The sequence below is a fragment of the Cetobacterium sp. 2A genome (genome assembly GCF_014250685.1).
Classification (GTDB): Bacteria; Fusobacteriota; Fusobacteriia; order Fusobacteriales; family Fusobacteriaceae; genus Cetobacterium.
The window spans coordinates 1-57,671 of the sequence record NZ_JACFAJ010000011.1; the positions used below are offsets into that span (position 1 = coordinate 1).

At 27.5% G+C, this 57,671-nt stretch carries 48 protein-coding genes (1 of these 48 running past the window's edge); 25 read left to right on the forward strand and 23 right to left on the reverse strand.

Annotation, left to right across the window (positions count from 1 at the left end; all coding sequences use genetic code 11):
* Nucleotides 1-32 precede the first annotated feature (32 nt).
* The 4 genes from kduI to H3N56_RS11640 all read left to right on the forward strand — a co-directional run bounded on the left by kduI (nt 33) and on the right by H3N56_RS11640 (nt 11,050).
* A complete protein-coding gene (gene kduI / locus H3N56_RS11620) occupies nt 33-863 on the forward strand; it encodes a 5-dehydro-4-deoxy-D-glucuronate isomerase (protein WP_185881363.1) in 831 nt (276 codons plus the stop codon).
* A 33-nt stretch (nt 864-896) separates the two neighbouring features.
* On the forward strand, nt 897-1,670 hold the full coding sequence (gene kduD, locus H3N56_RS11625; protein WP_221893487.1) for a 2-dehydro-3-deoxy-D-gluconate 5-dehydrogenase KduD: 774 nt from the start codon (nt 897-899) through the stop codon (nt 1,668-1,670).
* Nucleotides 1,671-3,586: 1,916 nt separating this feature from the next.
* Complete coding sequence (locus tag H3N56_RS11635) at nt 3,587-6,349, forward strand: hypothetical protein (protein WP_185881364.1); 2,763 nt, start codon at nt 3,587-3,589, stop codon at nt 6,347-6,349.
* A 6-nt stretch (nt 6,350-6,355) separates the two neighbouring features.
* Nucleotides 6,356-11,050: a DEAD/DEAH box helicase gene (locus tag H3N56_RS11640; protein WP_185881365.1), complete on the forward strand. Its 4,695-nt coding sequence runs from the start codon at nt 6,356-6,358 to the stop codon at nt 11,048-11,050.
* A gap of 309 nt (nt 11,051-11,359) precedes the next feature.
* Here H3N56_RS11640 and H3N56_RS11645 read toward each other — a convergent pair whose 3' ends face one another.
* Together H3N56_RS11645 and H3N56_RS11650 are read right to left on the reverse strand one after the other, a co-directional pair.
* On the reverse strand, nt 11,360-12,064 hold the full coding sequence (locus H3N56_RS11645) for a 2-phosphosulfolactate phosphatase (protein WP_185881366.1): 705 nt from the start codon (nt 12,062-12,064) through the stop codon (nt 11,360-11,362).
* 18 nt (nt 12,065-12,082) lie between these two features.
* On the reverse strand, nt 12,083-13,024 hold the full coding sequence (locus H3N56_RS11650; RefSeq protein ID WP_185881367.1) for a TRM11 family methyltransferase: 942 nt from the start codon (nt 13,022-13,024) through the stop codon (nt 12,083-12,085).
* A gap of 114 nt (nt 13,025-13,138) precedes the next feature.
* Here H3N56_RS11650 and H3N56_RS11655 point away from each other — a divergent pair, with 114 nt between their 5' ends.
* A complete protein-coding gene (locus H3N56_RS11655) occupies nt 13,139-13,729 on the forward strand; it encodes a tyrosine-type recombinase/integrase (RefSeq protein ID WP_185881368.1) in 591 nt (196 codons plus the stop codon).
* 50 nt (nt 13,730-13,779) lie between these two features.
* Here H3N56_RS11655 and H3N56_RS11660 read toward each other — a convergent pair whose 3' ends face one another.
* Both H3N56_RS11660 and H3N56_RS11665 read right to left on the reverse strand, forming a co-directional pair.
* Nucleotides 13,780-14,964, reverse strand: coding sequence for a M20 family metallopeptidase (locus H3N56_RS11660; protein WP_185881369.1), 1,185 nt, complete (start codon nt 14,962-14,964; stop codon nt 13,780-13,782).
* Between the two features lie 9 nt (nt 14,965-14,973).
* On the reverse strand, nt 14,974-16,506 hold the full coding sequence (locus H3N56_RS11665) for an AbgT family transporter (RefSeq protein ID WP_255492197.1): 1,533 nt from the start codon (nt 16,504-16,506) through the stop codon (nt 14,974-14,976).
* Between the two features lie 173 nt (nt 16,507-16,679).
* On the opposite strand from H3N56_RS11665, the gene H3N56_RS11670 reads away from it, so the two are divergent.
* From H3N56_RS11670 to H3N56_RS11700, 7 genes are all read left to right on the forward strand, one after another.
* Entirely contained in the window at nt 16,680-18,758 is a 2,079-nt protein-coding gene (locus H3N56_RS11670; protein ID WP_185881370.1) for a molybdopterin oxidoreductase family protein, read from the forward strand.
* Nucleotides 18,759-18,769: 11 nt separating this feature from the next.
* Nucleotides 18,770-19,699 (forward strand): hypothetical protein, encoded by a 930-nt coding sequence (locus H3N56_RS11675; RefSeq protein WP_185881371.1) that lies wholly within the window; start codon nt 18,770-18,772, stop codon nt 19,697-19,699.
* Nucleotides 19,700-19,731: 32 nt separating this feature from the next.
* Nucleotides 19,732-20,853, forward strand: coding sequence for an HlyD family secretion protein (locus tag H3N56_RS11680; protein ID WP_185881372.1), 1,122 nt, complete (start codon nt 19,732-19,734; stop codon nt 20,851-20,853).
* Nucleotides 20,850-21,653 carry an ABC transporter ATP-binding protein gene (locus H3N56_RS11685; protein WP_185881373.1) on the forward strand — a complete coding sequence of 268 codons (804 nt, stop codon included), beginning with the start codon at nt 20,850-20,852 and terminating at the stop codon, nt 21,651-21,653. The genes H3N56_RS11680 and H3N56_RS11685 overlap by 4 nt, the downstream gene beginning before the upstream one ends.
* A complete protein-coding gene (locus H3N56_RS11690) occupies nt 21,650-22,744 on the forward strand; it encodes an ABC transporter permease (RefSeq protein ID WP_221893489.1) in 1,095 nt (364 codons plus the stop codon). The genes H3N56_RS11685 and H3N56_RS11690 overlap by 4 nt, the downstream gene beginning before the upstream one ends.
* Before the next feature lie 16 nt (nt 22,745-22,760).
* Entirely contained in the window at nt 22,761-24,008 is a 1,248-nt protein-coding gene (locus tag H3N56_RS11695; protein WP_185881374.1) for a TolC family protein, read from the forward strand.
* Nucleotides 24,009-24,080: 72 nt separating this feature from the next.
* Nucleotides 24,081-26,849, forward strand: coding sequence for an EAL domain-containing protein (locus H3N56_RS11700; protein ID WP_185881375.1), 2,769 nt, complete (start codon nt 24,081-24,083; stop codon nt 26,847-26,849).
* A gap of 43 nt (nt 26,850-26,892) precedes the next feature.
* On the opposite strand, the gene H3N56_RS11705 is transcribed toward H3N56_RS11700, so the two are convergent.
* The 3 genes from H3N56_RS11705 to H3N56_RS11715 all read right to left on the reverse strand — a co-directional run bounded on the left by H3N56_RS11705 (nt 26,893) and on the right by H3N56_RS11715 (nt 28,915).
* Complete coding sequence (locus H3N56_RS11705; RefSeq protein WP_185881376.1) at nt 26,893-27,327, reverse strand: N-acetyltransferase; 435 nt, start codon at nt 27,325-27,327, stop codon at nt 26,893-26,895.
* Nucleotides 27,320-27,784: a C-GCAxxG-C-C family (seleno)protein gene (locus H3N56_RS11710; RefSeq protein ID WP_185881377.1), complete on the reverse strand. Its 465-nt coding sequence runs from the start codon at nt 27,782-27,784 to the stop codon at nt 27,320-27,322. The genes H3N56_RS11705 and H3N56_RS11710 overlap by 8 nt, the downstream gene beginning before the upstream one ends.
* Before the next feature lie 69 nt (nt 27,785-27,853).
* Nucleotides 27,854-28,915, reverse strand: a complete 1,062-nt coding sequence (locus H3N56_RS11715) for a YdcF family protein (protein WP_185881378.1) — start codon at nt 28,913-28,915, stop codon at nt 27,854-27,856.
* A gap of 141 nt (nt 28,916-29,056) precedes the next feature.
* Between H3N56_RS11715 and H3N56_RS11720 the strand changes: the two genes are divergently transcribed.
* The 4 genes from H3N56_RS11720 to H3N56_RS11735 all read left to right on the forward strand — a co-directional run bounded on the left by H3N56_RS11720 (nt 29,057) and on the right by H3N56_RS11735 (nt 33,045).
* Nucleotides 29,057-29,320, forward strand: coding sequence for a metal-sensing transcriptional repressor (locus tag H3N56_RS11720; protein ID WP_185881379.1), 264 nt, complete (start codon nt 29,057-29,059; stop codon nt 29,318-29,320).
* Nucleotides 29,321-29,890: 570 nt separating this feature from the next.
* Nucleotides 29,891-31,618, forward strand: coding sequence for a hypothetical protein (locus H3N56_RS11725; RefSeq protein ID WP_185881380.1), 1,728 nt, complete (start codon nt 29,891-29,893; stop codon nt 31,616-31,618).
* A gap of 34 nt (nt 31,619-31,652) precedes the next feature.
* A complete protein-coding gene (locus tag H3N56_RS11730; RefSeq protein WP_185881381.1) occupies nt 31,653-32,393 on the forward strand; it encodes a ParA family protein in 741 nt (246 codons plus the stop codon).
* Complete coding sequence (locus H3N56_RS11735) at nt 32,386-33,045, forward strand: hypothetical protein (protein ID WP_185881382.1); 660 nt, start codon at nt 32,386-32,388, stop codon at nt 33,043-33,045. Before H3N56_RS11730 ends, H3N56_RS11735 begins: the two co-directional genes overlap by 8 nt.
* 56 nt (nt 33,046-33,101) lie before the next feature.
* Here the strand turns inward: H3N56_RS11735 and H3N56_RS11740 are convergent, their stop codons facing one another.
* The 3 genes from H3N56_RS11740 to H3N56_RS11750 all read right to left on the reverse strand — a co-directional run bounded on the left by H3N56_RS11740 (nt 33,102) and on the right by H3N56_RS11750 (nt 35,871).
* Nucleotides 33,102-34,655, reverse strand: a complete 1,554-nt coding sequence (locus tag H3N56_RS11740; RefSeq protein ID WP_185881383.1) for an ABC-F family ATP-binding cassette domain-containing protein — start codon at nt 34,653-34,655, stop codon at nt 33,102-33,104.
* Nucleotides 34,656-34,687: 32 nt separating this feature from the next.
* Nucleotides 34,688-35,188, reverse strand: a complete 501-nt coding sequence (locus H3N56_RS11745; protein WP_185881384.1) for a hypothetical protein — start codon at nt 35,186-35,188, stop codon at nt 34,688-34,690.
* A gap of 101 nt (nt 35,189-35,289) precedes the next feature.
* Nucleotides 35,290-35,871 (reverse strand): helix-turn-helix domain-containing protein, encoded by a 582-nt coding sequence (locus H3N56_RS11750; protein WP_185881385.1) that lies wholly within the window; start codon nt 35,869-35,871, stop codon nt 35,290-35,292.
* Nucleotides 35,872-36,117: 246 nt separating this feature from the next.
* Between H3N56_RS11750 and H3N56_RS11755 the strand changes: the two genes are divergently transcribed.
* The 5 genes from H3N56_RS11755 to H3N56_RS11775 are packed head-to-tail and all read left to right on the forward strand — an operon-like array spanning nt 36,118 to nt 41,745.
* Nucleotides 36,118-37,281, forward strand: coding sequence for a hypothetical protein (locus H3N56_RS11755; protein ID WP_185881386.1), 1,164 nt, complete (start codon nt 36,118-36,120; stop codon nt 37,279-37,281).
* 18 nt (nt 37,282-37,299) lie between these two features.
* Entirely contained in the window at nt 37,300-38,211 is a 912-nt protein-coding gene (locus H3N56_RS11760) for a trans-4-hydroxy-L-proline dehydratase activase (protein ID WP_185881387.1), read from the forward strand.
* A 6-nt stretch (nt 38,212-38,217) separates the two neighbouring features.
* Nucleotides 38,218-40,593: a trans-4-hydroxy-L-proline dehydratase gene (hypD, locus tag H3N56_RS11765; protein ID WP_185881388.1), complete on the forward strand. Its 2,376-nt coding sequence runs from the start codon at nt 38,218-38,220 to the stop codon at nt 40,591-40,593.
* 19 nt (nt 40,594-40,612) lie between these two features.
* Entirely contained in the window at nt 40,613-41,410 is a 798-nt protein-coding gene (gene proC, locus H3N56_RS11770) for a pyrroline-5-carboxylate reductase (RefSeq protein ID WP_185881389.1), read from the forward strand.
* A 17-nt stretch (nt 41,411-41,427) separates the two neighbouring features.
* Nucleotides 41,428-41,745: a pyrimidine/purine nucleoside phosphorylase gene (locus H3N56_RS11775; RefSeq protein ID WP_185881390.1), complete on the forward strand. Its 318-nt coding sequence runs from the start codon at nt 41,428-41,430 to the stop codon at nt 41,743-41,745.
* A gap of 52 nt (nt 41,746-41,797) precedes the next feature.
* On the opposite strand, the gene H3N56_RS11780 is transcribed toward H3N56_RS11775, so the two are convergent.
* Nucleotides 41,798-42,655 carry a hypothetical protein gene (locus H3N56_RS11780; protein WP_185881391.1) on the reverse strand — a complete coding sequence of 286 codons (858 nt, stop codon included), beginning with the start codon at nt 42,653-42,655 and terminating at the stop codon, nt 41,798-41,800.
* Between the two features lie 192 nt (nt 42,656-42,847).
* Here H3N56_RS11780 and H3N56_RS11785 point away from each other — a divergent pair, with 192 nt between their 5' ends.
* Complete coding sequence (locus H3N56_RS11785; protein WP_185881392.1) at nt 42,848-43,054, forward strand: hypothetical protein; 207 nt, start codon at nt 42,848-42,850, stop codon at nt 43,052-43,054.
* Between the two features lie 121 nt (nt 43,055-43,175).
* On the opposite strand, the gene H3N56_RS11790 is transcribed toward H3N56_RS11785, so the two are convergent.
* Nucleotides 43,176-43,535 (reverse strand): helix-turn-helix domain-containing protein, encoded by a 360-nt coding sequence (locus H3N56_RS11790; RefSeq protein ID WP_185881393.1) that lies wholly within the window; start codon nt 43,533-43,535, stop codon nt 43,176-43,178.
* A gap of 137 nt (nt 43,536-43,672) precedes the next feature.
* On the opposite strand from H3N56_RS11790, the gene H3N56_RS11795 reads away from it, so the two are divergent.
* The 3 genes from H3N56_RS11795 to H3N56_RS11805 all read left to right on the forward strand — a co-directional run bounded on the left by H3N56_RS11795 (nt 43,673) and on the right by H3N56_RS11805 (nt 47,661).
* The gene (locus tag H3N56_RS11795; protein WP_185881394.1) at nt 43,673-46,099 is read left to right on the forward strand and encodes a CoA-disulfide reductase; all 2,427 of its coding nucleotides are present in this window, start codon (nt 43,673-43,675) and stop codon (nt 46,097-46,099) included.
* A 276-nt stretch (nt 46,100-46,375) separates the two neighbouring features.
* Nucleotides 46,376-46,852: a MarR family winged helix-turn-helix transcriptional regulator gene (locus tag H3N56_RS11800; protein ID WP_185881395.1), complete on the forward strand. Its 477-nt coding sequence runs from the start codon at nt 46,376-46,378 to the stop codon at nt 46,850-46,852.
* The gene (locus H3N56_RS11805) at nt 46,852-47,661 is read left to right on the forward strand and encodes a hypothetical protein (RefSeq protein WP_185881396.1); all 810 of its coding nucleotides are present in this window, start codon (nt 46,852-46,854) and stop codon (nt 47,659-47,661) included. Before H3N56_RS11800 ends, H3N56_RS11805 begins: the two co-directional genes overlap by 1 nt.
* 64 nt (nt 47,662-47,725) lie before the next feature.
* Here the strand turns inward: H3N56_RS11805 and H3N56_RS11810 are convergent, their stop codons facing one another.
* The 11 genes from H3N56_RS11810 to H3N56_RS11860 all read right to left on the reverse strand — a co-directional run.
* Nucleotides 47,726-48,727: an HNH endonuclease gene (locus tag H3N56_RS11810; RefSeq protein ID WP_185881397.1), complete on the reverse strand. Its 1,002-nt coding sequence runs from the start codon at nt 48,725-48,727 to the stop codon at nt 47,726-47,728.
* A gap of 1,461 nt (nt 48,728-50,188) precedes the next feature.
* Entirely contained in the window at nt 50,189-50,968 is a 780-nt protein-coding gene (gene blaOXA / locus H3N56_RS11815; protein ID WP_370521085.1) for a class D beta-lactamase, read from the reverse strand.
* Nucleotides 50,969-51,024: 56 nt separating this feature from the next.
* Nucleotides 51,025-51,327 carry a rhodanese-like domain-containing protein gene (locus H3N56_RS11820; protein ID WP_185881399.1) on the reverse strand — a complete coding sequence of 101 codons (303 nt, stop codon included), beginning with the start codon at nt 51,325-51,327 and terminating at the stop codon, nt 51,025-51,027.
* 10 nt (nt 51,328-51,337) lie between these two features.
* Nucleotides 51,338-52,066 (reverse strand): serine hydrolase, encoded by a 729-nt coding sequence (locus H3N56_RS11825; RefSeq protein ID WP_185881400.1) that lies wholly within the window; start codon nt 52,064-52,066, stop codon nt 51,338-51,340.
* 12 nt (nt 52,067-52,078) lie between these two features.
* Nucleotides 52,079-52,804, reverse strand: a complete 726-nt coding sequence (locus H3N56_RS11830; RefSeq protein ID WP_185881401.1) for a basic amino acid ABC transporter substrate-binding protein — start codon at nt 52,802-52,804, stop codon at nt 52,079-52,081.
* A gap of 25 nt (nt 52,805-52,829) precedes the next feature.
* Nucleotides 52,830-53,558 carry an amino acid ABC transporter ATP-binding protein gene (locus H3N56_RS11835; RefSeq protein WP_185881402.1) on the reverse strand — a complete coding sequence of 243 codons (729 nt, stop codon included), beginning with the start codon at nt 53,556-53,558 and terminating at the stop codon, nt 52,830-52,832.
* Complete coding sequence (locus tag H3N56_RS11840) at nt 53,551-54,261, reverse strand: amino acid ABC transporter permease (protein ID WP_185881403.1); 711 nt, start codon at nt 54,259-54,261, stop codon at nt 53,551-53,553. The genes H3N56_RS11835 and H3N56_RS11840 overlap by 8 nt, the downstream gene beginning before the upstream one ends.
* A 255-nt stretch (nt 54,262-54,516) precedes the next feature.
* Nucleotides 54,517-56,022, reverse strand: coding sequence for a tripartite tricarboxylate transporter permease (locus tag H3N56_RS11845; RefSeq protein WP_185881404.1), 1,506 nt, complete (start codon nt 56,020-56,022; stop codon nt 54,517-54,519).
* A gap of 37 nt (nt 56,023-56,059) precedes the next feature.
* Nucleotides 56,060-56,500, reverse strand: coding sequence for a tripartite tricarboxylate transporter TctB family protein (locus tag H3N56_RS11850; protein ID WP_185881405.1), 441 nt, complete (start codon nt 56,498-56,500; stop codon nt 56,060-56,062).
* Nucleotides 56,501-56,517: 17 nt separating this feature from the next.
* Nucleotides 56,518-57,441 carry a tripartite tricarboxylate transporter substrate binding protein gene (locus tag H3N56_RS11855; protein WP_185881406.1) on the reverse strand — a complete coding sequence of 308 codons (924 nt, stop codon included), beginning with the start codon at nt 57,439-57,441 and terminating at the stop codon, nt 56,518-56,520.
* 33 nt (nt 57,442-57,474) lie between these two features.
* Nucleotides 57,475-57,671: the end of a sugar kinase gene (locus H3N56_RS11860; protein WP_185881407.1), read on the reverse strand. The gene runs 844 nt beyond the window's last position; the window shows 197 of its 1,041 coding nt (coding positions 845-1,041); its start codon lies off the right edge, out of view; it ends in the stop codon at nt 57,475-57,477.

Genomic DNA, 57,671 nt, shown 5'->3' on the forward strand with positions numbered 1-57,671 from the left:
TTAATTAAATAATTTTAAAGGAGATATTTATAATGGAAATAAGATATGCTTCAAGCAATAAAGATGCTAAATTTTACGATACGCAGGAACTAAGAGATGAGTATCTTATAGAAAATCTTTTTACTGATAATGAGGCCATCCTAGTTTATTCACATTTTGATAGAATCATTATTGGAGGAGTTAAACCTATTGATAAAGAAATTTTTCTTAGTGCCAGTAAAACCTTAGGCGTTAATTATTTTTTAGAAAGAAGAGAGCTTGGAATTATTAATATAGGTGATTCTGGTATTGTTACAATTGATGGAGAAGAGTATGTTCTTAACAATAAAGATGGACTTTATGTAGGAATGGGAAAAGAAAAAATTTCTTTTAAATCTATCGATAGTAATTCACCTGCTAAATTTTATTTAAATTCAGCTCCAGCTCACCATGAATATCCAACAATAAAAATTGGATTAGATATGGCTAATAAAGTTCAATGTGGAGATTTAGCAAACTCAAATAAAAGAACCATTAACCAATATATTCATCCTGCTGTTTGCAAGTCTTGTCAATTGGTTATGGGAATGACTATTTTAGACGTAGGATCTGTTTGGAATACAATGCCAACTCATACTCATGATAGAAGAATGGAGGTTTATTTATATTTTGATATGACAGATGATTCTAGAGTCTTCCACATGATGGGAGAGCCTTCTGAAACTAGACATATTGTTGTAGCCAATGATGAGGCTGTTATTTCTCCATCTTGGTCTATACACTCTGGAGTTGGAACAAAAGCATATACTTTTATCTGGGGGATGGTCGGAGAAAACCAGACTTTTGATGATATGGATCATATACCTATGAATGAACTTAGATAACTTTACACAAATTAGAAAATAGGAGGAATTAAATTGTTAAAATTTTTAGAACAAAATTTTGGATTAAATGGAAAAGTAGCTATGGTAACAGGAGGTAATACTGGAATAGGTTTAGCTCTAGCTAAAGGACTTGCTCAAGCTGGAGCAGATATATTTATTTATAGTTATACCGATGAGAATATCGATATTATTAAAGAAGAATTTGCTAAATTTGGAAGAAGAGTTGAATTTTATCAAGGCGATTTAACAAAAGAAATAGACGCATGTAGTGCTCCTCAAAAATGTATCGATGCCTTTGGTAAAATAGATATCTTAATTAATAATGCAGGAACAATATATAGAGCGCCTCTTTTAGAAGGAGAAAATTCTGGTTGGAAAAATGTTTTAGATTTAAATTTAAATGCTGTTTATTATATCTCAAAAGAAGCAGCTAAATTTATGGCAGATAATGGTGGTGGTAAAATTATTAATATTGCATCTATGTTATCTTTCCAAGGTGGTAAGTTTGTTCCATCATATACTGCAACCAAACACGGAGTAGCTGGATTAACAAAAGCATTTGCCAATGAATTAGCAGATAGAAATATTCAAGTCAATGCTATTGCTCCAGGTTATATCGCCACAGCCAATACCGCTCCAATTAGAGCCGATGAAAAAAGAAACGCTGAGATATTAAGTAGAATCCCAGCTGGCCGTTGGGGTCAACCTGAAGACCTTGCAGCAACTGCTGTATTTTTATCATCAAATGCTTCCAACTATATAAACGGACACATTCTATGTGTGGATGGTGGTTGGTTAGTTAGATAATTTAAATAGATGAACGACTACTGAATTTTTTTCAGTAGTCGTTTTTTATTATTCTACTCAATTAAAAGAATAAGTTGAAAAAAATTTTAAGGGTGTAGACAACATAAAAACTAAAAATTATGATAAAAAAATAGTTCCTACAACAAATAGATTCCAAAATTTTATAAATCTTAGTGTAATCCTAATTATTAATTCATTGATATCAATATATCTAGAATATAGATAATACAGGAAAGTTTATATAAAATATGTTTTATTTTCACCGTTTTTCTTGCTTTTTCCATGTATCTATTGTGTTCTAAACTTAAAATATATTTAATAATGCAAAGTTAAGAATTATAATCTTTCAATATGAAATGAATAAAGGTATAATTATATTAAAAATATCAGAATAAAAAATCCAGAAAAATCTTTAGAAATATTATCAAGAAATTATGCGGAATTAGTGGTTGATATTGTCTTAAAATTATTAGATTTAGAAAAATTTAATTTACCATAAGAAATAAAATTAGAAACTGTTATTAAAAAAATTTCTAGAATGAAGCAAAAAAGAAACAAAATTTAGTAATTTAACTTGATATATACTAAATTATTCTAAAAAAGAACTACAAAAGAAATTATTAAAATATCTAAAAAATTATTAGGTGAAACTATTCAAAAAATCCATTCAAATATAATTTCAATAATTATAACTTTATTGGTTCAACCAGAGGAAACAATTGTAGCAATTGAAGAATTTTACAACGAAATAGTGTCATGTAAAACAAAAATTCTTTTGGATATTATTGATGAATTATCCTTTAGAAAATAATTTTGACGTTATTATTACAACACGCAATACAGACTTGATGAATTATATAAACAAAAAGCTATTTGAATTTTTATTTTTTATCTACAAAGATAATATTTTTGTTTAAATTTTATTGATTTTTATATTGTTGTAAGAAGTTTTTATATGATAAAGTATCTGGTAAAAATTAAAAAGTCCTCACTTAAAAGCCATGCTAGAAGAATTACAAAAAGATTATGTAGATTGTCGTTAAATCTTTAAATAGATTAAGTCATAGTATAATGGATCTATTGGACCAACTTTAAAGTTTTAAGATAAAAATATTGATACTGATATAACAATTAGAAAAAATTTTTAACCATAATTGGAGCAGTTACAGAGTTAGATTAATGAAAGCGTTAGAAAAGGTGTTACTAGTCCAAAAGATAAGGGTAAATGCAAAGGAAGAAAAAAGCAGCATTGAATTAAAAGGTAAAAGTTTAAATAGATTCAAGATATTTTTACAATAGCTGTCAAAGGAGTTTTGAGTTCCTAAAGCCACCATATATAAATGGTAAAAGATTCTTAAAGAAAGAGAAGAAATTTAAACAGGTAAATATTAATAATCAATATGCTGGAAATTGTAAAAATCAACAAGTTATGATTTCAGGTCCGTAATCTAATCCCACTATTCCATTTTTATTGAAAAAACGAATACCTTTATCGAGTGCTATAACACAAAATGTTACTACGGTTCATATTATATTTTTAGGAATACATCCGTGTGTAGATAGAAATGGTAGAACTTCAAGATTACTTTTAAACTTATAACTAATGAAAGATGGATATCTATCAATAATTATAAAAGAAATTAACAATAAAATAATAGAAAAATAACAGAAGTGACATTATTATGTATCGCTAGGCTTAGAATCGAAGGACATGCTTTACCTTGATACTTCTGATTTCCAAATTTGAATTTTTCTAGAATAATAAAAAAATTTATAGGAACAACTAAAGACAAGAGGTATTGATAACACAACTACTCTTTCCTTAGGAGAAGACCTTGTTTGATTGAATAACTATTATACCTCAATAAACTTTAAGTTAACAGAAACAAAAAAACACTTAGGAGATAGAAGAAATAATGGATTATAAATGGCAGATAGAATTTGAAAAAAAATTAAAAAATAGTATACAAAATAATTTAATTTTAAGAGATATTGAAATATCAGAACAAGAGTTTTTAAAAATGGCTGAAGTGATATCGTTTGGATTGAAAAGGGGATATTTCGAAGATGATAAAGAAAATTTATTTCTTACAAGATTCTTAATTGAGTTGGGGTATAAAGAATACAGTGAAAAGATGTTTTGGGATTTTGTATTTAAAAAATTAAGATTAGAAAAAAATTCTAAATATCAAACTATTATGTCTGAACTTATGTATAAAACTTTAAAAAAAAATAAGTTATCATATATAAATACGGGTAAAAAATATGTTGGAAGTATACTTATAAATACTTATGTTCCTAAAAATTATCTAGAAAAATTTTATAAATTTTTAGAAAGTTTTTATACTAAAGAGTTATCACAAAATTTTGATGAAGAAACAGTTCTAAATAATATAAAAGAGTTACAAAATTATATAGAAAGTGAAGAAAATAAAAAGAATAACGTCTCAACAAATCAATTCCATGAATTCAGCGACAAGCCTACAACTTTTTATCTATTAACAATAGTAAAAAAATCAATATATTTAAATAAACAAAGCTTTTCAAATTATTTATATAATTATTTAGAAGTATTTGATTCTTATTGGTGGAATCAGAAAAATAAAAAAAATTTAAAATTTAAAGAAGAACAGATTTTTTTTGAAAATTGGTTTTTTAAAGAGCCAAATATTAGAGAAAGAAATAAAATTAAAAAATTTGAAAAACAATATAAAAAACCGACAATAAAATTAAATAACCACAATCAATTAGTTATATTTATTCCAAGGCAAAAAGTTATGGTTATAGATGATTATAAATATCCAATTTTTTTTAAATTAAAACATAATGAAAAAGAATTACAAAAGGGAAGATTAAATGCATTTAGCTCTTTTAATAAAGTTATAATTGAACAAGAAAAAATTATATTAAATGAATTTTATCAGCCTTTAGAGTTAATAATTGAAAGTGGAGGAAATGAACTAAAAAAATTTAAATTATTACAAGAACCATTTATTATTTTTGATAAAAATTTAGAAATGGAAGAGATAATTTCTTTAAAAGATAAAGAAGTTTATACGATATATAATAATAAAAATTTAATTTTAAAAATAAATGATGAAGAAACAATTTTAACAAAAGGAATTAATAATTTTATTTATTCAAAGGATTATAAGTATGAAGTTATATCTTTAGAAGAGAGTTATTTTTTAGGAAAACCTCCCCTATTTAAGATTTTAGGAAATAAAGAAAAAATATTCAAATTAGACAATAATGAAAAAATATCTATTTATAAAACTTTTCCTAAAATTTTTATAAATACACTAGTTGAAGAATTTAATATAAGAATTGATATAAATAATCAAAAATTTAAATTATCAGATTTAAGGGATAGTATTGAGAAAGTCTTTAATGGCTTTAATATTGATTTTAAAAAAAATTATCATTTTACTTCAGGTAAAGTTGCAATAAAAATTATTGAGTTAAAAGATAATAAAACAATTTTTAAAGAAGAGTTGTATATTTTAAATTTTGATGTTTTATTCAATAAAGATAGATATATTTTTGATGAAAGAGCATATTTAAAAATAAATAAATACGAAGACATATTAATTCATCATAATTACAAAGAATATAATAATCAATTAGAAATTCCATTAAATACTTCAAGAATAAAATTAAAAATAGGAAATGATATTATATATTGTGAATTACCTATTCTTAAATGGAGATTTAAAAATGAAAACTCTTGGAAATATAATAAATTATTATCTTGGCATGAAGATTTTAAAGGTGAAATTGAAATAAATATGCCAAATATAAAAGAAATGAAATTAGAATTTGCTAATATCAAGATAATAAATTCTATAAAAAATAAAGATACATTTATATTCAATTTAGATAGATTTTTAGATGATTTTAAATTAATAAATTCTAATCTTGTTGATTTAAATCTAAAGCTAGATAATGAAAAAATAAATATTGGACAAGTTATTGCAAAGTTATTTTTGAAAAATATGGGTATAGGATATATTCAAAATGCACAAAATTTATTGGGACAATATGAAATATATGGAAAAGGAGAATATTTCATTGATATTGTTAATGAAATCGGAAAAAAGCAAAGAGTTTTAAATAAATTAATTAAAGAAAATATAAATAAAGAATTCTTTACTAAAAAATATGTACTAGATTATGAAAATTATAAAATAATATTAGGATATTATGAAGGAAAAACTAATCAATTTTTTGGTTCTAAAAATAGAGTTGAGAAAATTTTATATGAGGGCAAAATACAAGAAATTAAGTCCGAAAAAAAAATAGCAGATAGATTATATAATAACCATATGATTCAAATTTATAGTTGTTCTATAGATAAAAAGCTATATAATATTAAAAGCTTTTTTATAAAAAAAATTGAGTTAATCGAAAAAAATAAATATCAAGGACAAGCTTTTTACTACTTAAAAGATGGAACCACTAGATATTTCTCATTTAATAATCCATTTGTATTTGAAACAGATAATTTAGAAAATGCTGAAGGGATTATAATTACATTAGTTGATAAAAATGAAGATTTCCCTATTTATGATTCTTACTATAAAAAATTATTAACAAATGAACCTACAGAAGATAAACATAACTACCAAAGGTGGTTAATACCAGATAAATACAAATTCAAAATAGTAGAGGGAGTATAAATTAAAATGTCAGAATTAAATCCGATTCAAGCAGCAAAAAATATAAAAGAAAAATATATAGAATATTTATTAACAACATTCAAAATAGCAGATAAAGAGATTGAAGAACAATTTAAAAATGAGCTATTTAAAAAAAATAAGTTATCAAAAGGACCTTTTCTAGAAGTTTCTAATTCTTTTGAAAAAGGAAAATCAATTAATCAGTTAATTAAAGAATCAGTATTAACTAAAGAGTTTAAAAATTTTAACTCACAAGAATTTCCATTTAAAAATAAAGACCTAAATATTTATTTCCACCAAGAACAGGCTATAAAAAAAGTTGCTAATGGTGAAAATATTATTGTATCTACAGGTACAGGTTCTGGAAAAACAGAAAGTTTTTTAATCCCAATATTAAATCATTTATTGGCAGAAAAAGAAAAAGGAATACTATCTTCTGGTGTAAGAGCTTTAATTTTATATCCTATGAATGCTCTAGTGAATGATCAGATGGAAAGATTTAGAAAACTTTTAAAAGATTATCCTGAAATAACTTTTGGAAAGTTCACAGGAGAAACAGAACACAAACAGCAAAATGCTGAAGTACTTCACAAAGAGGTTGTAAAAGAAGCTGATATTATTCCAAATGAAATTATTTCAAGAGATGAAATGAGAAAAAATCCACCTCATATCTTAATAACAAACTACGCTATGTTAGAATATTTAATGTTAAGACCTGAAGATAATACTTTTTTTGATGGTCCTAATGCTAAATTTTGGAATTTTATAGTTCTTGATGAAGCTCACACATACAAAGGTGCACTAGGAATAGAATTAAGTATGCTTTTAAGAAGATTAAAAGAAACAATAAAGAAAACTAATAATATTCGTTTTATATTAACCAGCGCTTCATTAGGGAGAGGTGTTAAAGACAATCCAGATATAGTTAAATTTGCTGAAAATTTAACTGGCGAAAACTTTAAAGAAGAAAATATTATTGGAGCAACGAGAGTTAAGTATACTACAACGGGAGATAAGAAATTTGATTTAAATATTTATACTAAAATATCAGAAGTTTTAGAAGATAAAAATAAAATAATTGATATTTTAAAAGAATATAAATTAAATAATTATTTTGAAAATATAGATAAATATTCAATAGAAGAAATATTATTTGAATTGATTTTAAAAGATGAAAATTTTTATAAGTTAAGATGTTTATTAAATGAACCAAAGGAAGTTTATGAAATCTTAAAAGAAATGAATATACTAGATGAAAATTATTTATTAAACTTTATAAAAGTAGCAAGCAAAGCTAAAAAAGATAATGTTGAATTATTTAAATCAAAATATCATTATTTTTTTAAAGCCTTAGAAGGTGGATTTTTATCTTTGTACCCTAAGAAAAATTTCTATTTAAATAGAATGGAAAAAGTAAATATTGATGATGAAACTTTAAAAGTCTTCGAAATTTCAACATGTAAATTCTGTAATGAAATATATTTAGTTGGAGAGGTAGTAAATTCGAGATTTCATTATAAAGTTTTAAATCAAAAGATAAATTATATGACAGAAGATGCAAGTGCAGATTTAGAATATTTTTTATTAAAATCTGATATAATAGAAAAAAATGAAGATGAAAATTTCAGTGAGAATGAAAAATTAACAAATGAACCATATGAATTATGTGCAAAATGTGGAGGAGTATTTAATAAAAATTATTTAGGAGATAAATGTAATTGTGGTAACAAATACTTAATAGACGTAATTAGAATTAATAAAAATACGAAAATGCAAACATTGCATACATGTAGATCTTGTGGCTCAACAAATCCTAAAAGTAGTGTATTAAAAAGATTTGTTATTGGTGCAGAGGGAGCTACTGCAGCTTTAGGAACAGCTCTTCACGAAAGTTTACCTGATACAATAATTAAAACAGCCACCAATGAAGTAAAAGAAATTTCTACAAATCGTTTTTTTGGGAACAAAAAAACTACTACTAAAAAAAGAGAAGAAACTATAAGGCAGTTTTTAGTTTTCTCTGACTCCAGACAAGCAGCGGCATATTACGCAACATTTATGGAGGAAAGTTACAATAAATTTTTAAGAAAAAGAGTTGTTTATGAAGTAATCTCAAAATCAAATATTGATTTAAGCATAGACCAACTTATTAATCAAGTCCAAGCGATTTTCGAAACTAATAAAATTTTTGAAACTAAAGACTGTCAAGCTGAAGCTTGTAAAAGTGTATTTTTTGAATTATTTAGTATCGATAGAAGATATAGTTTAGAAGGGGTAGGTTTGGCACAATTTTATATTGATTTTGATAAAGAACAAATTGATACTGGACTATTTTCGTTAGAAGAAACAAATGCATTATTACAAGAGTTATGTAATATTTTTAAATATAAAAGTATCATTGATTATGATCATTATAATATTACTAAAAGTCAAAAAGAATATTTTATGTACTCTACAAAAGAAAACTATATTAATTTAAGTGATCAAAATATAGAAGAAGGTATTTTTTCTTGGTTAACTACAAAAAATAATAACTCAAGATTTAAATTGATTGAAAAAGTATTAAATGCTCCTACTGAAATGATTAAGGAGTTTCTAATCGAAATGTGGAAAAGCGTATTAAATTCTGAAGAAAAACCATTATTAAAAGTAGTGAGAAATAATTATAAGTTAAATATAGAAAATATAAAAGTTAGATCTGGAAATAAAATAGATTGGTACTATTGCAAAAAGTGTAAAAAAATAACTCCTAATAATATCAAAAATATTTGCCCAACTTATTCATGTAACGGACTATTAGAAAAGATTAATCCAAATGATTTATACAAAGAAAATCACTATAGAAATTTAACAAAAGAATTATTAATTAAACCATTTAAAATTAATGAACATACAGCACAATTAGATGCAAAATTAGCTTATAAAATTCAAAAACAGTTTTCTGAAAAGCAAATTAATGTTCTTAGTTGCTCTACAACTTTTGAGGTTGGAGTTGATGTAGGAGAATTAGAAACAGTTTTTATGAGAAATATGCCACCTTCTCCTGCTAATTATTCTCAAAGAGCGGGAAGAGCAGGAAGAAGAGGTAGTTCATCTGCATTTATTTTAACATTCTGTAGTCAAAAATCTCATGATTTTAATTTCTATAAAAATCCAATACAAATGATAAAAGGAATGATACCACCTCCTAAATTTGATTTAAATAATAAAAAAATAATATTGAGACATATTTATGCTATATGTTTTAGTCATTTTTGGAAGAGCAATATAAATTATTACGGAGAAGGAAAAGTTTTAAATTCTTTAGCTGATAATATAGTTCAATCATTTAAAGAGTATTTATTATCAAAACCAAATGAAATTAAAATATTCCTAAAAAATATTTTAAATGAAGAAATTAAAAATGACTTAGGAATTGATAAGTGGGAGTGGGTGGATTCTTTAATTTCCGATTCACCTGCAGGGGCAATTTATAGAGCAAAAAAAGAATTCTTCTCAGAAATTAATGAAATTGATGAAGCAATAAAAAAACTTAAAAGTGATATTTTAAATTCTAATAAGATAGGAAATAAAGCTTATAATTTAAAAAGTATTGAAATGATGAAAGCTAACATAGAAAGTAAAATAACTATAAATTATTTTGCACAAAAAAATCTATTACCTAGATATGGATTCCCTGTTGATACAGTGGAATTATATTCAAATACTAAAGATGAATTAAGACTTTCAAGAGATTTAGGAATAGCTATATCAGAATATGCACCTGGTGGCCAAGTAATCGCAAATGGAAATCTTTTAACAAGTAGATATCTAAAAAAAGTCCCAACTTTAAACTGGAAAATATATAATTATGGTATTTGTAAAGAGTGTAAAACTTTAAATCAACACTTAGATACTAAAATAACAGAAGAAAGAGAAAAGTGTTCAAACTGTGGAGAAGAAGTAAATTTAAGTGAAAAATATATTGTCCCTGAATTTGGATTTAAAATAGAGAATACTCCTATTGAAAAAGCTGGAACAAAAAAACCTAAAAAGTTATATTCATCAGATATATATGCTATTGAAAATAAGAATGCGCAAAAAATAGCAGAAAAAGAAGTTCTTTGGGGTGAAGGAAGGTTAATTTTAAAAAGTTTTAAAGATGAAGAAATGGGGATTATTAGCCAAAATAAATTCTATATTTGTGAAACATGTGGATATGGAGAAAAAGGAATAGGAAATACAAATCAACCTTTTAAAACAGTTAAACATGAAAATTCAACAGGTTATGAGTGCAAAACTCAATTAAAACCCTATAGCTTAGGACATAAATTTAAAACAGACATTGTTTCAATAGATTTTATTAGCAAAAATTACTTAGAAATTAATGAATCTCTTCTTTATGCAATTTTAGAAGGAATTAGTAGTATTTTAAATATTGATAGAACTGATATAGCTGGATGCTTAAAAAAAATAGATAGAAAAAATCATATTGTTATATATGATACTGTTCCTGGAGGAGCAGGTCATGTAAAAAGACTTTTAGAAGAAGACAATATGATTAAAATATTAAAAGAAGCATTTAAAATAGTTAGTGAATGTGAATGTGGAGAAGAAACTTCTTGTTATTCTTGTTTGAGAGATTATTCTAATCAAAGATATCACGAAAATCTTTCGAGAGGAAATGTTATAAATACATTAAATAGCTTGAAAAACAATTAAAAAATAACGAATAAAAAATTACCTTTTTATATTATCATATGCATAAAATCCAAATATTTTTTATTATTTTTTTTTGTTCTATTAAAAGACACTTTAGTGTATCGTCTATACTCTTTAGAAAATAGTAAATATTTTTGAATATTATTTGATGAATTAGAATTTTATTTCATCATTCTCTGGCTTTTTGTTATTAGAAAAAATTATAAATACTCACTATTTCTTTAGGAATAGTGGAGCTACGGATGCTGTATTCCTTTGATACTTCATCCGTAGTCACCTCTTTTTTAAATATTTTTTGAAACTATAATATTATATAGTTACTGTTCCTTTTTTATACTGAGGAGCAATATCATACAAATCTACTGAGAAACAATGCTCTAAATCTCCTTCAAATCCAATACTTTTAAGGTAAGAGTAGTGCTTACTTCCTTCTAGTATTGTTTCTATAGGTAATTCCAGTTGTGCCACTCTCAAAATACTTCTACTGAAATCAGACATTGTAATAAATGTCTGATTTTCTAATTTTTTTACTATCAAACCAGCACATAATGCATCATCTAATGAAAATTCATCATCTGTTCCTGCACATATAATCACTACATCTTCATTTTGTTCTAAAAGCTCTTTTGAAATAGCTGAAATATTTAAAAAACTAGCTATATATAACATTTTAGATTTTAAAGCACTTTCAATAGCTCTCGTCCCATTACTTGTTGTCATAAAAATTTCTCTATTTTCAACTATTTCTCTCTTATACTCAAGTGGAGAATTTCCAAGATCAAATCCATCAATTTTTAACCCTCTTCTTTCTCCAGATAATATAGGTCTTTCGACTTTCTTACTCTCTTCAAGAACTGATTCAATCGATTTGAAGGGATGGATAGATTTTGCTCCGTTAAATAAGGCAGTTACCATAACTGTCGTTGCTCTTAATACATCGATAACCACAACTATTTTCCCTTGTGTATTTTGTTCTGTTACCTCTTTAGCTGATGATAAAATTGTTATGTTCATAGAAGTTCACCTCATATTTTATTTGCATACTGATATATATCTTTTAAAACTTCCTTTACTCACAGTACAGCTATCAATTATTTCAAATCCTGATTTTTTTATCATTGAGTCTAAATTTTCAAATGATATCATTATCATTTTTTTAGAAATTCTTCTGGCTGTATTAATAATATCTTGTTGTTCTTCTAAACTCGTATGGCTAAATATTCCATAAGGAATATCAATTATAGATGAATCGTATTCTTCATCTATATCATGCATATCCCCAGTTATAACTTTTGGTTCTAAAGCATAGAACTCTAAATTTTCTTTTGCATTTAGAGAAATCTGAGAATTTATTTCATATCCCACTATATCGTAATTCATAGATAACCCTTCTACTATAGTTGTTCCAACTCCACAGCACGGATCTATAATTTTAGTTTCACAATTTCCATCAGCTGCAATATTTACTACTGCTCTTGCCAACTTTACACCCATTGAATTTGAATATGAGTGAGGTTTTCTATCATGCTCATGCCACTTGTAATTATTCTTATCCATGATTCCAAATAACCATTTTTCCTTATATTTCGTTAGCCCTAAAGTTATTTCTGGATTTCTCATATCAGGAAAACCAATAATTCTTAATCCAACTTCTTTAATATTTTTTAATCTATCTTCATAGGGAATATTTCCACTTTCAAGTCTTAAATATTCAACCTTAAAGTTATCAAAACTCATTTTATTTTTTTCAAGTTCCTGAAGAATCTCTTCAAAGCTATCTTTTTCATAAACTATATCTAATCCACTTTTAATAAATGGACTATTTGATGCTATAAAGCATCTTTCAGAAATTAAAACTTTATTTTCTGGTTCTTTTCCAAATAAGGTTCTCATCTCCATTAGACATAATTCCTCTTCAAAAACAGGGTAATTTACTGCATATAAATATTTATTTAACTTATTTAAACTCTTCATTGTTCCTACTTTCTAATAATTTTCATACAATTATTTTAAATTATACAATAAAATCTTTTAATTTCACATAAAAAATATTGTATAATATTGAAAACAAGTTATGGGAGATAAGTTATGAATAATAAAAAAGGTGGAAACAAGATAAGTAGACCTCTAACTAATAACGAATTTTTAAAAATAATAGAATATATTAAATCTAAAGATGTAAAACTGATGTTAATTATTGAAGCGACTACAGGTTTAAGGATACAAGACATCGCAATTTTAAAATGGAGTAATCTAAGAAATGGAAAATTAGAAATATCTGAAATGAAAACAAAAAAAACTCAAAATAGAGAGTATCCTCTTTGGCTAAGAAATATGTTGGAAGATTTTAAAGAAGAAAATTGTAAAAAAATTAATGATTATCTATTTTTAGAAAATGATAAAAATTTTAAAAATCAAATAAATGCCTTAGTAAGAAAATGCCAAAGACAAATTCAAACTTCTTGTAAATTATCAGATATAGAATCAACTCATATTTCTACTCATAGTTTTAGAAAATATTTTGCCACTGAAAACTACAAAGCTACAAAAGATATCGTTCTAATTCAAGAGATGCTAAACCACACAAGTCTTGCAACAACAAGAAAATATATCCGAATTAATCAGGAAGAAGTAAATGAAGTTTGTAGAAATTTTGATCCTTTTTCTAGAAAATATTAAATTAATAAAAGGAACAATCAGGAATTCCCAATTGTTCCTTCCATAAATTTTTAATTTATTTTTAAATAGTCATATGCTACTTGAGCCAAAGCTTTAGAACTTGTTTCTAAATTAGAATCATTCCATCTAAGTCTAGGATGATGTAAAAATGTTTCAATTTCTTCTTGATTATCCTTAGCTCCAATCAAGAAAAAATTACTAGGAATATTTTTTCCAAAATATGAGAAATCTTCTGAACCCATCAACGGGTTTTCTAATATTACAATATTTTCTTCCCCTAAAGCTTCACTTAAAGATTTTTTTGCTATATCAAAAAGATTCTTATCATTTATTAAAGTCGGATACATTCTATCAATATCAAACTTATATTTTGCATTATAAGCTAAAGTAAGTCCCTTTAAAATTTGATCCATTCTTTCTAATATTTCTGCAGTTAAATTCTCATCAAAAGTTCTTATTGTTCCCTTAATTGTTAATGTATCGGGTATTACATTTCCAGCTTCTCCTGATTTTATACTACAACAAGATAGTACCGCTGGTGTTAATGTTGAAATATTTCTACTTATTATATTCTGAAAATTGATAACAGCTTGGCACCCTACTATAATAGGATCCACTGTTTTTTCTGGAAGCGAACCATGTCCACCCACCCCTTGAATTTCAATTTCAAAAGCTGTAGGATGTGCCATCATTTCTTGTTCTTTGAAAATAATTTTTCCAGATGGATAACTTGGCCAAAGGTGACACCCAAATGCTGCATCAACTTTTGGATTTTCCAAGATTCCTTCTTCTATCATTGGTTTTGCACCACCAGGACCCTCTTCAGCTGGTTGGAATACTAGTTTTATATTTCCAGAAATCTCATCTTTTAATTCATTTAAAATCATTGCTGCTCCTAAAAGTCCAGCCACATGACCATCGTGTCCACAAGCATGCATCATTCCAGGAATTTTAGATTTATACTCACAATCTGTTTCTTCATGAATCGGTAGAGCGTCCATATCAGCTCTAAGTAAAACTGTTTTCCCTGGATATTTTCCTTCGATTAGTCCTACTACTCCTGTTTTTGCTACTTCTCCTTTATAGGGTATTCCTAATTTATCCAGTTCCTTTTTTATTAATGCAGCTGTTTTAAACTCATGAAAACCAATCTCAGGATTTTGATGTAACTCTCTTCTAATTTCTACTATTTTTCCTAAATTTTGCTTCGCTAATTTATTTATTCTTTCTTTCATTTATTCCTCCTATAACCCAAAAGGTATATCAAACATTATAAAAGTTATTAATAGTGAAATACTTACTACAAGAGTTCCAAATGCATATGGAATCATATTTGCTATAAGACTTCCTATTCCAAAGTTTTTGTCATATTTTTTACAAACTGCTAATAATAAAGTTAAATATGGAAATAACGGCGTTATCATATTTGTTGATGAATCTCCTATTCTATAAGCCATTTGGGTTAGTGCTGGATCATAACCTAAAAGCATAAACATAGGAACAAATATTGGAGATAAAATTGCCCATTTTGCCGAAGCACTACCTATGAAAAGATTTATAAATCCAACTAGGATAATATACATTGTTATTAATGGTATCCCTGAGAATCCCACTTTACTCAGTTTATCAGCTCCTTTAATAGCCATTACGATTCCTAAATTACTTTTACCAAATAAATTTAAGAATTGAGCTGCAACGAAAACTATAAAGAGATATCCACCCATTTCTCCTAAACTTTGTCCAACCATTCGAACAACATCTTTATCATTTTTTATCTTTTTTGTGATTTTTCCATAAACAATTCCAGGAATCAAAAATGCCAAAGTCATTACTATTATTAACCCTCCCATAAATGGAGACTTTGTAGAAATTAAAGAACCTGAATTATCCTTAAAAAATGCATTTTCTCCAATGCAAAGAGATATTATAAAACCAAAGTAAATCAGAAGAGATATCCCTGCATATTTCAAAGCTTTTTTCTCCGACTCTTCTATATCTTTTTTTTCATGAATCTCATTTTGATTCTCTAATTTTGGAAATCTTGGTTCAATAATATTTTTTGTAATCCATGCTATTGCAATCATTTGGACTACTGCGTTTGCTATATTAAAAAATATTGTCATAGCTGGACTTCTCATAAATGTCTGATCTAACATTTGAGCTGATGGAACGGTAAACGAAGTTATTAAGATATCGTTTAAGCTGACAAAAATCCCTGAACAAAACCCAATAGCTGCTCCTGCATAAGCTAGTAAAATTCCTATTATAGGATTTTTCCCTAAATTTAAAAATATCAATGCTGCTAACTGTGGAAGAACAATAAATCCAGCATCTCCTATTCCCGTAAAAATAAGCCCCATTAGTACAACCGTATAATAAATCATTTCCTTTGGTACTTTTCCTACAACGACAGTTAATAAAGTTTTCAATAATCCACTTTTATCAGCTAATCCTATACCAATCATGGCAATCAAAACAACTCCTAATGGAGGATAATTTTGAAATACTGTAATCATTTCAACAAGAATTTTTTTCAAATTTTCTATACTTAATAAATTATTTACAGCTATCACTTCTTTGCTTATTGGGTGAGTTGCAACAATTCCAAGCTTATTACAAGTATAAGATATGATAAGTATTAACATACAGAGTATTACAAAAATCGAAACAGGATCGGGCAGTTTATTCCCTATTTTTTCAAATGAATTTAGCATTTTGTCTATTAAATTTTGTTTATTCTTATCCTCTACCATATAATCCTTTTTAAATTCTTCCATGATTATCCCCTCCCATTCATCTATACTTTTTTTAATTTTATACTTTATATACTTCAACAGAATTGATTTGTCAATTTATTTAAATAATCAATTTTAGAATCAAGGAAAATAAGATTTCCATAGAATAGATAAACCAAGTTCAAAATATAATTTTAAGTGTAGGAGATACTATTATGGAAAATATTCAGACTACTTGTAGTTTTTGTGCTACTGGTTGTAACTTAATTTTTCAAGTCGAAAATAAAGAAATAATTTCATGTAAACCTTTAGAAACATATCCTGTAAATAAAGGGCTTGCTTGCATTAAAGGCAGAAACTTAGCTTATGAAAACTCTATGAAATACCGTTGCACATCACCACTTCTTCGTGATAACAATGGAGTTATGCAGCCTATAAGTTGGGAGGATGCTTATGAAATAATTGCAAAAAAATTTTTAAATATCAATGAAACATATGGTCGAGGTTCTTTAGCATTTTTAAGTACAGGACAAATTCCTGTTGAAGAAATGGCACTTCTTGGACTTGTAGGAAGATTTGGTTTAGGAATGGAAGGAGATGGGAATACAAGACTTTGTATGGCTACAGCAGCTGTTGCCTATAATCAATCATTTGGATTTGATGCTCCTGCATATTCATGGGAAGATCTTATGACAACTGATCTTGCGATATTTATTGGGGCTAATCCAGCAATTAGTCATCCTGTACCATGGTGGAGACTAAAAAAAGAGAATCCTAATGCTGAAATTATAGTTATTGATCCAAGGTATACTGATACAGCTAAGAGCGCTCATAAATGGCTTCCTATTAAACCTAAAGCAGATTTAATATTTTTATATACTCTCGCTAATTATCTAATAGCCAAAGATTATATTGACCATGATTTTATAGTGAACCATACAGATAATTTTGATGATTTTAAAAAATTTGTAACGAAATTTTCATTAGATGAGCTAGAAAAAAATACCTCTATAAAAAAAGATGAACTTATATCACTCGCTGAAGATATTCATAACAAAAAAAAGGTCTCTTTTTGGTGGACAATGGGTGTAAATCAGAGTTTTGAAGCTACAAGAACGGCTCAAGCAATCATAAACATCTCACTCATGATTAAAGGATTTGGCGAACATGGAACTGGTGCTAATTCAATTACTGGCCAATGTAATGCAATGGGGTCTAGATTATACAGTGTAGAAACATGCTTATATGCTGGAAGAAAATTTAATCTTTTAGAAGATAGAAAAACTATCTCTAAAATTTTAGAAATAGATGATTCTCTTATTCCAACTAGGGAAACACTTCCATTTGATCAAATTATATCAAATATGAAAACCAAAAAAATCAGAGGATTATGGATAGTTGCTACCAATCCAGTAGTATCCTTTCCTCATAATAAAATTATGGAAAATCTTAATTCTGCAGCAGATTTTATTGTTGTACAAGATATCTACTATGATACTGAAACAGCAAAACAAGCTCATCTTTTCCTTCCAGCTTCAACTTCTCTTGAAAAAGAGGGAACATTTATAAATAGTGAAAGAAGATTCTCTGCTGTTCAAAAAGTCGTAGATCCACCAAAAGGAGTAAAAACAGATTACGAAATAATTTTAGAAATTGGAAAAGCCTTAGGACTTAATGATAAATTAAAACTTGATAAATGGGCAACACCTGAAGATTCCTTTAATTTATTAAGGGAACTGTCAAAAGGTATGCCTTGTGATTTTACAGGGATTGATTATAATAAACTTAAAAATAGCAATGGAATTCAGTGGCCTTTCAGAGAAGAAGAAATATTAATAGATAATTCAAGAAATTTATTTTCTGACAATAATTTTTACACAGAAGATCATAGAGCTAAATTTATATTTGAAAATATAACTTCATATCCAGAATTACCCGATATTCAGTATCCATTTATTCTTATCACAGGGCGTGGTGGTGTTGGTCTTTGGCATACGCTAACTCGCACAAGAAATATTCCTATGGTAGAACATATGTATCCCCATGAAGATTACGTACTTATAAGCTTTGAAGATGCTAAAAAACTTGAATTAAAAAATGAAGATGAAGTCATACTTACCTCTAAAAATGGATCATGTAATATCAAAGTAACCATAAACGATGTAATGACACCTGGTCAAGTTTTTGTATCTATGCACTACAATGTAGCAAATAAATTAACAGATGCTCTATATGACCCGTATTCCAAAGAACCTTCATATAAATATGCAACCGTTTCTATAAAAAAGGTATAGGTGATAAAGATATGGAAAATAAAAGGTCTTTTAAAGATAAATTAAGTCAGTATCCTTCTGGAGCATCAGCTCTAGGGTTAGGTATTGTAGGACTTGGTTCTGCTTGGGATAATATTCAGCCTGAAATAGGATATTATATATTTGTTTTTTGTATAATCTGTTCTCTTGTGTTGATTTCATGTTATATTCTTAAAATTATATTCTGTTTTGATAGTTTTATTGATGATATGAAAGATACACTTCGTGGGGCAGTTGTTACATCAACAGATATGTCCTTATTAGTTATTTCAACTTTTGTCTATAGGTATGAACCTACTATTGGTAGAATGCTCTGGTTTTTTGCAACTATAATGCATCTTATCATCTGGTATACATTTACCTATTACAGAATAAAACTTGGGAAATTTTTAGAATTTCATTTTGGATGGTTCGTTACTTATGGTGGAATTGTTACTGTTGCTGTTACAGCAAATGGTATGGGATTTAACCCCTGGGCGAGAGCATTTTGGTGGATAGGATTTATCTCCACAATAATTCTCATTCCTATAATTTCTGCAAGAGGGATAAGACTAGGGTTTGAAAATAAATATAAGATTACAATTCCGGTTGTAGCCGCTCCTGTAAATCTTCTTCTTGCGGGATATTTAAGTGGAATATTTGAACCCAACCAAACTTTATTATGTCTTATAGCTATAGCGGCTTTTACGGCTACATTTGTAGCTTGGATAGGAATTTTCCATGCATATCGTTTGCCATTTGTTGCAACTTTTGCTGCTTTTACATTTCCACTAAGCATAAGTGTCACTTCTTCCATAAGATTTGGAAAATTTTATCCAAGTTTTTCATTTTTAGGATGGATTCAGATTATTATTACCACAATAGTCATAACTTATACTACTTGGAGATTTATAAAGTTTTACGTACTAAAAAAAGCTAATTAATAATTATTAATTAGAAACAGAGGAGATAAAATATGGTATCAATCGAAAACTTAAAAAAATTTGGAAAAAAATATATTATATTCTTTATTTTGTTAATGTTAGCAGTATATTTTACAGCTGATTATATTATCAGTAATAGGGAGCGAAAACTTTATTTTGGAACTCTTGAAATGGATAAAGTAAATATTTCTCCAGAAATTTTAGGGAAGATTAGCTATATAGCTGTAGAGCAAGGGGACACTGTAAAAAAAGGTCAGCATCTTGTAGATATAGATAATGAAAAAAATAAATTAATATTAGAAAATAATAAAATCTCTCTAAAAACCTCTGAAAATCAACTTCTAAAAACTCTAGATGGTACAAGAGAAGAAGAGATTTCAGCTCAAAGAGAAATAGTTAAACAACTGAATGCACAAGTTGAACAAAGAAAAAAAGATATTCTAACTGCGACAAGTAATTTAGAGTTTGCTTCTTCAAATTTTGAAAATAAACAAAAAATATATAAGGATACAAAAAGTCTTTTCGAAAAGAAATTTGAAAGTCAATATTCACTTGATACAGCTAGAATCAATTATGAGAATACTTTAAATCAACTACAAGTTGCAAAACATAATCTTGAAAATAGCAAAATAGCGTTTGAAGGATATGAAGCTCAAAAAAAATCAGCTGAAGAAAATCTTAGACTTATGATAAATGGATTTAGTAAGAGAGATATTGAAGTAGATAAATTAAAAATACAATCTTCTGAGAAAAATCTTGAACTAACTCAACTAAATATAAATAAAAATGTTATTTTAGCCCCTCTAGATGGAGTTGTAGAAAGTGTTAATTTTAAATTAGGAGAAGTTGTAGGAACTGGAAATTCTATTATAACAATGCTTGATTCAAAAAATCTGTGGACAAAGATATATGTCCATGAAAAAATACTTCCTAAGTTACATCTTGGACAAAAAGTTGTCATTAGAAGTAACTTTGTTCCTAAAAATTATGAAGGTGAAATTATCTATATAGCCTCTAATTCAGAATTTACTCCAATGAATATAGTAACTAAAGAAGACAGATTAAAACTTGTTTATCAAATTAAAGTAAAGGTCCTAAATAATGATGATAAACTAAAAAGTGGAATGTTAGCTGAGGTGAACTTTGGATTATGAATGAAACAGATTATGTAATAGAAATTAAAAATCTAACAAAAAAATTTGATACTTACACAGCTGTTGACTCATTGACATTTTCTATCCCAAAAGGAGTTATTTTTGGGTTTTTAGGTCCTAATGGAAGTGGAAAATCAACAACTATAAGAATGATTTGTGGAGTTTTAACTCCTACATCAGGTGAAGGTAAAGTATTGGGTTATGAACTTAAAAATAATACCGAAGAAATAAAATCTAAAATTGGCTATATGTCCCAAAAATTTAGTCTTTATGAGGATCTTATTATTGAAGAAAATTTAAACTTTTATGGCGAAATATATTCTCTTCCTAAATCTAAATTAAAAGATAGAGTAGAAGAAATCATCACAATGCTCCATCTTGAAGAAAAGAGAGGATTTCTTTCTAAAAATCTTTCTGGTGGATGGAAACAACGGCTTGCACTTGGATGTGCAATCATTCATAAACCTGAACTTCTTATTTTAGACGAGCCTACAGCGGGGGTAGACCCAGTTGCCAGAAGAGAATTTTGGATGCAAATAAAAGATCTTTTAAACGATGGAATAACTGTACTAGCCACTACTCACTACATGGATGAAGCTTCAATTTGTGACATAATTTGTTTTATTTATGAAGGAAAACTTGTAGTTATAGATTCTCCAGAAAACCTTTATAAACTCCACAATACAAACAATCTTGAAGATATATTCATAAGTTATGTAAAAAATCTTTCTCATAAAAATGTCATTTCTTCATTTACACAGCTCACTGGTCAAAACAACAGAGAAGGTGATAAAACATGATAAATATTAATAGAGTAATAACCATGGCTAAGAAAGAAATTATACATATAAGAAGAGATAGAGCAAGTCTTGTCATTGCTCTTATACTACCTATATTTCTTCTTCTTCTTTTTGGATTTGCTGTAAGCTCTGATGTTGATAATATTAAAATTTCTGTATATGATGGTAGTCGTACTATTGAAAGCAGAGAGTTTATTGATAAATTAAATAATTCTACCTATCTTAAAGTTTTTAAGTATGTAGAAACTCCAGATGAAGTAGAGAAAAGTATAGATTCTGGAGATGTAAAAATTGGAGTTATTATTCCTGATTATTTTGCTACAAGATTAAGAAGAAATGAACCGAGTGATGTCCAATTTCTTATAGATGGATCTGATCCATACATTGCCAAAACAGCGTCTTCATATTCAGCTCTTATTGTAAATAGCTATTCTAATACATCAAAGAAAATAATAAATCCATTTACACTTCTTCTTTATAATCCAACACTCGAGAGTAGTAAATTTAATATTCCGGGAATAATAGGACTTATCCTTCAAAATATAACTATAATGCTAACTGCATTTTCTATAGTGAGAGAAAAGGAAAAAGGAACAATGGAACAACTTATAATGACTCCAGTAACTCCTCTTGAGTTAGTGATAGGAAAAATTATTCCCTATATTTTTATAGCTTTTTTGGAACTAGATATGACTCTTATTTTAGGAAAAATAATTTTTGGTATCGATATTAAAGGAAGTTTAATCTTTCTTATACTTCTTGGAACAATGTTTCTTGTATGTTCTTTAGCTTTAGGGATACTCATTTCAACAGTTTCAACAACTCAGCTCCAAGCTATGCATATGTCTCTAGCATATCTTTTACCTAGTGTTATTCTTTCCGGTTTCATCTTTCCTAGGGAAGCTATGCCTAAACCTATATATTTTGTAAGTTATTTGATGCCTTTAACATACTTCAACCAGATACTTCGTGGAATAATACTGAAAGGGATAGGGGTAAGAGAACTTCTTCCTGAAATAATCTCACTTTCTATCATAATTATTGTAATAGTAATATTTTCAATACATAAATTTAAGAAAACATTAGATTAACTGGAGGAAAAGATTGATGAAACTGAAAATATTAATGATGATTTTTATTATAAAACAGCTTTTTTCTCAAACTATTACCCTGGAAAATGCAATAGAAATTGCAATTAATGAAGGAAAAGAAATAACAATTTCTGAAAATGATTTAAATATTTCTAAAAAAAAATTAAGTTCAGCTTTTAAGATTGCATTACCAAATTTATTTTATACGGGAGCATACCTTAAAGCTGACACTCCTATATTAGAAAATATACCCATAAAAGTTAAAAATAGTGGTTATGTAAATTTTATAGGGATATCTCAACCCATATTTCAAGGGGGAGCAATAATTGCCGAAATGAAAGGAGCTAAAATTGCCGAAACACAGTCTGTTCTAAATTATCTTAAAACAAAGAGAGACGTGAGACTTGAAATTATTTCTATTTATTGTGAAATTTTAGCGGCAAAAAATACTATAGAGGCATATACAATTTCGAAAAAGCAACTTACCGAAGTTTTAAATTCTCAAAAAGAAAAGATAAAGATTGGGAAAGCTACTAATTCAGATATATTAAAAGCTGAATATCAACTTCTTGAAATGGAAGCAAATATAATTGATACTCAAAACATCTTAGAAATTGGAATGATTTCTCTTAAACAAAAACTTAATTTTCCCAGTAATATTTCTATCGATATAGAAGAGTTCACCATCCCAAAAGAAATATTGTCATTTATAGACTACGAGAGAGACCTCAAAGAGGCCTTAAACAAGAGTATCGCCTCAAACCTAGCTAAAACTATGATAGAGGATGCTGAGGTCCTTAAAATGGCTACAAGAGCTGATTTTCTACCCCATGCTAAAGTATTTATTGGAAAGGGTTCTGTTACTGAAGAAGATGAAACAAATAGCTCTTGGGGTGGTGGAGTATTAGTTAACTGGGATATCTTCCACTTCGGAAAAGATTATGACAACTATAAAGCGGCGGAATTTGAAATAGAAAAAGCAAAACTACAAGAAAAACTTACTACAGATAGTATAGAACTCAATTTACGAAAGGCATATCTAGATATTATAAAAATCAATAAACTGATGGAAGTACGATTTAAGGCTCTTGAAGAAGCTGAAGAAAATTTTCAAAGAGATAAGGATAAATTTGAAAGAGGAATAATTTCATTTTTAGATTTCTTAATATCACAAGCAGCTGTCACAGATTCCAGAGTTAAATACAATAATTTAAAATTTTATCTTTTTACTTCCTTTGAAAGATATCGCTCTCTTCTTATCTAAACTTATAAATTGATATTTTCCCTAAAATAAGGTAAAATAATAACTTGAAATCTATAAAAGGGGAAAATAATAATGTATTTGAAAATATTACTTTTTATAGTTTTTTCTATAACTATTTTTTCGGATGAAATGTATAAACCAAAAAGTCTTGAAGAACAATTATATTTAGAAAAAATTAGAAAAAAAGAATTCATTTTATCTTTGCAAAAATCAGAAGTAACCGAATCTATTATCAATGGAACCAATTTAAATAAAATTATTTTGGAACTTTTTGAAGATTATTTAAATTTAAATGTAAAAGTTGAAAAATCTGATTGGAATAAAGCTTATCTAGATTTTAAAAATGGAAAATCGGATGCTATAGGACTTATAACAAGAAGACCCGAGAGAAAATCATTCACTGAGTTCTCTAAAAAAAATTTTGGAGAAGATTTATATCTTGTTTCTAGAAAAGAAAAAATCGTCTCTAAAGATGATTTAAAAGGCAAACCAATATTTATCTATAAAAACGATAGTTCCTTACCTCAACTACATAATTTTTTTAAAAGAGAAAATATTTCGAATGAAATTATAGAAGTAGATGATATTATGGATCATTTAGACGGTATTGTTTTATCATCTGGACTTTATGCAAATGGACAACCATTTAAAATTAAGATTGGATATATTCCTGACACCTCAATAGGAGTTTCTAAAGAATATGCTCCTTTGATACCCATACTAAATAATGCTCTTTCTGAGAAATATGAAGAGAAAATTGATAATTACTTAATAAATAAAAAGCTATCAATCCAAAGGTCTAACTTTAAAAATAAGTTAACTGAAATAGAAAAAGATTATTTAAAAAAAGTTGAAAAAATAACTGTAGGACTTGAGAGTGATTCAACTTTAAGCAGATATTCTAAAAAGAATAAAAATTTTACTGGAATTATTCCAAATATTCTAAAAAAAAGTAGTCAGGTAATGGATATTGAATATAAAAATTTTGGAACAACTCAATATGAGTGGAATGAACTTTATAAAAAATTCTTGGATAAAAAAATTCAAGTATTACCCACTTCACTTTTTAATTCCAATTTTAATCAATATTTATTCTCGAACGTTATCTATAGTTTAAAAGTATTTCTGGTTACTAATAAAAAAACAAACAATCAATTAATTGGTGTTCTTAAAAATAGTGTTTATGAGGATATTGCAAAAATGTTTTTTTTTCCAGAGCAAATCATAACATTTTCATCTAATAAAAATCTTTTACTGGCTTTACAAAAATTAGAAATAGATGGTCTTGTCACATCTGAAATAAATGAATTTGATGAAAACCACTTTGAAACTGAAGAATTAAGTACTATTCCAATAGTTTTAGCTTTTCAAAAAGAAGATGATATTCTGAGAGGAATCTTTAATAAAGCTTTAGAATCACTCGGTAACTCCGAATTAGAAAATATTATTACTCGAAGTCATAGAGAAGAGAACAAAGAGATTTTTATTGAAAAACAAAAGATAAAAATATTGTTCAAAATTTTTATAGCCGGATTAATCCTAGCTCTCATAACTATCTTTACATTGATTTACAAGTTTTTATCAGAAAAAAATATTTCTAGAACCTTAAGAAGAGATTTTTTAACCAATCTTCCAAATAGAGTTCTCTTTAATGAATTTTGTCAGTTTAATCAAAAAAATAAAGGTACTGCAATATTTATTGATTTAAATAATTTTAAACAGGTAAACGACAAGTTTAGTCATAAATTTGGAGATCAAGTTCTAATTGAAGTTGCTAAAATATTAAAAGAAATATTTGGAGATGAATTTACATTTAGAATTTCTGGTGACGAATTTTATAGCTTTTTGTTAGATAAAGATTACAAAATAAAATTAGCAAAACTTAAACTTAAAACAATGAGATCAAAAATTTTAATAAACTATAACATTTCCTTTAGCCTAGGTTACTATTTAAAATCAGAAAATGAAAGTCTAGAAGACGCTTTTAAATATGCTGGAATGGCAATGAGAGAGGCCAAGTTAAAAAAAGAATATTTTGTTGTAGAAGCATCACCTGAATTAATAGCTTTAAAGACTAGGGAGTTAAAAATTAAAGAAATTTTAAATGATTCTATTAAAAATGAACTTTATTTAGTATTTCAACCTAAAGTAAATGCTTTAAATCCAGAAATAATTGTTGGAGCAGAAGCTCTTTGTAGATGGGAAAATAAAGAGTTAGGATTTATTTCACCTACTGAATTTATTTCACTAGCTGAGGATTTAAAAATAATTCATTCTATTGATTTTAAAATAGCTGAAGAAACAATAAAAACTCTGAAAGAATGGATTGAAAATAATAAAATTTCAAAAGATTTTAGACTTTCTTTTAATCTTTCTATGCAAACATTTGATAGAGATGATATAGTTTCAACCATAGAATTTTTTCTAAATAAGTACGGGGTGAGTGGAAAAAATTTAGAAATAGAAATAACAGAAAGTACACTCTCGACAAATATTTCTAAAACTTTAGAAAAACTAAAATATTTAAAGGAACTGGATATATCTATAGCTTTAGATGATTTTACAGCTGGATACTCTACTACTGCTTTATTACCAGTTTTACCAATAGATATTGTAAAATTTGATAAATCATTAATAGATTTATTTGAAAACAATAGAAAAAAAGGAACCATAATATATAAAACTTTAATAAAAATGACAAAAGATTTAAATCTTACAACAGTTGCTGAAGGGATAGAACTAAAAGAACAATATCTTTTTTTAAAAAAAGAAAAAATAGATATTATTCAAGGTTATTACTTTGGAAAACCTGTTAAGAAAGATTTTTTTAATAAATACTAAAAAGGGTCCTCATTTACTGAGGACCTTAATATTTTTCTAAGAGCTAATTTACCATATGAAACTCAAAAACTTTCGTTTCCTCATTAGGCCCTTCTCCTATTATTTTGAATCCTAATTTTTTATAAAATTCTACTGAACGTATATTATCTTTATATACTGCCAAAGTTAACTTACCATAAATATTTTTAACAAATTTAAGTAACTTTGTTCCTGCACCTTTACCTTGATAATGATTATCAATAAAAAGAGCTCCTATAAACTCTTTGTTTATTATTGATATAAATCCTTTAATTTCATCATTATTCTCATATATATAAGTCTCTGCCATTGGAATGTATACATCTCTAACTATTGTATAAGAATTTTCCCAATAACTCTTGTCTATAAATTCATGAGCTTTTATAGTTGATTCTAACCATATACTCATAATTTTATTTATATCTTTATTCTCTAATTTTCTTATAACTGTATTACTCATCAATATTTTCTAGCCCTAATTCTCTAGCTATTATTAATGCAGCTTTTTCTGCTACTTCTCCAGTAAAAGCAACACATTGATCTTTATGTTCCTTTGCTCCCATATCCATTCCATGAGTTAAAACTTTACAACATAAAACTTTATGGTTAGCTCTAAAACTTTCTTGTAATTCAAATGCTAAATCTAAAGCTTTATTTACCTTAGCATCTCCACCTTTAGTTCTTCCAAATAAATAGCTCAAAGCCATAACTCCACCTGTAACAGCCCCGCAAAGACACTTTGATTTACCTACACCAACTGGGAATCCTGAAGCAACTGCAATCATCTCTTCCGGCATCTCTGGTATCATATTATTTCTAATTGAATTTATTATTGACTCAGAACAAAAGAAGTCCCCTACTCTGTAAGACTCTTCAGCATCATGCTTTATTTTTTTAATACTAATTTTTTTATTCATTTAAGTTTCTCCTGCATTATGTTATTTTTTTATCTAAGTTATTATAACATTTTTATTAAATAAAAAATACTATTGTTGAATTCCAGGATAAGCCCAAATTCCAGAAGTTCTTATTAAATCTCTATAAATTACTAATTTTTCATCTTCAGAAATTTTTTGAGCTTCGTTAATAGTTTCATAATCTAAGTAAACTAAATTTGAATAATTAATATTTAATCCTTTAAGTTCTGCTGCTTCTTCAAATACTGCAAGACCTCTTCTTATATGACTTGCACTTGTAACAAGAGTTACATTTTCAGGATTTAATTTAGTTAAAATTTCAGTTGAATAAATTGCATTTCCAACAGTATCTTTAGCCTGATCGTCCATATAGATAAGATTTGAAGGAACTCCATTCGAAACCAGCCAATTTTTCATAACATATGCTTCTGTTATTCCACCTTTTTGAACTCCACCTGAGACAATTATAGGAGATTTTGGATTTTTCTTATGAAGAGCTAATCCCTGTTTTAATCTCTCTATTAAAGGTTTTTCCATTTTACCATTTTTTCCAAGAGCATACCCTAAAATAACAATGGCATGTTTCTCTTCAACTTGGAATGGATAGATATTTATTTTTTCTTTCATGATATTATCGGTTCTGCTAAATTTATTTAAATATTTTTGTGTTTCTTTTTTATTATTCTTTTTAAGAATCTCTATAGTTTCAGAGTAAGTTTTCATATCTCCTATTTGTTTTGAATATGCTGCCAAGAGAATTCCTGCTTCAAAACTATCAGGATAAATATCTAAAATATTTTTATATGTTGTTAAAGCCTCATTTGTTTTCTTTTGTATTATTTGAGTTGAAGCTATTGAAAATCTTAAATCTATTCTTTCCGGACTAATTGCACTGGCTTCTTTAAATGAATTTTCAACAACATCATACTTTCCTTTTAATGTTATTCCTTTGAAAAATTCTTTTTCAACTTTTGCTAAATCTCCACCATGCCAGTAATAATGAATTCCTGTTTGTGAAAGTTGGGCTATTTTATTTTGATCCTGTACCGATGGATATTGTTTAGTAGATGAACAACCAGTTAATAAAATAAATCCTAAAATTCCAGATATTATTTTAATTTTATTACTCATAATATAATCCCCTCCGTATTTTAGTAAGATTCCTAATTAATAATACATCTTATTTAACTTGAAATCAATTAGTTGACAAAATAAAAAACTAGTCTTAGTATAAAATATACATTAAATAAATTTAAAAGGAGAAATTCATTTATGAAAACCGATAGAGATAAAGCTATCTTATTATTGAAAACAGGAAAAGGACAAATTGATGCAGTTTTAAAAATGATAGAACAAGAAAGATATTGTATGGATATTGTAAATCAAATTCTTGCAGCTGAATCTCTTATAAAAAAATCAGGTATGCTTATTTTAAAACAACATATGGATACATGTATTAAGAAAGCTTTTGAAAATGATAATTCAGATGAAAAAATTCAAGAAATTATAGATATTCTTGGAAAAGTAATGAAATAAAATTTATTTTAACTTATAGCTCTTACGAACTCTTATTTAGCTCACAATCAATTTTGGTAAATAGATGTGTAAATTGTTGTATTATTTGTTTCTGTGGCTTATTATCGCTATAAGAGCGAATTAAAGATAGGTTGTAATAGATATTAATTGTTTTTCAATTTTATTTTATATTTAATCAATTTTAAATAAAGATTTTTATTGAAGAAATTTATTCGAAAACTGTATGTTTGTTTTTTTGTTTAATTGTTTAATTGTTAGAGCAAAAAAATATGATGATTTCACTGTGTCTTTAAGTCAACAAAATCAAGGGATATTCTTTATTATTGTTCGGTACAAACTAGTCCCATAGAATAATAGTTGTTTTCCTCATATTATAATAGTATATCTTCACATAGAATAATAGTATCGTTCACATAGACTAATAGAACCTACTCTCATAGAATAATAGTATTTCAAAATTATGATATTTTCCTCATATAATAATAGTAATTTTCAAAAAAATAAGGTATAATCATAAAACTTACTATTATACAAAGGGAATATAATTAAAAACCGGTTGGGGTGAAAAATTTGGAAAAGAAAATTTATGAAGGTGGTGGAATGGTTGAGATAGATACTGGACCAAGTGAAATTGTAGAAGAGTTTCTGGAATTTCCCGAAGATCATATTCTTAATCAAATGAACGGAAATCTTGTAAGAATGGATATGAATATTGTAGAATATCCACTTTTTTCTAAAAATAAGAGAAGAAAAATAAATCAAACTGTAATATATTACTTTAATGAGAGAAAAGATAAATACATTGAGATAAAACCAATCTCTGGAACAACAATTCCTGGTGAATTTGAAGAGAAAATTTTTATATCATTAGTTAAAATAATGCGTAAAAATGGATATGGGAAAAACTTTGTTGTTACAAATTCTGAAATTTTGGAAAATATGTGTGTTGTCAACCAAGGAACCAAAAATGCCTTGTACCATCAAGTTAAAGGAGCTATGTTAAAACTTACAGAAACTTCATATACATTTAAAAATTCTTTATATTCAAACGAAATGGGCGGATTAATTGAAAACGCTGTTATAACGAGTATTATGAATATTCAAATTATTTCTAAAAAGAGTGCTAGAAAAGGCGATAAAGAATATTTTAAAGATGGACGTATCAATGAAATTTATAAAGTTTCGTTGTCAGATCATTTTTATAACAATATAATTAGAAAAGGATATTTGGTTTATGATGCAGATTTATTGTTAGGTATAAATACTTCCACAGCAAGGGGTATTTATCTTTTAATAACTAAGTGGAGATTTGAAAATCTATATTTGAGTTTAAATATACTGACCCTTTTAAAAAGAATTCCTTTAAAACATGATTCTAAAAATATTGGAAGAAGTATAAAAGTTATAGAAAATGCTTGTAATGAATTGAAAGAAAAAAAATTGATAGAAAATTTCAACTTTTTAAAACATAAAAGACTTTCAGAAACAGAGATTGAGTTTTTCTTTAATGACGATCATAATCAATTGAAGCAGGATAATTTTTTTGTGGATAAAAATGCTTTTAATCAAATTCTTATAAGTTCTACAGAAGAAAAAAATATTCATGAAAATGATAGAGTAGAAGTAACTAAAGAGATGATAGAAGAGGTTTTCAGGAATTTACCGGCTAAAGCATTGGAACTTAAAACAATGGAAAAAACCATAGTGAATTCAATAAAAAAATATGGTTTTGAAAAAGTTAAACAAGCTTCAATTTATACAAAAAAAAATAAGGCATTGAAGATAAGAAATTATTTTTTACAAACCTTAGAAAACAATTGGTCAACTGAAATTGAAATTATGAAGGAAAATTCTCCTGAAATAGAAAGCACTTTAAAAGTAGAAAAAGCTTGCGATTCTGATATGAATTTAATTCAAGAAAAATACAATTCTTTGAGTGAAAAACAAAGACAAGAGATAGATGCAATAATTTATAAAAAATATATAGAAAAATGTGGAATGGAAACGGATATTCAAAAAAGAGCTTTTAATTTTGCTAAGAACTCTTTAATTTTAGAATATTTAAAAAATGCTCCAGAAATTTCAGATGAAAATTATTTGAATTCAGAAGAATTAAAAAAAGAAATAAATACTCAATTATATTACTATGGAGAATTTTTTGATTTAGATGAAGATATGATATTTTCTGCAAAATTTGAAGTGGGAAGAGTTATATTTGAAAAATTTGGAAAAAATAAAGTGACTTTGGATAACCTTTTAAAAGTAGTAAAAGAAGTCATTAAAAAAATAAAAAAATAAGAGTATATATTATACAATGTTAGGGGGATAGATTATGAAAATAATAGCATTAATCAATCAAAAGGGTGGAGTTGCTAAAACTACATCTGCAATTAATTTAGCAGCGGCACTAAAAATATTAAATAAGAAAGTTTTATTAATAGATTTAGATCCTCAAGGAAATGCGACAGTTGGAAGTGGAGTAGAGGTTACAGCCGATATGAATACCACACATGAGTTTTTATTGGGACCATTTACAGCTTCAGAATGTAAGTTTGAAAAAGAGTACGATATCATTCCGACCGATATTAGATTGGCAACGGCAGAGATGGAAATTTTTTCAAAATTTTCTAGAGAAAGTTTATTGAAAAATAAATTAAAAGAAATAACAGATTATGATTATATAATTATAGATTGTCCTCCTAGTCTTTCGTTATTAACTATAAATGCTTTGGTGGCAGCTGATTTAGCTTATATCCCAGTAGCAGCATCTGTATTTGCATTAACAGGATTAGAGCAGTTAAAAGACACTATAATAAGTGTACAGCCACTCAATAATATTGAAATCGGTGGAGTCTTTTTAACAAGATTTGATTCAAGAGAAAAGTTTTCACACGAAGTTACAAACTATTTAAGTGAAATGTTTGGAGAAAAACTTATGAATACAAAGATTAGAACTTGTGCTAATATAAATAAAGCTCAGGTTCAAGGTCTTGATATTTTTAAATTTGATTCTTCTTCTAGATCTGCCGAAGATTATATGAGTCTTGCAAAAGAGTTGGTTATATATGGCTAATTTAATGCAGAGAATGAAAGAAAATAGAAGTTCACCGGTAGTAATTGATAGTTCAAGAGCTAAATTACTTGGTATAAATTCTGATTATGTTTCTATAATAGACTATAAAATTTTAGATGTTACAGAAAATGAAAGACAAATTTTAATTAAATGTGAAGAAAAGGCTATAGAGCATGCAAGAGAGATAGCAAAGAATACCATGGAGCTTTCAAAAGTTTTTTATGAGGCACAAAAGACACTTTCAGCTAAAGGAAATGGTATTTTTTCAAAGTGGTTTGAGCAGCTTGGATTTAAAAAAGATTTTGTATATATGTGTTTGAAGAGAAATGAAATTTTCTTAGAAGTTAGAGATGAAAAAGTTTTTAATATTCCAGAAAGAGCTATAAAAACAATTTCAAAAGTTAGAGATAAGATAGATTCAGATGAAATTTTAGGAATTATAAAATCAGATAAACCAGTTGAAGCAGCTAAGAGATATACTGAAAGTTTGTCGGGCAACCCGACAAACTTTTCGGGTGAAACGAAAGAAAAGCTAAATATTAAGTTAAAAGAAATTCAAAAAACTATAAGAGAATATGAGAAATTGATTAAAGAACTAAAGCAAGAAGAGGAAAAAGTTTTGAAAGAATTAATGGTGGAAATAAACTTATAAATAAGAAAATACCCAAGAAGTTTTGGTTTAAAATAACCTACCTTCTTGGGTATTTTTTATATAATCTTAGTTGTCCAGTCTTCTACATTCCATATTTCAGTAGCAATATCCATGTAAAATTCAGGTTCATGACTTACTATTAGAACGGTTCCATTAAACTCTCTAATAGCTCTTTTTAACTCATCTTTAGCATCTATATCTAAGTGATTAGTAGGTTCGTCTAAAACTAAAAAGTTGATTTCACGATTCATTATTTTAGCCAATCTTACTTTTGCATTTTCTCCACCAGATAAAACTCTCATTTGACTTGTAATATGATCATTTGTTAGTCCACATTTAGCAAGAGCAGCTCTTGCTTCAGCATTAGTTAATCCAGGAAACTCATTCCAAAATTCTTCTAAAGCTTGTTTAGTACTACTTTCTTCTTCTTGTTTAAAATATCCTATTTCTAAGAACTGTCCATGTTCTATATCTCCAGAAAGAGGTTTTATACGTTTTAATATTGTATTTAAAAGAGTAGACTTTCCAAGTCCATTAACTCCTTTTATAGCAATCTTTTGATTACGTTCTATTGTGAAGTTAAGTGCTCTTGTTAAAGGCTCATCATAACCAATTATCAAATCTTTAACAGTTATAATTTCTCTAGATGGAGTACGAGATGTTTTAAATCCAAATATTGGTTTTGGTTTCTCTCTTGCAATCTCAATGATATCCATACGATCTAATTTTTTCTGTCTATCTTTTGCTAAGTTAGTTGTAGCAACCCTAGCTTTATTACGAGAAATAAAATCCTCTAGATGAGCAATTTCTTTTTGCTGTTTTTTATATGCCATTTCTATTTGACGTTTTTTCAAATCATACATTTCTCTAAATTGATGATATCCACCAGTATATCTTGTTAATACAGCATTTTCAATATGATATATTACGTTAGTAACTTCGTTTAAGAAAGGAATATCATGAGAAACTAAAATAAAGGCATTTTCATAATTTTGTAAAAAGTTTTTTAACCAGATGATATGATTTTCATCCAAAAAGTTAGTAGGTTCGTCCAATATTAGAATCATTGGATTTTCAAGTAAAACTTTAGCTAGTAAAATTTTAGCTCTTTGACCACCAGATAATTCAGAAACGTCTCTATCTAATCCAATTTCAAGTAAACCAAGTCCAGCTGCATATTCTTCAATTTTTGAATCTAGATTATAAAAATCAGAACTTTCTAAAATACTTTGAATTTCCCCAATCTCTTCAAGGATAATATCCATTTCTTCAGGAGTACAATCTCCCATTTTTTCATAAAGATTCATAATATCTTGTTCTAAATTGAACATATTAGCAAAAGCTGAATTTAATATATCTTTAATAGTTTTTCCTTTTTCTAAAGTACTATACTGATCTAGATATCCTGTTGTTATATGATTACACCAACTAACTTTTCCTTCATCGGGCATTAATTTTCCAGTTATGATATTTAGAAAAGTTGATTTTCCTTCTCCATTTGCTCCAACTAGACCAACATGCTCTCCTTTTAATAGACGGAAAGAAGCATCTTCTAAAATTACTCTAGAACCGAATCCGTGACTTACATTACTTACATCTAAAATACTCATAAAAATTTACTCCTATAACTTAGTTTTTTAATTTAAAAAAATTTATATCCGAATACAACTGATAGTTGCTCAAGATTACTGTTTCCTCTTTTATCTCCATCCATGTTTGTTACAGAGTATAATAGTTCTGCTTGAAGTACAGAGAAGTTCATTCCTACTCCGGCAGCATAATACTCTTTACCTTTAATATTTCCGCTTGCATTTTCTCTAGTGTAGATATCTTTACCAACTTTTGCGACAATATAAGGCTTTATAACTATTGGAATTATATTCCAACGAGCTAAAAGATAAGCAGGTGTAGTAGATATATCTGTTCCACTTATTTTTCTATTGTGAGTTATTCCGGCTCCTAAATCAAATAATAAAAATGATTGTGTTACTTCTAATCCAAAAGTTGGGCTATAATTATCAAATTCGTTGTCTGATTTATTATAAGAATTGGCATTAGTTACACCTCCGAATCTTAAATGGCCATCTAAAGAAAAGCTCATCATAGATATAGTTAAAAATAGCGCTAACATAATTTTTTTCATAACTAAATTTCCTCCCTTGTTAAAGTTTTTACATAGTATCATATCATATTTAGCACAAATTAAAAAACATTTTGATTGAAAGATATAATTTTGAGGTAATTTTAGTTTTCTTTAAATGGGTTTGGATTATGCACACAAATTAATCTAGTTACATTATTTGTTGCATTTTTCCAGTTGTGAAGAGTTGAGGAATTAAATGTAGCACTATCACCAGGATATAGTTCATATTCTTCCTCATCTACAACAAGAGTTAAAATTCCTTCTAAAATAAAGATAAACTCTTCTCCTTCATGTGAATAAAGTTGAAGTTCATTATTTCCATTATTAGAAAATGGCATAATATCAATTAATCTTGGATATATTTCAAATTTTGTTATATCAGAACTTAAATTATGTTGAATAATCTTATCTGTTATAGCAATAGTATCTCTATTATAACTTCTTACTATTAAACTATTTTTTTTCTCATTGGTCACCGTTTTAAAAAAATAACTTAATTCAACATCTAAAGAATGAGCTAAAATTTCTAAAGAGTCTATAGCTATACTTGTCATTCCTCTTTCTAATTGAGATAAAAATCCTACAGAAAAATTTGTAGATAGACTTAATTCTTTTAAGGTTAGGCCTTTCTTTTTTCTCAAATCTTTTATTGTAGATCCTATATTATCTGAATGCTTTTTCATTTATACTCCCTTATAAAATTATGATTTTATTATCTAATTTAACTTAACATAAAACTTATAAATTTTCTATATTTTATTTTTAGTATGCTATTAACAATATATTTTAATTCATTAAAATGAAATTTGAAGCTAAAAAATAACTATAAAATTCATTTTTATGAAAAAAACTTGTAAAAACACTTTTCATGCAATATAATTAGATTAATTCAAATATTGTATTCTAAAGTTAAAAGGGGGAGTATTAAAATGGAGATTCTAGAACTAAAAAGTAAAGAAAGACAAGTTGCAGCTATCTCGAAAGAAACATTTGTAGTTTTAATTATTTTTATCTCTTTATTTACTTATTTAGGAAAGGTTATGGGAATTGATAAAGTATTTAGTGTTATGATGAAAACGGGCCACGATGTACTTATGAATACTTCTTTTTATATTATGGCAGTAGCTATTTTAGCTGGAGCAGTGGCATCAATTATGTCTGAATTTGGAATTGTAGCTTTAATTAACAAATTAATTTCACCATTGATGCGGCCACTTTTTGGATTGCCTGGAGCTGCTGCTTTGGGAGCTGTAACTACATATATTTCAGATAATCCAGCAATTTTAGGACTTGCTGAAGATCAAGGTTTTAACAGATATTTTACTAAAGCTGAAAAAGTGACATACACAAATTTAGGAACGACTTTTGGAATGGGATTGATAGTAACAGCTTATATGTTAAGTCTTGGGAGTGAATATTTTAAGGCTGTGCTTATCGGAAATTTGGGAGCTGTAATTGGAGGGGTTTTCTCAGTTAGAATGGTTCTTAGATACGCAAAAAAATTTTATAATGAACCTGCCAATGAAAGAATAGAAGATGATAAAGATGGAAATGTTAGAAATATTCGTGGTGGAAGTTCTTTTGAAAGATTATTGGCTTCTATGATGGATGGGGCAAAATCTGGAGTTACTCTTGGTCTCGCTTGTGCTTCAGGAACTGTTTTGATTTGTACATTTGTTATGATTTTAACATTTGGTCCTCAAGGTCCTAATGGTTCATATCTTGGAGTTGCTTACGAGGGAGTTCAGTTACTTCCAAAGATAGGTTCTTATTTTACTCCTATTGCAAAAATTTTGTGGGGATTTGGAGAGCCTGAACTTTTAGCATATCCTTTTACAGCATTGGGGGCTGTTGGAAGTGCTATGGGACTAACTAAAGGCTTTATTGATAAAGGTTTAGCTAGTGCAAATACAATTGCTGTTTTTACAGGAATGGGAATATGTTGGAGTGGATTTTTAAGTACTCATGTTGGAATGCTTGATACTTTAAAACACAATCATTTTATAAAAATTGCTATTTTATGGCAATTAATTGGTGGATTGATTGCAGGAGTAGCAGCCAATTATTTATTTAAGTTAACTCTAATGTTTTAATATTATTCGGAGGTGATTATGGGAATACCTTATGTTATAAACATACAGAAATACTCACTCCACGATGGAGATGGGATTAGGACTACAATTTTTTTCAAAGGCTGTCTTTTGAATTGTTTGTGGTGTCATAATCCTGAAAGTCAAAGTTATACTCCCGAGCTTCTTTTTAATCATGAATCTTGTGAAGGGTGTAAAAGTTGTGAAAAAATTTGTCCTGAGCATATCATATCAGTTCAAAATGGAATTGCTAAGACCAAAAGAGAAGAATGTAAAATTTGTGAAACCTGTTTAGATTATTGTTTAAATAATGCTAGAGAGATTGTTGGAAAGCAATATAGCATAGCGGAGTTAATGAATGAGATAGAAAAAGATAAGATGTTCTATGAGGAGTCTGGAGGAGGAATAACCCTTTCTGGAGGAGAAATAATGACTCAGGATATAAATTACATTCTAGAACTTTTAAAAAAATTAAAAATAAAAGGTTACAATGTGATGATAGATACTTGTGGACATGCTCCTCAAAAAAATTATGAAACTATTTTACCTTATGTCGATACATTTTTATATGATATAAAGATGATGGATAATGAATTGCATAAAAAATATATGGGGAAAGAAAATGAACTTATTCTTTCTAATCTAAAATATTTAAGTAATCAAGGAGCCAATATCTACATTAGAATTCCTCTTATAGGTAATGTAAATAGTTCTGTAGAAAATATTGAAGAGATAGTTTCCTTTCTAAAAAATAATATTAATTTAAAGAAGATAAATTTATTACCATATCATAATACTGGATCAGGAAAATATAAGAAATTAGATTTGGAATATTTAGGAGAAAATTTTACTACACCTACTATAGAAGAAATGGAACAATTTATAAATATTTTTAAAAAAAATGGATTTTCAGATATTAAAATAGGGGGGTAACTTAAAATGGAAAAAAGAGGAATGAACGAAAGAATTCAAAAATTAAGAGATGAGAGTACATCAACTCAAGCACACATCTATATAGAGAGAGCAAAATTAATAACTGAAGCTTATAAAAAATATGAAGGAACAGTTTCTATTCCCGAAATGAGAGCTTTGTCATTTAAACATTTTATGGAAAATAAAAGCTTATGGATTAGCGACGGCGAGTTGATTGTAGGAGAAAAGGGTGATGGTCCACAATCAGCCCCAACTTTCCCTGAGCTTTGTTGCCATACTCTTGAAGATATGAATATTATGAATAATAGAGATTTGATTTCCTTTAAGGTTACAGAAGAGGACTTAAGAATTCAAGAAGAAGAGATAATTCCATATTGGGAAAAAAGATCTATAAGAAATAAAATTATAAATTCTATGAGTGAAGAGTGGAAAGAGTGCTATGAAAGTGGAATTTTTACAGAATTTATGGAACAAAGAGGACCTGGACATACAGTTGGCTCTGAAAATATATATTCGAATGGATTTTTAGATTATAAAAATAGAATAAAGGAAGCTATTGATAATTTAGATTTTTTTAATGATAATGAAGCACTAGATAAAAAACACCAATTAGAAGCTATGAATATATGTTGTGATGCTATTATTGGTTTAGGTGAGCGTTATGCCAAATATGCTGCTGAATTAGCAGAAAAGGAGAACAATCCACTTAGAAAAGCCGAACTTCTACAAATTTCTAAAAATTGTGAGGTTGTTCCAGCTAATAAACCACAAACTTATTGGCAAGCTATTCAAATGTACTGGTTCGTTCATCTAGCTGTTACAACAGAATTAAATCCTTGGGATGCTTTTAGTCCTGGAAGATTGGATCAACATTTAAATAGTTTTTATATTAAAGATTGCCAAGATGAAATTTTAGATGATAAAAAAGCTCTGGAACTTTTAGAAAATTTATGGGTTAAATTTAATAATCAACCGGCTCCTCCAAAAGTTGGAATAACTTTAAAGGAGAGCAGTACTTATACAGATTTTGCTAATATTAATACGGGTGGAATTACGCCAAATGGACATGACGGAGTTAATGATGTTAGTCATCTTATTCTTGAGTGTATGGACGAAATGAAACTTCTTCAACCGAGTTCAAATGTTCAAATTAGTAAGAAAACCCCTCAAAATTTTTTAAAAAAGGCTTGCGCTATATCTCGTGAAGGTTGGGGACAACCAGCATTTTATAATACAGAAGCTATTGTTCAGGAGCTTTTAAATGCTGGAAAAACATTGCAGGATGCTAGAAGAGGTGGAGCTAGTGGTTGTGTTGAAACTGGAGCCTTTGGAAATGAGGCTTATATTTTAACAGGGTATTTTAATCTTCCAAAGATTTTAGAAATGACATTAAACAATGGTTATGATAAAGTAAGTAATAAACAACTTGGATTAAAGTTAGGATATGCAAAAGACTTTAAAACTTATGAGGAGCTTTTAGAAGCTTATAAAAAACAAATTATGCATTTCATAGATATTAAAATTAAAGGTAGTAATATAATTGAAACGATTTATGCAAAATATATGCCAGCCCCGTTCTTATCAATTATAACTAATGATTGTATTTCTAAAGGAAAGGATTATAATGCAGGTGGAGCTCGTTATAATACAACGTATTTACAAGGAGTTGGAATAGGAACAGTTACAGATTCACTATCAGCAATTAAATATAATATTTATGATAATAAAAAATTTACTATGGATGAATTGATGGATGCTTTAGATACAAATTTTGAAAGCAATCCAAGAATTTTAAATCTTGTAAGAAATAAAACTCCAAAATATGGAAACGACAATGACTATGCAGATGAAATAATGACATCAATTTTTGAATATTATAATTCCGCAGTGACAGATAGACCTAATATGAAAGGAGGAAGGTATGCAATAAATATGTTACCTACAACATGCCATGTTTATTTTGGTGAGGTTATGATGGCTAGTCCAAATGGAAGATTAGCTCATAAGCCTGTATCTGAAGGAATTTCTCCAGAAAAAGGTGCAGATACACTTGGACCAACAGCGGTTATTAAATCAGCTGCCAAAATGGATCATTTAAAAACTGGTGGAACTTTATTAAATCAAAAATTTACACCAAGTGTTGTTAAGGGAGATGATGGCCTAAATCACATGGCAAATATGGTTAGAAGCTATTTTAATATGGATGGACATCATATTCAATTTAATGTTATTGATCGTCAAACTCTAATTGACGCACAAAAAAATCCTGCTGAATACAAGGACTTAATTGTTCGTGTTGCAGGATATAGTGATCATTTTAGAAATTTAAGTAAAGCTTTACAAGATGAAATTATAGATAGAACTGAACAAGATTTTAATTAAAACTAGGAGGAAGTTTATAATGAAAATAGGATTTATAGGGGCAGGAAATATGTCACAGGCAATTATAAAGGGGATTGTATCCTCAAAAATTGTTAGTAATGAGGATATTTATGCCTCTGACAAATTTCAACCAGTACTTGAAAAAGTGAGTAAAGAATATGGAGTAAAAATTGAAACGGACAATAAAAATATAGTTAAAAATTGTGATGTTATATTTTTAGCTGTAAAACCACAATTTTATGCGAGTGTGATTCAGGAAATATCTAATTCTATTAAAGAAAATACTCTCATCGTTACAATTGCACCTGGACAAACTTTGGAAAATTTAGAAAATACTTTTGGAAAAAAAGTTAAAATAGTTAGAACTATGCCTAATACTCCGGCTATGGTTTGTGAAGGAATGATAGCAATATGTTCAAATGATCAAGTTACGGAAGAAGAGCTAAAATATATTTGTTCCCTTTTAAATTCTATCGGGAAAACAGAGATAGTTTCTGAGCACCTAATGGATGCAGTTGTAGGTGTTAGTGGAAGTTCTCCGGCATATGTTTATATGTTTATAGAAGCTTTGGCTGATGGAGCAGTAATGGAGGGAATGCCTAGAGATTTAGCATATAAATTTGCTGCACAGACAGTTTTAGGAAGTGCAAAAATGGTTTTAGAAACTGGAATGCATCCAGGAGCATTAAAAGATATGGTTTGTTCTCCTGGTGGGACAACGATAGAAGCTGTTAGAATTCTAGAAGCTAAAGGAATGAGAAGTAGTATTATAGAAGCGGTTAAAGGATGTGTAGCAAAAGCTAAAGGATTAAAATAAAAAATATGGGGGAAAAAATGGAATTTAAAAATATAGATATTATAAAGGCTGCTAATGTATATTTTGATGGAAAGGTTAACAGTAGAAATATATTTTTTATGGATGGAACGAAAAAAACTTTAGGATTTATGCAAGCGGGAGAGTATGAGTTTAATACAGCAATGGCTGAAGTTATGGAAGTTCTTAATGGAGAAATGAAAATAAAAAGAGAAGATGATTCTGAATTTGTCATCTATAAATCAGGAGAGAGTTTTTCTATAAAAGCTAATTCGTCATTTAAGATTATCGTTGAAAAATATGCAGATTATTGCTGTTCTTATTGTGAAAGCTTATAACTAAATAAAAAAACAGAGAATTTAGTTACATTCTCTGTTTTTATTTTTTTAATTAGAATCTATATCCTAAAGCTAAAGCTATACTTTCTTTAGTTCCAAATCCTATTTCTGTCATTATCTCATAATTAGTATTAATTTCACTTCTAAAGCCTATGACTGTATTCCAAGGAGAAGCAGCCTTTTCTTTAATTTCAAATTTTCCATTTCGAATAGGGATAGGCATATTTATAACGTCAGCTATATTTCCTTTTAAAGTTTGAGATATTTCTTGATACATTCCACCAATCCAAATTGAATTTTTAAAACTGCTAAAATTAAAATTATATCCAAGCTTTGGAGAAATAATTAAAGCATCAATGTTTCCATCAATAATATTTAAAGATGTTCTAGTATAATTTACATCAGTAGCTATAAATATATTTCCAACTCCTCCAACAATTGTAGTTCCGACACCGTAAGTTATTCCATCATAATCTAATTTAAAATCAGCATTTGTTATAACAGGTTTGTTTAATGAAATATCAATTTTTGTTTTAGAATATCCCTTTGTTTCTCCAAGAAGTCCATATATATTTAAAAATGGAAATAACCAAATATCCGTCTTTACAATCTTATTTTGAATAGAAGAAACTGTATCCTTAGCTGTTACTGTAATAATTTTTTCTAAAGAAATAGGTTTTAAAAATGGACTGAGAATAATGTCACCTTTTAATTTTAAAGATTCCACTTTAACGTCCTGAGTCATATCTACGTATATAAAATTGATACCTATCGGTTTTGGAAGAACATATCCTCTATTTAAGGCTTCTTCAGCTAAAAAAGGAAAATAACTTTTAGATTCTTTAGCCGATGAAAAAGTTGTGGAAAAAATTATGAAAAAAAACAATCCCGCTCTAAAATATTTAAACAAAAAAAATCCTCCCTAAAAATCTCAATAAAGTTAAAAAAATATTTTGGTAAAGTATATAATACCATATTCAAAATAACTTGTATAGTATTCTTAGGTTAAGATAATTTATCTTCTACCGCCACCACCATGGCCATGATTACCTTCGTTCTATCTGTCATTACCCCAAAAATTTGAACCATTATTAAATATATTATGTTTGAGATTAATTTAAATTTATTTCCACAAAATAAAATTGAAAGAAAGTATTTAATAAAGACCGTTTCATACAGTAAAAAATCTATAAAAACTTTAGGTGGATTAATTATCATGCCGGACTATTCACTTAATGAAATAGAAGAAAATTCAATAGGAGTTTGTGATGGAGAACTTTTCAATTTTTCTATATATAGAATTTCTTGAAACTATAGTAGAAAAAGAATCTACAAAGTTTTAGCTTAGTAAACCGAATGAGTTTAAATCTAATGTATAATTCATCAGATTAAGGATATAATAGACAATTAGGAAAAGTAATAAAAAATAATTATTTATCATTTGAAATATCTATATTAAAATTTGTAAAGTTTACAACTTCTGCATAATCTTTACCCCAATTTATAAGTTCTTTTAATATTGGAATTAATTTTTCCCCATGCTCTGTTAAAGTGTATTCAACCTTTGGAGGTACAACTGGATATACTTTTCTTTTTATTAAATAATCATTTTCTAGCTCTCTTAATTGTCTCGTTAACATTCTTTCATTAATACTTGGAATAAACCTTTTAAGCTCACTATGTCTTGCTATTCCATTTAAATTTATATAATACAGTATTATTGGTTTCCATTTTCCTCCCATAATATCTAGAGTCATTTCAAAATAACAATTATATTTTTTACCTTTCATAAATTTCCTCCAATTTTTTTTATAGGGATATTTTATCTGCTTATTGTAAAAAAGTAAATATGGACAAAAAAGACTGTACTTTACATTTTAGATGAAAAGAAATATAATCCAAGAAAAAATTAAAAGGAGTAATAATTATGAAAAAAATATTAATTGTTGGTGGAGTGGCAGGTGGAGCTTCTACTGCTACTAGACTTAGACGTTTAGATGAAACTTCTGAAATAATTATGTTTGAGAAAGGTGAGTATATATCTTTTGCTAACTGTGGATTACCTTATTACATTGGGGATGTTATACAAAATAGAGATAGCTTGATTCTTCAAACTCCTAAAAAAATTAAAAATCGTTTTAATATTGACGTACGAAATAACAGTGAAGTTATTTCAGTGGATTCTGTAAATAAAAATATTTCTGTAAAAAAATTAGACGGTGAAATATATACTGAATCTTTTGATTATCTTATACTTGCTCCTGGAGCAAAACCAATTCAACCACCTATTGAAGGAATTTCTAATAATAAAATATTTACTTTAAGAAATATCAAAGATATGGATATGATTAAAAATTCTTTAAAAGATAGAAATATTAAAAATTCAGTTGTTGTAGGTGGTGGGTATGTTGGAGTTGAAACTGCAGAAAATTTAAAACATTTAGGGATTGAAACTACTCTTATTGAAGCTGGGGATAATATTTTATCACCTTTTGATTATGAGATTTCAAACCATTTGGAGTACGAATTAATTAGTAATGGAGTTAATCTTCTTTTAAAAGAAAAAGTTATTAAATTTGAAAATAATGACAATACTATAAAAATTTATTTGGAATCTGGAAAAATTGTAGAAACTGAACTTGTTATTCTATCTATTGGAGTTTCTCCTGACACAAAATTTTTAGAAAACTCTGGAATTTCTCTTGGAGAAAAAGGACACATCATTGTTGATGAATATTTAAAAACTAACGTTGAAAATATCTATGCTCTTGGAGATGCTGTCTTAGTTAATAATTTGATTACTAATGTTCAATCTTTTATTCCATTAGCTGGTCCTGCTAATAGACAAGGGCGTATTGTAGCTAATAATATTTTTGGAAAAAAAGAAAAATATAAAGGAAGTTTAGGCACTGCTATTTTAAAAATTTTTAATCTTACTGCAGCTTCTACTGGAATAAATGAAAAATCTTTGAAGAATAGTGATATTCCTTTTAATAAAATATACCTTTATCCTAATAATCATGCCAACTATTATCCAGGAGCTTCACCTCTTTCAATAAAAGTGCTTTTTAATAAAGAAAATAAAAAAATTTTAGGAGCTCAGTGTTTTGGAAAAGAAGGAGTGGATAAATTTATTGATGTCATAGCTACAACTCTTCATTTTAAAGGAACCATAGATGATTTAAAAGAACTTGAATTAGCATATGCTCCACCTTTCTTATCAGCAAAATCTCCTGCTAACATGGTTGGTTTTATTGGAGATAATATTTTAAACAGTAGATTAAATCAGATTTTTGTTGAAGATTTAATAAATTTTGATAGCTCTAAACATTTTATTTTGGATGTTAGAGAAAGCATTGAATTAATCAGTGGAGTTTTTGAAAATAGTATAAATATTCCTTTAAGTGAGCTTCGAAAAAGAATAGAAGAGATTCCAAAAGATAAAGAGATTTGGACATATTGTGCTGTTGGATTAAGAGGATATTTATCTGAAAGATTTTTAAGTCAAAATGGATACAATGTTAAAAATATCGCTGGGGGATATAAAAGTCGTTTAAAAACTTTAGATAATAAAAAACAGTCTTCTGCAACAAAAGAATTTACTCAAAGCAAAGAAAACTTCAATTTAAATGAATACACTGATTTATGTGGATTATCATGTCCTGGTCCTTTGGTAAAAGTTAAAGAAAATATGGATAAAATTGGAGATGGCGAAGTTTTTAAAGTAAAAGCATCTGATCCTGGTTTTTATAATGATATTCAAGCTTGGGCTAAATCTACAAATAATGAAATTCTATCTTTAAAAAAAGATGGTGATAACACATTTGTCGATATTTTAAAAAATAAAAAAACTTATACTTCAAAAGAAAATAAAATTATTGAGACAAATGATGGATTAACAATAGTTGTTTTTAGTGGAGATTTAGATAAAGCTATTGCAGCTTTTATAATAGCTAATGGTGCTTTAACTATGGGTAAAAAAGTTACTATGTTTTTTACATTTTGGGGACTATCTATTTTAAAAAGGAAAAATATAGAGAGTAATAAAAGCTTCATAGAAAAAATGTTTAGCTTTATGTTACCTAAGAATAGTAAAGAATTACCGATTTCTAAAATGAATATGTTTGGAACAGGTCCTAAAATAATTAGATGGATTATGAAAAAAAAGAATATAATGTCTCTAGAAACTCTTATGGCTGAATCTCTTAAAAATGGAGCTAACTTTGTTGCCTGTACTATGTCTATGGATGTTATGGGTGTTAAAAAAGAAGAGCTTATTGATCAAATCTCTTTCGGTGGTGTTGGACAATATTTAGGAGAAGCAGATAAAGCTAATAAAAATTTATTTATTTAAAAATTTTATTTAGTAATTAAATATTTGAGTAAATCTTCAAGTTGGGATAGTATCAAATTACCTAACTTGGAGTTTTTTTTTTATGAAAAGAAATATGTCTGAAGGATATAATAGACAATTGAGAAAAGTAACAAAAATAAGTTGGCTTTTCCAATAGATGATAGTTTGTTAAAATTTTATATTTTCTCTCCATTTATTTCAATTGACAATGATTAGGAGATGTTATATATTATTCCAGTATGAAATAGTACTCGGTAAAATGTTGGGAGGTTTAGAATGTCGAAAGAATCTATTCGTGAGCAATTGATAAAACTCAATCGTTTATATAAAAAAGGAAATGATAGATATTATGAAACTGCACTAAAATTGGGGATTTCTAATAGTGCACTAATGATTTTCTATGGATTATATTACGCTGGACGCTCATGTACACAAAAAGAGCTCTGTGATACATGGCATTTAAAAAAACAGACTCTTCATTCAGCTCTTAATCAGTTAATTAAATCTGGAGATGTTTACACAGAATCATTGTCTAAAAATTCTCGGATTAAATCAATTGTATTAACTGAAAAAGGAAGAGATCTTTATGAAAAAAGTACAGTTTCTTTTCTACAAGCAGAAGAACGTGCTTTTGAACGACTTACTCTAGAAGAACGGAATATGTTGTTAGAGTTAACAACTAAACATACAAGTTATATTCAAGAGGAATCTGAAGCATTGATGTTAAAAGATGAAATAATAAGGAGAAAATAATGAAGTATTTTATGCATGATGAGATTAAGATATCTCTTAAACTAGAAAGTAAAATAAAAAAATATTTTGAGAATAACAATACAATAATGACAAAAGTTACAATAAAAAATAAAGAATATAAAGCGGTAGTAGATATTGATAGTTTTCTTTTACCTACTAATTTTGATTGTTTTAATTGTTTGACTAATTGTTGTGTGCAATTTCCCTATGAATTTAATGAAAAAGCTAGAAAAATTATATTAGAAAATTTAAAAGAATATGATCAATTGACAAAAGCAGTTTCGATTTTAAAAGAAGAAGGATTAACTGAAGTTGAAATAGTTGATTCAATACGAAATGATGATATGTTAATTCCTAAAGATCATGTTGAAAAAACATTTGATAGATGTACTTGTTCTTGTGTTCATGTAGATAGAAATTTATGTGCACTTCATAAAATTTGTATAGATAAAGGATTAGAATTAGAAGAGATAATAGATACAAAGCCTTTTTGGTGTTCTATATATCCATTAGAAATTATATCGGATAATGATGAAACATTGTATATATTTGTTCCTACAAAGAAAAATGAATATTTAGCTATGAACGATTCAAATTTTCCTTGTATGGATATTAAAATGTCTAGTTCACCATATTTTAGAAGAGAAAATCCGATAGGATTTAAAGAAGAGGAATACAAACCATTTATAATTTCATATTATTCAATCTTAAAATATGTATTAGGAGATTATTTTATAAATGATGTAGCAGAAAAATTAGATTTAACAGAAATAAAAAATAAAGAAATACAATACAATAAAAAGATTTAAGAGAGTATAAATAAAGATTATCTTAGGGAACATACAAAATTTGTATGTTCCTTGTAAATTTAGATTAATTATTATAAATTATTTTTGCTCCTTTCGAACGATTACATTTCCAACATAATGTTTGTAAATTATCTTCCGACGTAATACCTCCTTTAGATAGAGGGATGATATGATCTATTTCTAATAATAAATTAGGTTCGTCGGTAGTTGATAATCCACAAATTTGACAAGAGTAATTATCTCTATTTTTGATTTGTTCTCTCAATTTTGAAGTCATTAATGATCTTTGTCCCTCAATACTATTTTTAAATTTAACTACCCCATTTAAGTAGTTAACAAATCTATCTAAATTCTCAACGTTTAATTTTATGCTACTATTGGTAGAACTATTTCCACCAGCCGATACATATTGGAAAGTATAGGTTGGAAAGTATAGGTCGCTTAAATCAATAACTTCAAAGCCCAATTTTTCAATCAATTTATTTTTACTAAAAGAGTATATAAATGGAGGAATAGAATTACTTAGATTATTTATTATTAAATCTCTTTTTTTTTGTAACAATATCTTTCCCTGTTCAACTGCTGCAAACTCATTTAGTATATTTTCAAAATTGGATAAAGATTCTTCATTAACTTTAACATCAAAATATTTGCATAAATACTTAAATGGTTGATTACTAGCATTTTTACAAACAGTTGCTGAACAATGATGTGTATAAGTATTTTTAATATCTTTGGTCCATTCTTTTCTTTTGAAGTTATATTTACTATTATCTTCTATGTAACTTTCCCCATAGTCATAGGATTTTATATTTATATGAGAACATTTTAATTCTTGAATGTGATGATTTAATTCATTACAATTTTCTGTATATTTTTTTATACTATCTTTAATATTTTTAAATTTATCACTATCAAAATATAAAATGATATAGATTTGATAAATTGTTACTATTGCACTAAAAATTAAAAGTAATAAAAATAGTGGATTTATCGAAGAACCCAGTATATTTATTATGAATATTGTGCTGAAGATTAAAGTTGTTATTATTATAATTTCTTGCATTTGTTGTTTCTCCTTCTAAAATTTAAAATTATTCTTACTTTTCCAAACCTATATTCAATATAATTGAATATTAAAATCTAATGCTAGAATTATTTCTTTTTTTTCAAGATTTTCTAATTCAGATATTATTTTCTTTCTATATTCAGTTCTAGTAATATTACAATATATATTTACAATCGTCAAATATTGATTTAGAATAAAATTTTGTTTAAAATACTAAATTTTTTTATTGGCAGAATTGTAACGTTTACTCTAATAAAAAAATATCAAGTTTATAATAAATCAATTACAAAATCATGAGAATTAAAATTTATAATTTAGTTTTTATATAGATTAGTATACTAAAATTATTTAAAGTCAGAGAAAAAACTTGAGGATTTGAAAGATAAGGAACTGATAACAAAGATTTTTAATAGAAAAGTATATAAAAATTATTTGTCCTTATAGGAAATCAGCTATTGCAAAAATATCGCTAAGCTACTAAAGAATATGGTACCATTATTAATGTTTTAGAAAGAAAATTCAAATAAAATATCCTTATGATAATTCTTTTAACAAACATTATATATTTGGTTTATGAAAATAATAAGGGATGGCTGTACCAATGAGAATTATCTTATGAAATATTATATGGTTTTAAATATGAGTGAGCACTTAAGAGAGAAAATACTAAATTTCAAAAATTACTTAAAGTTAATTGTTGGAATAATATTTTAATGAAATCGGTCTTTGGTATATAAAAGATAATCAGAATTTAAAGTCTTTAAATTTTGAACGAAGTAAAAAAGAAATAACAAAATACATAATAATGATAAATACTAATCGTCTTCTCTTATATAAATTGATTCTAGGCCTGTATGAAGAATACAATTTTTAACAAGTGAAAGTTTACTTGATTTTTCTAATGTAAAATTTATTAATTCAGCGTTATTTTTTAGACTGATATCATAAACTGTAATCTATTCATTGTATAAATATTTTGCTGCATTTGTATCTGAAAAGGCTTGATTGCTTACTTACAGGGATATAAGTTACATACATATATAGTTTTCTAATGGTCATATAGTTTTTGCTTCTTCAATGAAATTAAAATGAGTTTTAGATTTTTCTTTTTTATAGTTTTTTTCCTGATCCACAGCTTCTTCCATAAAAGTCTATTTACAATCTTCATTATATTTTTTACTCAGTTTATTACAGTTGATTTTGCAGAAATATCATATTTTTATCCAATTTTTACAAATCAATTATATAGTGATTTTTCTTTTCGTATCTACATAAAAGGACAATTTATTTTCAATTAAAATGCATTACAATAAAAAGATTTGACAATCAAACTATTTTATAGTATTATAATGGAAAGAAAAACATTCCTCGTCTTTCTTACATTTGGTTTTGGTTATTTAAATAAAGTAAATCATCAGAAGAAAAAGCCTTTTTGCCAGGGCTTTTTCTTCTTTTATATTAGTCTTCTTTTAAAAGTTCTAAAATTTTCAATGATTTTTTAGCAATTTCTTCACGCTTTGGGAGCATTGAAGAATTTTTTATATCCATATTAATGGCAAAGCCATAGATTTGTCCATTTTGTTCAACCCAACCAACAAACCATCCAATTGAAGGATTTAATTTTGCAGTAGCCCAACCAGTTTTTCCATAAAGAGTCCAATCTTTTCCTTTTTCTAATTCAATAATTTCACATACTGAATTTTGAATATCTTTAGGATAAGGAAGTTTCTTTGTCGCCAGTTTTGCCAAAAGTTCAGTTTGCTGGATTGCAGTTATTTCTAATGGACCTTCTAGCCAGAAAGTATCAATTTTATTACCGATTTTTTCATTACCATAATTTAATTTAGTTATATTTTTTTGCATATTTTTAAGTCCAATCATACGAGCTAGTTGCTTATAGGCTGGAACTTGAGATATTTTTATAGCTTTTTTTAAACTCATATCATTTTTCCAAGATTCTAAAAACACTTTTGAACCATCATAGTGATAAAATATCTCATCAACACTTTTTACAGCTCCAGTGGATAATCCTATTAAACTATTAAAAATTTTAAATGTCGATGCAGGTGGGTAATATTGTTCTCCACGTTTTTCATTATAACCTATAAATTCATTATTCTGTACATCATAAACTATAAATGTTCCTTTAATACCCTCATTTTTGAAGATGTTTGCTATTTGCTGATTATTTTTAAAATTAACTGCGTGAAGTTGGACATTTAGAATCATTAGTAACATTGAAATATAATAAATAATTCTTTTTTTCATAAAAATTAAAATCTCTCCTTTTCAAATTATTTCCAAGTAGCTATTCCCTCTTGAGAATTATAAATATTTGTAAGTCCTTTTTCCAAAAGGATACAAGTTCCAGCAGCTGATCTAACACCATGAGCACAAAATACTATATAAGTTTTATCTTCATCGAGTTCATAAAATCTTTCTTCTAATTCATCTATAGGTATATTAACTGATTCATCTATATGTTTTTCCCTATACTCGTCATCTGTTCTTACATCTAAAAGAATTGCTTTTTTATCTTTTAAAAGTTCTTTTACTTCATCTTGAGTTAATGTTATATACCTCTTATTATCTATCATAAATTCTCCTTTAAATAGTTTTATACCTATTATAAACTAGTTCGCCAACTAAATTATTTATAATAACTCCGTCTTTATTATTTTCTAAATCTTTAGTTAATACAACAATGTCGATATATTCATTATTTAAGAATAACCTTCCTGCATCGTGTTCAACACCAACTAAATCTCCTGTTTTATGCGCGAATTCAGCTTTTCTAAAAAAGTATAATGGAAGTTTTGAGTTGCACATCTGTTTTTTCAAAATATTTAAATTATTTTCATCTTGAAATAGTATTTCTAGAACTTTCAAAACATCTTCAGCGCTAGTAAAATTATCAAGCCCTCTTTTTTTACCTTCCATATCCATCATTTTTCTTCCTAAAACTGTATTCTTAAATCCATTTTCTATAATAATCTTATTAATTTTTTCTATTCCTAAGTAATCTATCAACATATTTGTTGCTGTATTGTCACTCAAACAAATCATAAGATAACATAAATCTTTTACTGTTAGTTCTAATCCTTCATCTAAGGTTTGGAGCATTCCAAAACCTCCAACTTTTTCATCATTCTTTAGTTTTACTTTATTCTTATAATCATCTTTGGTTACTGATAATAACACAAATAATTTTATAAGACTTGCTGATGGGAATGTTACTTCAGGGTTTATATCTATTCTATTTCCTTTGTTGTCTTTTATAATTATAGCTGTAATCCCAGACTTGTCCTTTAATATATTTTTAACTTCATTCAACATATTTTTCAACTCCTAATTGAAATGTTTTTGAATCAATATTTCATAAGTTCCATCTTTTTGAATTTCCTCAAGAGCCTTATTTATATTTTCTATAAGTTCTTTTGAATCTTTTCTTCCAGCTATAGCATATTTTTCTTCGTCTCCATCAATTTCAACTATTTTTAGACCTTTATTTTTATTAACATAACTTTTAGATGGAGCTGAATCAAGAATAACTGCATCTATTTTTCCAGATTTTAAAGCCATAATTGCACCAAATGGAGCATTATATTTTTCAGATTTGATTTCGGGTATTTTAGAAATAATTAAGTCACCTGTATAACCAAGTATAGTTCCAACTTTTTTTCCTTTTAAATCTTCAAAGTTTTGAGGAGCGCTTGAAACATCCTCCACAATAAGAACTTGCTTAGCAATAAAATAATCATCAGTAAAATCTACGAATTTTTTTCTATCTTCAGTTGCTGTCATACCTGCGATAATTAAATCAACTTTTTTTGCTTGAAGAGCTGGTAAAAGTCCATCAAAAGATAAATTTTCTATTTTTATATTCAAATCTAATTTTTTACCAATTTCATTGATTAAATCGATATCAAATCCAACTACTTTTCCATTATCCAGATACTCGAATGGTGCAAATTCTGCATTTGTGCCAATGATTAAAGTTTCTTTGGCAACTGATAAAAGACTAAACATAGTAAAAATAACTCCAACTTTTAATAAATAAATAAATTTTTTCATAATAATCACTCCCCTTATTTTATAATTAATGATTTAATATTTTATCTAAAAATTCTTTTGTTCTGTTATTTTTAGGATTTTCAAACATCTCTTCTGGAGCTGAATCTTCTAAAATTTTTCCTTGATCCATAAATAAAACTCTATCTGCTACACTTCGAGCAAAGCCCATTTCATGCGTTACAACAACCATAGTCATTCCATCTTTTGCTAAGTCTCTCATTACATCTAAAACTTCTTTTACCATCTCAGGATCTAGAGCAGAAGTCGGTTCGTCAAAAAGCATTATATTTGGCTCCATTGCTAATGCTCTAGCAATTGCAATTCTTTGTTTTTGGCCACCAGAAAGCTGATTCGGATAATTACTGGCTTTATCTTCCAGTCCTACTTTTTTTAAAAGTTGTAGAGCTTTTATATCTGCATCTTCTTTTGAAATTTTCTTTACCTTTATTGGAGATAAAGTTAAATTTTCTAGAACAGTTTTATGAGGAAAAAGATTAAAGTGTTGGAACACCATTCCGATATTTCTTCTAATTTCATTTATATCGGTTTCTTTATCAACTATATTTATATCTTCTATTTTAATTATACCTTTTGTGGGTATTTCCAATCTGTTTAAACATCTTAAAAATGTTGATTTTCCACTTCCCGATGGTCCAATTATTGCAACAACCTCTCCTTGTTTTATATGCACATCAATTTCTTTTAAAACATGCAGGTTACCATAATGTTTTTCTAATTTATCAACTTTAATCACTTATCTTTAACCCTCCCTCTATTTTTCTAGTAAATCTTGTAAATACTGTTGTTAGAAGTAAGTAGATGATACCTACAACTAGTAAAGGCTCAACACCTCTATAAGTTTGACTTGTAATTATATTTGCAGATCTTAGTAAGTCGACTCCTCCTATAAAACCAACTATTGAAGTTTCTTTTAGAAGAGTTATAAACTCACTAGCCAATGCGGGAAGAATCTTTTTAAAAGCCTGGGGCGTAATGACTTCAACCATAGCCACGGGATAGCTCATTCCTAGAGCTCTAGCAGCTTCCATTTGACCTTTGTCTAACCCTTCTATCCCAGCTCTTATAATCTCAGCTACATATGCTGCTGAATTCATTCCAAAAGCTATTCCTGAAATTATTAGAATTGGAGTTTCTCTTAAAAATCCTACAAATATTATATTGGCTAAAATCATTAGTTGAACAACTGCAGGAGTTCCTCTTATAATATCAATATAAAATAATGCAAACCAATTCAACGGATTAAAGTTTTCATATTTTTTAAACTTTTTAAAAGGATAAAAATGAGATATTCTCATAAGAGCAAAGATAACTCCTAATATCACTCCTAATATTGCTGATAAAATTGTTACTGATAAAGAGAAAAGTAAGCCGTCAATTATGTATTGGTATCTACCTCCGTCTAAAAATATTTCTTTTAAAGTATTTAAGTATTCCATCATTCCCCCTGTTCTGATAATATTTTTATAAATAAAAACCCCTAAAATAAGGTCTATGAATAGACTTATCCTAGGGGTCTTTTTTACTTCTAAATATAAAAGTTATATTTTAACGAGTTATATAAGAATAGTTACCTGTCTAAGAAATCTCATAGAGTTTATATTTAATTTATATTGTCTATTTTGATTTCTCATCCTTAACATAATCTTACCTCCTCTTTTTATCTTTTGATGAATAATACAACTTTTTGAAAATTATGTCAATATTTTTTCTTCTTTCTCACAAATTTCTTTTTTGTGATTTTTTCTTATAGCAGAAATTAAAGATGTAATTGTTAGAATTAGGAAAACTATAGTTATTGGTCTTGTCCATAGGAATGAGTAAGAACCATTATACATAAGAACAGCTTTTCTTAAATTTGTTTCTAACATAGGACCTAAAATTATTGCCAGAACAATAGGAGAACTAGGCATTTTTATTTTAGTCATAATATACCCAATTATTCCAAAAATAAAGGTTACGATGACATCAAACAAACTATTATTCATAGAGTATGATCCAATAGTTGATAAAATTAAAATACTTGGAATCATTAAAACTTTTGGAATTTCAACAATTCTACTATAAAATTTTATTCCTCCTAACCCAACACCTAAAAGAATTATGTTTCCTAAAATCATTGCACTAAATAATCCATAAACTATATCAGGATTTTGTTCAAATAGAAGTGGTCCTGGAGTTAATCCTTGTACTATTAGTGCTCCTAATAATACGGCTGCAACTGCATCTCCTGGAACTCCTAGAGTTAGTAATGGAACTAACGCACCACCTGTTACTCCGTTATTTCCAGCTTCTGGAGCTGAAATTCCAATTAAACTTCCTTCACCAAATTTTTCATTTTTATTACTTCTTTTAGCTTCGTTATAACAAACAAATGCTGCTATATCTGCTCCAGCTCCTGGAATTGAACCTATAAAAGTTCCAAGTATTCCAGATTTTATCATTGTAGGTAATGCCTGTTTTATCTCTTTAAAAGACATATAATTTTTATCTATTTTTACATTAGTTTTTACTTCTTTTTCGTTAACTAATATTTCAATTTGATTAAATACTTCTGATACGGCAAATAGACCGATTAGAACAGGAATAACAGAAAATCCATTGAGTAAATCAATCATTCCAAAAGTAAATCTTGGATAACTGGTAATAGAATCCATACCAACTGTAGAGATTAATAAACCAATAATTCCCGCAATAATTCCTCTTAAAAAATTTTCTGATGAAATACTTGCGATTATAGTTAAGCCAAAAAGTGCTAAAGCAAAATACTCTGGTGCACTAAATCTCAGTGCAAATTTTGCAAGAAATGGAGACACTGTCACCAAAGCTACGCAACTAACTAATCCTCCGACAACAGAAGCTATTGTTGAGGCACTCAGAGCTTTTGAAGCTTGTCCTTTTTGTACCATAGGATATCCATCTAAACAAGTTGCAGCAGAAGCTGGCGTTCCCGGTGTATTTAATAGAATTGCAGATATCGATCCACCATAAATAGCACCAATATATATTCCAACTAGCATAATTAGACCAGTTATAGCTTCCATTCCAAAAGTAAAAGGAAGAAGAATTGCAACTCCCATTGTTGCCGTAAGACCTGGCAATGCTCCGATAACAACTCCACCAATTACTCCTGTTATTAGATAAAATAGATTTCCCATTTGAAGTGCTGTTGCAAATCCATTTAAAAGATATTCAAACATTTTTCCTCCTTGTTATTATTTATTCTGTTATTCAAAATTATAGTAAGATTCCAGTAGGTAAAGAAATTTTAAATACATTTGTAAATAATAAATAAATTACCGATGGAAATAACAAGGAGAAAATAATTTTATTACGTGTAGATTTAGTTTTTAAAACTGAAATTACAGCAAAAGAAAATAAAATAGTTGATAACAAATAACCAATTGTATCGATTAAAAAAATATACATAATAACTAACCCTATAGTAATAAACGTATATTTCGACTCTTTTGAAAATTTAGCACTTTTATGATTTGCTTTAAAAGTACCAATAAACATTAATATAGAAAGGATCACTAATATTAAAGATATTACTTTCGGAAAAAAATCTACTCCTAATCCATTATCAATCATAAATCCTTCTTGAAATTGTGTCGCAGTATAGTATACCGATATCCCTATACAGCAGAGTACGAAAGAAAAAATTCTATCTATCAATATTATGTTCCTCCTAATTATAAGTTCTCAAGAATATTATTTATAGTAATAGTATCCTCTTCAATAAAATTCACAAATTCATTTGAATCTAGATAATTAATTCCAAAATTTGAATTATTCATAAACTCTTTGAATTCTTCTGATTTTGTTGCCTTTTCAAAAGCTGAAGATAAAACTTTCTTTGCCTCTTCATCTGTTCCCTTAGGTACAGCTAGTCCTCTCCAAGTTCCAGAAATTATGTTATATCCTTGTTCTTTTAAAGTTGGGATATCGTTTAGTGTTTCTAATCTATTACTTGCCATAATACCGATAGCTTTTAGTTGACCACCTTTTATTTGTCCAATAGCTTCTCCCGGTCCAACAATTGTAAAGTCTGAATGATTACCTAAAACAGCTGGGATAGATTCTCCTGCTCCGTTATATGGAATATGATTAAATTTAACTTTTTCAGATGTTTCAATTGCTAAAGCATAAAAATTTGGTTTAGCCGTGCTAGCAAATTTAACCATGTTTGGATTTTCTTTTGCATCATTTATTAAATCTGATATGTTGTTGTATTTAGAATCTTTATTAACTAAAACAATTGCAGGATCCATATTGATTAAACCAATTAAATCGAAATCTTTTGAAGTTATTGGAGATAATTTCATTAACGGTAAAGATATTATTTCTCTAGTAATCATTGTTACAGTATATCCATCTTTTTTAGTTTTAGCACCATAAGTCATTCCAACAGCACCTGCACCACCAGTTTTGTTAATTATAATGATAGGTTTATTTAATTCTTTCTCAGCTATACTTGCAAGTTTTCTAGCAACAGCATCAGTTCCTCCACCTGCTCCGAATGGAACAACTAAATTAATATTCTTGCTTGGATAATTTTTAGCAAATGAAACCACAGTAATTAAAATAAAAATAAGTAATCCTAATTTTTTCTTCATAAAATCCCCCTTAAAAATTAATGTTAATATAGTTTATCTGTTTAGTTCACTTCCGTACGATCCGCATTCATGTCCTGCTATAATTGATTTTACAATTTTTAAATCAGCGCATGTTGTATCTCCGATGATTGTATTTTTCAATACCGAATTGGCATTTCCATATTTCACAGCCTCTTTAGCACTATTATATTCTAAAAGACCGTATAAAACTCCTGATACATAAGCATCCC

Excerpts from the sequence above, each read along its gene's own strand:
- blaOXA (WP_370521085.1), bottom strand. The coding sequence starts at position 50,968 with ATGTTACTAATGATTCTAAATGTCCAACTTCACGCAGTTAATTTTAAA.
- H3N56_RS11695 (WP_185881374.1), top strand. The coding sequence starts at position 22,761 with ATGAAACTGAAAATATTAATGATGATTTTTATTATAAAACAGCTTTTT.
- H3N56_RS11645 (WP_185881366.1), bottom strand. The coding sequence starts at position 12,064 with ATGAACATAACAATTTTATCATCAGCTAAAGAGGTAACAGAACAAAAT.
- H3N56_RS11845 (WP_185881404.1), bottom strand. The coding sequence starts at position 56,022 with ATGTTTGAATATCTTTTAAATGGATTTGCAACAGCACTTCAAATGGGA.
- H3N56_RS11825 (WP_185881400.1), bottom strand. The coding sequence starts at position 52,066 with ATGTTGAATGAAGTTAAAAATATATTAAAGGACAAGTCTGGGATTACA.
- H3N56_RS11790 (WP_185881393.1), bottom strand. The coding sequence starts at position 43,535 with ATGAAAGGTAAAAAATATAATTGTTATTTTGAAATGACTCTAGATATT.
- H3N56_RS11700 (WP_185881375.1), top strand. The coding sequence starts at position 24,081 with ATGTATTTGAAAATATTACTTTTTATAGTTTTTTCTATAACTATTTTT.
- H3N56_RS11650 (WP_185881367.1), bottom strand. The coding sequence starts at position 13,024 with ATGAAGAGTTTAAATAAGTTAAATAAATATTTATATGCAGTAAATTAC.
- proC (WP_185881389.1), top strand. The coding sequence starts at position 40,613 with ATGAAAATAGGATTTATAGGGGCAGGAAATATGTCACAGGCAATTATA.
- H3N56_RS11685 (WP_185881373.1), top strand. The coding sequence starts at position 20,850 with ATGAATGAAACAGATTATGTAATAGAAATTAAAAATCTAACAAAAAAA.
- H3N56_RS11690 (WP_221893489.1), top strand. The coding sequence starts at position 21,650 with ATGATAAATATTAATAGAGTAATAACCATGGCTAAGAAAGAAATTATA.
- H3N56_RS11635 (WP_185881364.1), top strand. The coding sequence starts at position 3,587 with ATGGATTATAAATGGCAGATAGAATTTGAAAAAAAATTAAAAAATAGT.
- H3N56_RS11740 (WP_185881383.1), bottom strand. The coding sequence starts at position 34,655 with ATGAGTATTTTAGATGTAAGTAATGTAAGTCACGGATTCGGTTCTAGA.
- H3N56_RS11830 (WP_185881401.1), bottom strand. The coding sequence starts at position 52,804 with ATGAAAAAATTTATTTATTTATTAAAAGTTGGAGTTATTTTTACTATG.
- H3N56_RS11675 (WP_185881371.1), top strand. The coding sequence starts at position 18,770 with ATGGAAAATAAAAGGTCTTTTAAAGATAAATTAAGTCAGTATCCTTCT.
- H3N56_RS11660 (WP_185881369.1), bottom strand. The coding sequence starts at position 14,964 with ATGAAAGAAAGAATAAATAAATTAGCGAAGCAAAATTTAGGAAAAATA.
- H3N56_RS11715 (WP_185881378.1), bottom strand. The coding sequence starts at position 28,915 with ATGAGTAATAAAATTAAAATAATATCTGGAATTTTAGGATTTATTTTA.
- H3N56_RS11760 (WP_185881387.1), top strand. The coding sequence starts at position 37,300 with ATGGGAATACCTTATGTTATAAACATACAGAAATACTCACTCCACGAT.
- H3N56_RS11840 (WP_185881403.1), bottom strand. The coding sequence starts at position 54,261 with ATGGAATACTTAAATACTTTAAAAGAAATATTTTTAGACGGAGGTAGA.
- H3N56_RS11705 (WP_185881376.1), bottom strand. The coding sequence starts at position 27,327 with ATGAGTAATACAGTTATAAGAAAATTAGAGAATAAAGATATAAATAAA.
- H3N56_RS11710 (WP_185881377.1), bottom strand. The coding sequence starts at position 27,784 with ATGAATAAAAAAATTAGTATTAAAAAAATAAAGCATGATGCTGAAGAG.
- H3N56_RS11745 (WP_185881384.1), bottom strand. The coding sequence starts at position 35,188 with ATGAAAAAAATTATGTTAGCGCTATTTTTAACTATATCTATGATGAGC.
- H3N56_RS11665 (WP_255492197.1), bottom strand. The coding sequence starts at position 16,506 with ATGGAAGAATTTAAAAAGGATTATATGGTAGAGGATAAGAATAAACAA.
- H3N56_RS11750 (WP_185881385.1), bottom strand. The coding sequence starts at position 35,871 with ATGAAAAAGCATTCAGATAATATAGGATCTACAATAAAAGATTTGAGA.
- H3N56_RS11775 (WP_185881390.1), top strand. The coding sequence starts at position 41,428 with ATGGAATTTAAAAATATAGATATTATAAAGGCTGCTAATGTATATTTT.
- H3N56_RS11680 (WP_185881372.1), top strand. The coding sequence starts at position 19,732 with ATGGTATCAATCGAAAACTTAAAAAAATTTGGAAAAAAATATATTATA.
- H3N56_RS11810 (WP_185881397.1), bottom strand. The coding sequence starts at position 48,727 with ATGCAAGAAATTATAATAATAACAACTTTAATCTTCAGCACAATATTC.
- H3N56_RS11670 (WP_185881370.1), top strand. The coding sequence starts at position 16,680 with ATGGAAAATATTCAGACTACTTGTAGTTTTTGTGCTACTGGTTGTAAC.
- kduI (WP_185881363.1), top strand. The coding sequence starts at position 33 with ATGGAAATAAGATATGCTTCAAGCAATAAAGATGCTAAATTTTACGAT.
- H3N56_RS11855 (WP_185881406.1), bottom strand. The coding sequence starts at position 57,441 with ATGAAGAAAAAATTAGGATTACTTATTTTTATTTTAATTACTGTGGTT.
- H3N56_RS11655 (WP_185881368.1), top strand. The coding sequence starts at position 13,139 with ATGAATAATAAAAAAGGTGGAAACAAGATAAGTAGACCTCTAACTAAT.
- H3N56_RS11720 (WP_185881379.1), top strand. The coding sequence starts at position 29,057 with ATGAAAACCGATAGAGATAAAGCTATCTTATTATTGAAAACAGGAAAA.
- H3N56_RS11785 (WP_185881392.1), top strand. The coding sequence starts at position 42,848 with ATGTTTGAGATTAATTTAAATTTATTTCCACAAAATAAAATTGAAAGA.
- hypD (WP_185881388.1), top strand. The coding sequence starts at position 38,218 with ATGGAAAAAAGAGGAATGAACGAAAGAATTCAAAAATTAAGAGATGAG.
- H3N56_RS11805 (WP_185881396.1), top strand. The coding sequence starts at position 46,852 with ATGAAGTATTTTATGCATGATGAGATTAAGATATCTCTTAAACTAGAA.
- H3N56_RS11820 (WP_185881399.1), bottom strand. The coding sequence starts at position 51,327 with ATGATAGATAATAAGAGGTATATAACATTAACTCAAGATGAAGTAAAA.
- H3N56_RS11730 (WP_185881381.1), top strand. The coding sequence starts at position 31,653 with ATGAAAATAATAGCATTAATCAATCAAAAGGGTGGAGTTGCTAAAACT.
- H3N56_RS11640 (WP_185881365.1), top strand. The coding sequence starts at position 6,356 with ATGTCAGAATTAAATCCGATTCAAGCAGCAAAAAATATAAAAGAAAAA.
- H3N56_RS11795 (WP_185881394.1), top strand. The coding sequence starts at position 43,673 with ATGAAAAAAATATTAATTGTTGGTGGAGTGGCAGGTGGAGCTTCTACT.
- H3N56_RS11735 (WP_185881382.1), top strand. The coding sequence starts at position 32,386 with ATGGCTAATTTAATGCAGAGAATGAAAGAAAATAGAAGTTCACCGGTA.
- H3N56_RS11755 (WP_185881386.1), top strand. The coding sequence starts at position 36,118 with ATGGAGATTCTAGAACTAAAAAGTAAAGAAAGACAAGTTGCAGCTATC.
- H3N56_RS11800 (WP_185881395.1), top strand. The coding sequence starts at position 46,376 with ATGTCGAAAGAATCTATTCGTGAGCAATTGATAAAACTCAATCGTTTA.